59 protein-coding genes (1 of these 59 running past the window's edge) are annotated in these 55,037 nt (G+C 62.9%); 21 read left to right on the plus strand and 38 right to left on the minus strand.

Translation table 11 applies throughout. From position 1 onward, the window contains the following. Nucleotides 1-118: 118 nt before the first annotated feature. The 5 genes from AC54AF_RS13495 to AC54AF_RS13515 all read right to left on the minus strand — a co-directional run bounded on the left by AC54AF_RS13495 (nt 119) and on the right by AC54AF_RS13515 (nt 3,609). The gene (locus AC54AF_RS13495; protein ID WP_086139074.1) at nt 119-337 is read right to left on the minus strand and encodes a YqaE/Pmp3 family membrane protein; all 219 of its coding nucleotides are present in this window, start codon (nt 335-337) and stop codon (nt 119-121) included. A 93-nt stretch (nt 338-430) separates the two neighbouring features. After that, a complete protein-coding gene (locus AC54AF_RS13500) occupies nt 431-1,012 on the minus strand; it encodes a TerD family protein (RefSeq protein WP_131689887.1) in 582 nt (193 codons plus the stop codon). A 39-nt stretch (nt 1,013-1,051) separates the two neighbouring features. Next, entirely contained in the window at nt 1,052-1,747 is a 696-nt protein-coding gene (locus AC54AF_RS13505) for a TIGR00266 family protein (protein ID WP_131689886.1), read from the minus strand. An 81-nt stretch (nt 1,748-1,828) separates the two neighbouring features. Further along, complete coding sequence (locus tag AC54AF_RS13510; protein ID WP_034784897.1) at nt 1,829-2,404, minus strand: TerD family protein; 576 nt, start codon at nt 2,402-2,404, stop codon at nt 1,829-1,831. 131 nt (nt 2,405-2,535) lie between these two features. Further along, nucleotides 2,536-3,609 (minus strand): DUF475 domain-containing protein, encoded by a 1,074-nt coding sequence (locus tag AC54AF_RS13515; RefSeq protein ID WP_496636941.1) that lies wholly within the window; start codon nt 3,607-3,609, stop codon nt 2,536-2,538. Between the two features lie 115 nt (nt 3,610-3,724). Between AC54AF_RS13515 and nhaR the strand changes: the two genes are divergently transcribed. The 3 genes from nhaR (at nt 3,725) to AC54AF_RS13530 (ending at nt 7,567) form a co-directional block, all read left to right on the plus strand. Next, nucleotides 3,725-4,639, plus strand: a complete 915-nt coding sequence (nhaR, locus tag AC54AF_RS13520; protein WP_496636942.1) for a transcriptional activator NhaR — start codon at nt 3,725-3,727, stop codon at nt 4,637-4,639. 132 nt (nt 4,640-4,771) lie between these two features. Further along, entirely contained in the window at nt 4,772-6,106 is a 1,335-nt protein-coding gene (locus tag AC54AF_RS13525) for an MFS transporter (RefSeq protein WP_496636943.1), read from the plus strand. 120 nt (nt 6,107-6,226) lie between these two features. After that, nucleotides 6,227-7,567: a CNNM domain-containing protein gene (locus AC54AF_RS13530; RefSeq protein WP_131689882.1), complete on the plus strand. Its 1,341-nt coding sequence runs from the start codon at nt 6,227-6,229 to the stop codon at nt 7,565-7,567. Here the strand turns inward: AC54AF_RS13530 and AC54AF_RS13535 are convergent. From AC54AF_RS13535 to AC54AF_RS13560, 6 genes are read right to left on the minus strand one after another with little or no spacing between them, the layout of a single operon-like run. Continuing rightward, the gene (locus AC54AF_RS13535) at nt 7,564-8,643 is read right to left on the minus strand and encodes an AI-2E family transporter (RefSeq protein WP_131689881.1); all 1,080 of its coding nucleotides are present in this window, start codon (nt 8,641-8,643) and stop codon (nt 7,564-7,566) included. The genes AC54AF_RS13530 and AC54AF_RS13535 overlap by 4 nt on opposite strands. A 42-nt stretch (nt 8,644-8,685) precedes the next feature. Beyond that, complete coding sequence (locus tag AC54AF_RS13540; protein WP_496636944.1) at nt 8,686-9,279, minus strand: SCO family protein; 594 nt, start codon at nt 9,277-9,279, stop codon at nt 8,686-8,688. Beyond that, nucleotides 9,276-10,175 carry a heme o synthase gene (gene cyoE, locus AC54AF_RS13545; RefSeq protein ID WP_496636945.1) on the minus strand — a complete coding sequence of 300 codons (900 nt, stop codon included), beginning with the start codon at nt 10,173-10,175 and terminating at the stop codon, nt 9,276-9,278. Before cyoE ends, AC54AF_RS13540 begins: the two co-directional genes overlap by 4 nt. Then, nucleotides 10,176-11,351, minus strand: a complete 1,176-nt coding sequence (locus AC54AF_RS13550; RefSeq protein ID WP_496637013.1) for a COX15/CtaA family protein — start codon at nt 11,349-11,351, stop codon at nt 10,176-10,178. An 18-nt stretch (nt 11,352-11,369) separates the two neighbouring features. Further along, a complete protein-coding gene (locus AC54AF_RS13555; protein ID WP_496636946.1) occupies nt 11,370-11,957 on the minus strand; it encodes an SCO family protein in 588 nt (195 codons plus the stop codon). A 16-nt stretch (nt 11,958-11,973) separates the two neighbouring features. Then, entirely contained in the window at nt 11,974-12,690 is a 717-nt protein-coding gene (locus AC54AF_RS13560; protein ID WP_496636947.1) for an SURF1 family protein, read from the minus strand. A gap of 78 nt (nt 12,691-12,768) precedes the next feature. Here AC54AF_RS13560 and AC54AF_RS13565 point away from each other — a divergent pair, with 78 nt between their 5' ends. Next, complete coding sequence (locus AC54AF_RS13565; RefSeq protein ID WP_034748996.1) at nt 12,769-12,969, plus strand: twin transmembrane helix small protein; 201 nt, start codon at nt 12,769-12,771, stop codon at nt 12,967-12,969. A gap of 117 nt (nt 12,970-13,086) precedes the next feature. On the opposite strand, the gene AC54AF_RS13570 is transcribed toward AC54AF_RS13565, so the two are convergent. The 6 genes from AC54AF_RS13570 to coxB are packed head-to-tail and all read right to left on the minus strand — an operon-like array spanning nt 13,087 to nt 17,742. Beyond that, a complete protein-coding gene (locus AC54AF_RS13570; RefSeq protein ID WP_496636948.1) occupies nt 13,087-13,947 on the minus strand; it encodes a cytochrome c oxidase subunit 3 in 861 nt (286 codons plus the stop codon). Between the two features lie 40 nt (nt 13,948-13,987). Next, nucleotides 13,988-14,194: a DUF2970 domain-containing protein gene (locus tag AC54AF_RS13575; protein ID WP_131387350.1), complete on the minus strand. Its 207-nt coding sequence runs from the start codon at nt 14,192-14,194 to the stop codon at nt 13,988-13,990. Nucleotides 14,195-14,203: 9 nt separating this feature from the next. Beyond that, nucleotides 14,204-14,770, minus strand: a complete 567-nt coding sequence (locus AC54AF_RS13580) for a cytochrome c oxidase assembly protein (protein ID WP_496637014.1) — start codon at nt 14,768-14,770, stop codon at nt 14,204-14,206. Between the two features lie 7 nt (nt 14,771-14,777). Then, the gene (locus tag AC54AF_RS13585; RefSeq protein ID WP_223278996.1) at nt 14,778-14,882 is read right to left on the minus strand and encodes a cytochrome oxidase small assembly protein; all 105 of its coding nucleotides are present in this window, start codon (nt 14,880-14,882) and stop codon (nt 14,778-14,780) included. A gap of 51 nt (nt 14,883-14,933) precedes the next feature. Next, a complete protein-coding gene (gene ctaD / locus AC54AF_RS13590; RefSeq protein ID WP_131689874.1) occupies nt 14,934-16,520 on the minus strand; it encodes a cytochrome c oxidase subunit I in 1,587 nt (528 codons plus the stop codon). A 13-nt stretch (nt 16,521-16,533) separates the two neighbouring features. Then, complete coding sequence (gene coxB / locus AC54AF_RS13595; RefSeq protein ID WP_496636949.1) at nt 16,534-17,742, minus strand: cytochrome c oxidase subunit II; 1,209 nt, start codon at nt 17,740-17,742, stop codon at nt 16,534-16,536. A 78-nt stretch (nt 17,743-17,820) separates the two neighbouring features. Between coxB and AC54AF_RS13600 the strand changes: the two genes are divergently transcribed. Then, entirely contained in the window at nt 17,821-18,048 is a 228-nt protein-coding gene (locus AC54AF_RS13600) for a hypothetical protein (protein WP_496636950.1), read from the plus strand. A 158-nt stretch (nt 18,049-18,206) separates the two neighbouring features. Here AC54AF_RS13600 and AC54AF_RS13605 read toward each other — a convergent pair whose 3' ends face one another. Next, a complete protein-coding gene (locus tag AC54AF_RS13605; RefSeq protein WP_496636951.1) occupies nt 18,207-19,130 on the minus strand; it encodes a methyltransferase domain-containing protein in 924 nt (307 codons plus the stop codon). Between the two features lie 57 nt (nt 19,131-19,187). On the opposite strand from AC54AF_RS13605, the gene AC54AF_RS13610 reads away from it, so the two are divergent. Beyond that, nucleotides 19,188-19,955 carry a phosphoribosyltransferase family protein gene (locus AC54AF_RS13610; protein WP_496636952.1) on the plus strand — a complete coding sequence of 256 codons (768 nt, stop codon included), beginning with the start codon at nt 19,188-19,190 and terminating at the stop codon, nt 19,953-19,955. Between the two features lie 42 nt (nt 19,956-19,997). Next, nucleotides 19,998-20,468: a tRNA (uridine(34)/cytosine(34)/5-carboxymethylaminomethyluridine(34)-2'-O)-methyltransferase TrmL gene (gene trmL, locus AC54AF_RS13615; protein WP_496636953.1), complete on the plus strand. Its 471-nt coding sequence runs from the start codon at nt 19,998-20,000 to the stop codon at nt 20,466-20,468. A gap of 112 nt (nt 20,469-20,580) precedes the next feature. On the opposite strand, the gene AC54AF_RS13620 is transcribed toward trmL, so the two are convergent. The 8 genes from AC54AF_RS13620 to AC54AF_RS13655 form a co-directional block, all read right to left on the minus strand. Then, on the minus strand, nt 20,581-21,330 hold the full coding sequence (locus tag AC54AF_RS13620; RefSeq protein WP_496636954.1) for a hypothetical protein: 750 nt from the start codon (nt 21,328-21,330) through the stop codon (nt 20,581-20,583). A gap of 17 nt (nt 21,331-21,347) precedes the next feature. Continuing rightward, on the minus strand, nt 21,348-22,553 hold the full coding sequence (locus tag AC54AF_RS13625; RefSeq protein ID WP_496636955.1) for a hypothetical protein: 1,206 nt from the start codon (nt 22,551-22,553) through the stop codon (nt 21,348-21,350). A 41-nt stretch (nt 22,554-22,594) separates the two neighbouring features. Then, the gene (locus tag AC54AF_RS13630) at nt 22,595-26,293 is read right to left on the minus strand and encodes a tubulin-like doman-containing protein (RefSeq protein ID WP_496636956.1); all 3,699 of its coding nucleotides are present in this window, start codon (nt 26,291-26,293) and stop codon (nt 22,595-22,597) included. Nucleotides 26,294-26,329: 36 nt separating this feature from the next. After that, nucleotides 26,330-26,782 carry a hypothetical protein gene (locus AC54AF_RS13635; RefSeq protein WP_131688354.1) on the minus strand — a complete coding sequence of 151 codons (453 nt, stop codon included), beginning with the start codon at nt 26,780-26,782 and terminating at the stop codon, nt 26,330-26,332. Between the two features lie 44 nt (nt 26,783-26,826). Further along, the gene (locus AC54AF_RS13640; RefSeq protein ID WP_496636957.1) at nt 26,827-28,296 is read right to left on the minus strand and encodes a hypothetical protein; all 1,470 of its coding nucleotides are present in this window, start codon (nt 28,294-28,296) and stop codon (nt 26,827-26,829) included. After that, the gene (locus AC54AF_RS13645) at nt 28,293-29,813 is read right to left on the minus strand and encodes a hypothetical protein (RefSeq protein WP_496636958.1); all 1,521 of its coding nucleotides are present in this window, start codon (nt 29,811-29,813) and stop codon (nt 28,293-28,295) included. Before AC54AF_RS13645 ends, AC54AF_RS13640 begins: the two co-directional genes overlap by 4 nt. A gap of 126 nt (nt 29,814-29,939) precedes the next feature. Further along, on the minus strand, nt 29,940-30,422 hold the full coding sequence (gene rfaE2, locus AC54AF_RS13650) for a D-glycero-beta-D-manno-heptose 1-phosphate adenylyltransferase (RefSeq protein WP_251351044.1): 483 nt from the start codon (nt 30,420-30,422) through the stop codon (nt 29,940-29,942). Between the two features lie 44 nt (nt 30,423-30,466). Next, nucleotides 30,467-30,583 carry a hypothetical protein gene (locus tag AC54AF_RS13655; protein WP_496637015.1) on the minus strand — a complete coding sequence of 39 codons (117 nt, stop codon included), beginning with the start codon at nt 30,581-30,583 and terminating at the stop codon, nt 30,467-30,469. A gap of 254 nt (nt 30,584-30,837) precedes the next feature. Between AC54AF_RS13655 and AC54AF_RS13660 the strand changes: the two genes are divergently transcribed. The 8 genes from AC54AF_RS13660 to AC54AF_RS13695 all read left to right on the plus strand — a co-directional run bounded on the left by AC54AF_RS13660 (nt 30,838) and on the right by AC54AF_RS13695 (nt 35,973). Next, entirely contained in the window at nt 30,838-31,776 is a 939-nt protein-coding gene (locus AC54AF_RS13660; RefSeq protein ID WP_131688350.1) for a LysR substrate-binding domain-containing protein, read from the plus strand. 77 nt (nt 31,777-31,853) lie between these two features. After that, complete coding sequence (gene ubiA / locus AC54AF_RS13665; RefSeq protein ID WP_496636959.1) at nt 31,854-32,708, plus strand: 4-hydroxybenzoate octaprenyltransferase; 855 nt, start codon at nt 31,854-31,856, stop codon at nt 32,706-32,708. Nucleotides 32,709-32,816: 108 nt separating this feature from the next. Beyond that, nucleotides 32,817-33,173 carry an ElaB/YgaM/YqjD family protein gene (locus AC54AF_RS13670; RefSeq protein WP_071079437.1) on the plus strand — a complete coding sequence of 119 codons (357 nt, stop codon included), beginning with the start codon at nt 32,817-32,819 and terminating at the stop codon, nt 33,171-33,173. Between the two features lie 56 nt (nt 33,174-33,229). Next, complete coding sequence (locus AC54AF_RS13675; protein ID WP_496636960.1) at nt 33,230-33,616, plus strand: phage holin family protein; 387 nt, start codon at nt 33,230-33,232, stop codon at nt 33,614-33,616. Beyond that, nucleotides 33,613-33,960 (plus strand): hypothetical protein, encoded by a 348-nt coding sequence (locus AC54AF_RS13680; protein WP_496636961.1) that lies wholly within the window; start codon nt 33,613-33,615, stop codon nt 33,958-33,960. The genes AC54AF_RS13675 and AC54AF_RS13680 overlap by 4 nt, the downstream gene beginning before the upstream one ends. A gap of 89 nt (nt 33,961-34,049) precedes the next feature. Beyond that, on the plus strand, nt 34,050-34,607 hold the full coding sequence (locus tag AC54AF_RS13685; RefSeq protein WP_496636962.1) for a DUF3455 domain-containing protein: 558 nt from the start codon (nt 34,050-34,052) through the stop codon (nt 34,605-34,607). 92 nt (nt 34,608-34,699) lie between these two features. Further along, the gene (locus AC54AF_RS13690) at nt 34,700-35,257 is read left to right on the plus strand and encodes a sigma-70 family RNA polymerase sigma factor (protein WP_496636963.1); all 558 of its coding nucleotides are present in this window, start codon (nt 34,700-34,702) and stop codon (nt 35,255-35,257) included. Beyond that, nucleotides 35,254-35,973, plus strand: coding sequence for an anti-sigma factor (locus AC54AF_RS13695; protein WP_496636964.1), 720 nt, complete (start codon nt 35,254-35,256; stop codon nt 35,971-35,973). The genes AC54AF_RS13690 and AC54AF_RS13695 overlap by 4 nt, the downstream gene beginning before the upstream one ends. Here the strand turns inward: AC54AF_RS13695 and proC are convergent, their stop codons facing one another. Next, nucleotides 35,974-36,804, minus strand: coding sequence for a pyrroline-5-carboxylate reductase (gene proC, locus AC54AF_RS13700; RefSeq protein ID WP_496636965.1), 831 nt, complete (start codon nt 36,802-36,804; stop codon nt 35,974-35,976). Between the two features lie 16 nt (nt 36,805-36,820). After that, nucleotides 36,821-37,522, minus strand: a complete 702-nt coding sequence (locus AC54AF_RS13705; RefSeq protein ID WP_496636966.1) for a YggS family pyridoxal phosphate-dependent enzyme — start codon at nt 37,520-37,522, stop codon at nt 36,821-36,823. A gap of 70 nt (nt 37,523-37,592) precedes the next feature. Between AC54AF_RS13705 and AC54AF_RS13710 the strand changes: the two genes are divergently transcribed. The 4 genes from AC54AF_RS13710 to AC54AF_RS13725 all read left to right on the plus strand — a co-directional run bounded on the left by AC54AF_RS13710 (nt 37,593) and on the right by AC54AF_RS13725 (nt 42,562). Next, entirely contained in the window at nt 37,593-38,636 is a 1,044-nt protein-coding gene (locus tag AC54AF_RS13710; protein WP_496636967.1) for a type IV pilus twitching motility protein PilT, read from the plus strand. Nucleotides 38,637-38,639: 3 nt separating this feature from the next. Next, on the plus strand, nt 38,640-39,779 hold the full coding sequence (locus AC54AF_RS13715) for a PilT/PilU family type 4a pilus ATPase (RefSeq protein WP_496636968.1): 1,140 nt from the start codon (nt 38,640-38,642) through the stop codon (nt 39,777-39,779). Between the two features lies 1 nt (nt 39,780). Continuing rightward, nucleotides 39,781-40,266: a glutathione peroxidase gene (locus tag AC54AF_RS13720; protein WP_496636969.1), complete on the plus strand. Its 486-nt coding sequence runs from the start codon at nt 39,781-39,783 to the stop codon at nt 40,264-40,266. Nucleotides 40,267-40,450: 184 nt separating this feature from the next. After that, nucleotides 40,451-42,562, plus strand: coding sequence for a putative bifunctional diguanylate cyclase/phosphodiesterase (locus tag AC54AF_RS13725; RefSeq protein ID WP_496636970.1), 2,112 nt, complete (start codon nt 40,451-40,453; stop codon nt 42,560-42,562). On the opposite strand, the gene glcF is transcribed toward AC54AF_RS13725, so the two are convergent. The 3 genes from glcF to AC54AF_RS13740 are packed head-to-tail and all read right to left on the minus strand — an operon-like array spanning nt 42,555 to nt 46,368. Next, complete coding sequence (gene glcF / locus AC54AF_RS13730) at nt 42,555-43,784, minus strand: glycolate oxidase subunit GlcF (RefSeq protein ID WP_496636971.1); 1,230 nt, start codon at nt 43,782-43,784, stop codon at nt 42,555-42,557. The two genes, AC54AF_RS13725 and glcF, sit on opposite strands and share 8 nt — an antisense overlap. A 6-nt stretch (nt 43,785-43,790) precedes the next feature. Continuing rightward, nucleotides 43,791-44,861, minus strand: coding sequence for a glycolate oxidase subunit GlcE (glcE, locus tag AC54AF_RS13735; RefSeq protein WP_496636972.1), 1,071 nt, complete (start codon nt 44,859-44,861; stop codon nt 43,791-43,793). 16 nt (nt 44,862-44,877) lie between these two features. Further along, on the minus strand, nt 44,878-46,368 hold the full coding sequence (locus AC54AF_RS13740; RefSeq protein WP_496636973.1) for an FAD-linked oxidase C-terminal domain-containing protein: 1,491 nt from the start codon (nt 46,366-46,368) through the stop codon (nt 44,878-44,880). Nucleotides 46,369-46,518: 150 nt separating this feature from the next. Between AC54AF_RS13740 and AC54AF_RS13745 the strand changes: the two genes are divergently transcribed. Further along, entirely contained in the window at nt 46,519-47,073 is a 555-nt protein-coding gene (locus AC54AF_RS13745) for a cob(I)yrinic acid a,c-diamide adenosyltransferase (protein WP_131688335.1), read from the plus strand. A 53-nt stretch (nt 47,074-47,126) separates the two neighbouring features. Here AC54AF_RS13745 and AC54AF_RS13750 read toward each other — a convergent pair whose 3' ends face one another. The 7 genes from AC54AF_RS13750 to AC54AF_RS13780 all read right to left on the minus strand — a co-directional run bounded on the left by AC54AF_RS13750 (nt 47,127) and on the right by AC54AF_RS13780 (nt 53,626). Next, on the minus strand, nt 47,127-47,327 hold the full coding sequence (locus AC54AF_RS13750; protein WP_496636974.1) for a hypothetical protein: 201 nt from the start codon (nt 47,325-47,327) through the stop codon (nt 47,127-47,129). Between the two features lie 74 nt (nt 47,328-47,401). Beyond that, complete coding sequence (locus AC54AF_RS13755; RefSeq protein WP_496636975.1) at nt 47,402-47,782, minus strand: glutaredoxin family protein; 381 nt, start codon at nt 47,780-47,782, stop codon at nt 47,402-47,404. A 66-nt stretch (nt 47,783-47,848) separates the two neighbouring features. Beyond that, entirely contained in the window at nt 47,849-48,046 is a 198-nt protein-coding gene (locus AC54AF_RS13760) for a hypothetical protein (RefSeq protein WP_496636976.1), read from the minus strand. A gap of 303 nt (nt 48,047-48,349) precedes the next feature. After that, the gene (locus AC54AF_RS13765; RefSeq protein WP_496636977.1) at nt 48,350-50,407 is read right to left on the minus strand and encodes an FUSC family protein; all 2,058 of its coding nucleotides are present in this window, start codon (nt 50,405-50,407) and stop codon (nt 48,350-48,352) included. Between the two features lie 190 nt (nt 50,408-50,597). Then, nucleotides 50,598-52,466 carry a 1-deoxy-D-xylulose-5-phosphate synthase gene (gene dxs / locus AC54AF_RS13770; protein ID WP_496636978.1) on the minus strand — a complete coding sequence of 623 codons (1,869 nt, stop codon included), beginning with the start codon at nt 52,464-52,466 and terminating at the stop codon, nt 50,598-50,600. Continuing rightward, nucleotides 52,467-53,378, minus strand: coding sequence for a polyprenyl synthetase family protein (locus AC54AF_RS13775; RefSeq protein WP_496636979.1), 912 nt, complete (start codon nt 53,376-53,378; stop codon nt 52,467-52,469). Further along, nucleotides 53,375-53,626 (minus strand): exodeoxyribonuclease VII small subunit, encoded by a 252-nt coding sequence (locus AC54AF_RS13780; protein WP_131387216.1) that lies wholly within the window; start codon nt 53,624-53,626, stop codon nt 53,375-53,377. The genes AC54AF_RS13775 and AC54AF_RS13780 overlap by 4 nt, the downstream gene beginning before the upstream one ends. A gap of 405 nt (nt 53,627-54,031) precedes the next feature. Here AC54AF_RS13780 and AC54AF_RS13785 point away from each other — a divergent pair, with 405 nt between their 5' ends. Further along, nucleotides 54,032-55,037, plus strand: partial view of an SRPBCC family protein gene (locus AC54AF_RS13785; protein ID WP_131688332.1) — the 5' portion only. Its footprint extends 95 nt past the window's final position; the window shows 1,006 of its 1,101 coding nt (coding positions 1-1,006); it begins with the start codon at nt 54,032-54,034; its stop codon lies beyond the right edge, outside the window.

The raw sequence follows: 55,037 nt of genomic DNA on the forward strand, positions 1-55,037 counted from the left end.
TCAGCTTACGGCGGGACTTTCACCCACAGGAGTGCGCCCATGCTGGGCGCACCCACAAAAAAGCCCGCACGATCGCTCGTGCGGGCTTTAGCGCAAGGATTCCTGGCGCCCGGCTGATTCAGATCAACCGACTACGCCTGCGCATGTAGCTGCGGCTTAACGCACCTTCCAGTTCCTGCTCCGTTTTATGCTGGTTCACCGTGTACAGGGCCCACAGGGCCGCCGGCGCCCAGCCGATCACAGTGCACTGCATGATCAAGGCGGCGGCACCGGCCAGCGGGCGCCCCAGCATGAAAAACGTGAGACACGGAAGTAGCAAGGCTATCAGCAATCGCATCACGACATACTCTCCTTCAAAATAGAGCAGCGGACGAGAGCCGGTATCCGGTCCGTCCCCCGCCCGCTGCGTACTGCTCCTTACAACTACAATTTATAGATGCACGGAGATCTGCGGCATCAGGTCGTCAAAGGTGCGACCGTTGCCGTTTTCTCCGATGGCGTGCATCTTCCATTCGCCGTTATGGCGATACAGCTTGGCCATGATCTGTGCCGTGTGAGTACCTTGCACAGACAGGTTGAAACGCGCGACTTCCTGGTTATTGCTGGCATTCAAGATGCGGCAATAGGCGTTTTCCACCTGCGAGAAGTTCTGGCCAGTAAAGCTGTTGACGGTGAAGACGAGGCTTTTCACGTTCGCCGGCACTTTCGACAGATCGACATTGATCTGTTCGTCGTCGCCATCGCCCGCGCCCGTGCGGTTGTCGCCCGTGTGGACAATGCTGCCGTCCTTGCTTTTCAACTGGCGGAACCAGACGATGTCCGACGTTCCCTTGTTTTCATCGAACATGACGCACGAAGCGTCCAGGTCGACGGCTTCCGTCTTCGAACCGAAACCAAGGAAACCCTTGGTCTTGGCCGCATCCCAGCCCAGGCCCATGGTGATACGGGTCAGAGTGGTACCAGCTTCTTTGTCCAGAGAAATCTTCTGGCCTTTGCTCAAATTGACAGACATACGCATTGCTCCTGTTTGGTTGGTTGCATCAACTGCTAACTACGCCGGCTTGCTTTGGGTCCAGGCGAGGAAGGCCGCGCGGTTGCGCGAGCACACGAGGATTTTTCCCGTGCCTGAAAACTTCAGTACCATGCCCTCGCCGCTGGTCTGGCTATTGATCAGGTTACCGAGAAAGCCGCCGCTGCTGCCGGTCGTCATGGAAATTTCGTATTGCAGGCGGTTGTCCCAGCACACGACGTGCGAATTATCGATCACCACGTCCTTGCCAGGTGTCACTTCCAGTATCGACATCGCGCCAAAACCGGACACCGCCAACTGGCCGCTGCCTGCCGTCTCGGTGATGAAAAAACCACCGCTCTGGGCAAACAGCGCATTGCCAAGGCTTTGCGTGCGCACCTTCAATTCCACGCCAGCACTGGCCGCGACGAAGGCGCCGTCGCTGATCATGTATTGTTGGGCGCCAACCTCGAGCACCCGCATCGCGCCGGGCAAAGTGGGTGACAGCAGGCAATCGCCGTCGCCCCGCATGGCTTCGATATGCTGCTGAAAGAACGATTCCCCATTGGCAAAGGTGCGCATCAGCGCGGCGCCTATGCCGCCAGTCATCTTGCCCTTCAGCTCAAGATTGGTTTCCATCATCACCATCGCATTGGATTCGCAATAAATCTTCTCGCCCTTGGCAAGCGACACATGCAGGAACGGGTCGACGTCCCCGGTAATACTAAACACTGGCATCTGACTGTTCCTCCGCAGAACACCTGACCAAACCTACTGCGCGTCGGTTTTGTCAGGCGTTGTGACTTTTAAATCAAAATCTTATACACCTACACCAAAGGAGGCAGCCAGGGGGCCCAGGCCGCCCTTGTAGCCCTGGCCGATGGCCTTGAATTTCCAATCCGCGCCATTGCGGTAGATTTCACCGAAGACCATGGCCGTTTCCGCCGAACCGTCTTCCGACAGGTCGAAGCGGGCGATTTCCGTATTGCCGTTGGCATTCACGCAGCGCACGTACGCCTTCGATACCATACCAAAGTTTTGCTTGCGCGCTTCGGCATCGTGAATCGTCACGCAGACGGCGATCTTGTCGATCTCGGCTGGCACCGTTGCCAGGTCGACGATGACGGTTTCATCATCGCCGTCGCCAGCGCCGGTGGTGTTGTCGCCCGAGTGGGTGACGGAGCCGTCGCTCGATTTCAGGTTGTTGTAGAAAATCATGTCGACGTCGGCGCGAACCTTGCCGTCGGCCTTCAACAGGAACACGGAACCGTCGATGTCGAACGCGGCGCCATCGGTGGCGCGGGCATCCCAGCCCAGGCCGATGATCATCTTCGAAATGCCAGGGGCTTCCTTGCTCAGGTTGACGTTGCCGCCTTTTTGCAGACTGATTGCCATGATGTACTTCTCCTATGTGGGTTGTGTATGACCAGACACCTGGCGTCCTCCACCGGCCTGACTCCCCAGGCCGGCGGCGACGCTTGCTACAACTTGCCAACAAACGGGTGTAGTCGTTTGCTGCGCATTCTTTACACTGCCTTGACCGCGCCCAGCGCTTCCGTCTGGCCTTCTTCAAGCGCCATCCTGCGTTTGTAGCGGATCGACGACCACAGCGAGGCGAGAATGAAGGCCACCCCGATCAGACCCGTGAAGATCTCGGGAATGTGGAACTTCATGCTGACCAACATGATCACGGCCAGGATACCGATCGCATAGTGCGCGCCGTGCTCCAGATACACGAACTCGTCGAGCGTGCCCTTGCGGACCAGGAACACCGTCATCGAACGCACGAACATCGCGCCGATCGCCAGGCCCAGCATGATGATCACGACATCCTTGGTGATGGCAAACGCGCCGATCACGCCATCAAAGCTGAACGAGGCGTCGAGCACTTCCAGGTACAGGAAGCCGCCAATACCGCCGCGCTTGATGATGTCGCCCATGTTGCCGTCGCCGTTATCGCCTTCCAGCAAGCCACTGATCACATCGACGCCCACGTAGGTCAGAATACCCCACAGGCCGGCCGTCAGGACCACCAGTTTCTGGCCTTCTTCGATCATCGACAGGCTGGCCATCAGGGTACCCAGCGCGATCATCACGGAAATCGACGAGATCTTGCCCAGCGCGCCCAGTTTTTCTTCAATACGGCCCAGCCAGTGCGTTTCTTTTTCCGAGTCCAGCAGGAAGTTCAGGAACACCAGCAGCAGGAAGATGCCGCCGAAAGCCGCCACTTCCGCGTGGTGATTCGTCAGGTGCATCGAATACTGTTCCGGATTGCTCAGGGCCAGATTCCATACTTCCATCAAGCCCAGGTCCGCCGCTTGCGCCACGATGACCAGCGGGAACAGCAGACGCATGCCGAAGACGGCGATGATGATACCCACGCCCAGGAACAGATTCTGCCAAAACTTGTCCCAGTTCTTCAGCACCGAGGCGTTGACCACCGCGTTGTCGAACGACAGCGACACTTCCATCACGCCCAATATCACCGCGATACCGAGCGCCGCCAGCATCGTCTGCACGCCACCGTGCGTGTAACCCCACCAGGCGGAAATGCCCAGGCAGATAAATGTCACTAGAAATGACACTCTGAAATGCTTCATCGATAGTTCCCCGTTATCTAGATTTAATGGAACATAGTATAGGGACATGTCACACATTTAAAAATAGAAGATAATGGAAGTATTACTTCGTAAAAACAGAAGATAGGATGTCGCGATGAAAACCACGGGCTTCAATTACCGCCATTTGTACTTCTTTTGGGTGGTCGCCAAGGAAGGCGGCGTGACGCGCGCGGCCGAGCGCCTGGGACTGGCCGTGCAAACCATCAGCACCCAGCTGGCCCTGCTGGAAAAGGAACTGGGCAGATCCCTGCTGCAGCCGCAGGGACGGCGTTTGGTGCCGACGGAAGCGGGCCGGCTGGCGCTCGGCTACGCGGACCAGATTTTTTTGCTGGGCGAACAGATGCAGGAAGCGCTGGCCGACACCGATGCAGAAAAGATGCGCCTGACGGTGGGCATTTCCGATTCCTTGCCGAAACTGATGGCGTATCGCATGCTCGACGCCACCCGCAGCCTGGACAAGCCCGTCAAGCTGGTGTGCCTGGAAGATGAATTCGAGTCCTTGCTGGCCGACCTGGCCCTGCACAAGCTGGACCTGGTCTTGACGGACCGTGCCGTGCCGGCCGGCGCCAGCCTGCGCGTCTCCAGCCATTTATGGGGCGAAAGCGCCATGAAACTGTTCGGTATCCCTGCGCTGGCGGAACAATACCGCGACAATTTCCCGCACAGCCTGCACGGCGCGCCCTTCCTGCTACCGGCGCGCAACAACGCCCTGCGCGGGCGCATCGACGAATGGATGGTGCAGCAAGGCGTGCGCCCCGACGTGGTCGGCGAATTCGAGGACAACGCCATGCTCAACGCGTTTGGCCGCAAGGGCCTGGGCCTGTTCTTCGCGTCGGCCAGCCTGGCGGCCGATATCGAGGAACAATTCGGCGCCGTGCTGGTCGGCGACGCCTCGTCGCTGCGCGAGCAGTTTTATGTGATTTCCAACGAGCGCAAGATCATGCACCCGGCGCTGGACGTGATCCTGGCGGCCATCCAGGGCCATCCGAAGATTCACAAGGAAACCTGATAAATCCATTCGGAAAAAACGTTTGAATTATCAATCAAAAGCGATTGTAATGAAGCCTGAGACAAACACGCGCCTGCCGCCCACCGGCAGGGCGCGATCATCATAAAAACAGGTACATACAGGAGCGGCACCATGTCCACGGCAAGCAAGACGGTCGATATTCCCGATCTCATCAACAACAACAAGATCGGCTCCTTCCAGATCGGCATGCTGATCCTGTGCGGGCTGTGCGTCATCATGGATGGCTTCGACGTGCAGGCGATGGGCTATGTGGCGCCCGCCATCATCGCCGACTGGCATGTCAGCAAGGCCAACCTGGGCCCCGTGTTTGGCGCGGGCCTGCTGGGCATGCTGGTCGGCTCGCTCGTCTTCAGCATCACGGCCGACAAGTTCGGCCGCCGCCCCGTGCTGATCGGCTCGACCATCTTCTTTTCCCTGTGCATGCTGGTCACGCCGCTGGCGACGAACATCGAGCAATTGCAGCTGATCCGTTTTATCACGGGACTGGGCCTGGGCGCAGTCATGCCGAACGCCATGGCGCTGGCCGGCGAATACAGCCCGCTGCGCAAGAAAGTCACGCTGATGATGCTGGTCTCGTGCGGCTTTACCCTGGGCGCCGTACTCGGCGGCTTGCTGTCGGCCGCGCTGATTCCCGCCTTCGGCTGGCAATCCGTGTTTTACGTGGGCGGCGTGGTGCCGCTGGTCATCGGCATATTGATGTTCTTCCTGCTGCCGGAATCGATGCAATTTCTGGTCTTGAAACAACGCAAGCTGGACAAGGTGGCGCAATGGTTGAAACGCATCGATCCGACGGTGAGCATCACGGCCGAGACGCAATACGTCGTGCATGAGAAGGAGCACAAGGGCGCGCCCGTGCTGCAATTGTTTACGGGCGGCCGCGCAAAGATGACGATCCTGCTGTGGGTCATCAACTTCATGAACTTGCTGAACTTGTATTTCCTCTCGAACTGGCTGCCGACGATCGCCAAGGAAGCGGGCCTGTCGACGGCCAACGCCGTGCTGGCCGGCACGGCCCTGCAAGTGGGCGGCACCATCGGCACCCTGGTCATGGGCCAGCTGATCGACCGCTCCAGCTTCCGCCGCATCCTGCTGCCGTGCTTTTTGGTTGCCGCCGTGGCCATTGCCCTGATCGGCCGTCCGGACGTGTCGCTCGCCTTCCTCTTCATCACCATCTTCATCGCCGGTTTTTGCGTGGTGGGCGGCCAGCCTGCCGTCAATGCCCTGGCGGCCAGCTACTACCCGACCACCCTGCGCTCGACGGGCATCGGCTGGAGCCTGGGCATCGGACGCATCGGCTCCATCATCGGCCCCGTGCTCGGTGGTGAGCTGATCCGCCTGAACTGGCCCAACAGCACGATTTTCCTCATCGTCGCCATCCCGGCGGTGGTCTCGGCCGCCATGGTGTTTGCCATGCGCGGCGGACCGCAAACGGCGGTCAAAGGCTGAAAAAGCGTGAAAAACCGGCCGCGCGCACCCGCCTGCACGGGCGTGGCACGCGGCTAAATTAGGCTATGGCGCCCTTCGTCGTTTAAGATGACGTTTTTACAGCCCATCTTATTGCGCCCCATGCACAATGCCTCGCTAGTCTTGCTCGCCCTCTTCCTGGTCGCGCTGAACGGTTTTTTTGTTGCCGCCGAGTTTGGCATCGTCACCTTGCGGCGCACGCGCATCCGCGCCATCGCCAAGACACAGGGATTGCGGGGCAGCATCCTGGCCAAGGTGCATGGCCAGCTGGACGCCTACCTGTCTGCCTGCCAGCTGGGCATCACCCTCGCTTCGCTGGGCCTGGGCTGGGTCGGGGAACCGGCGTTTGCCAGCTTGCTCGAGCCGCTGTTCGGCGCCATCGGCGTCACGTCGCAAGAGCTGATCCACGGCGTCTCCTTCGTCGTTGCCTTCAGCGTGATTTCCTTCCTGCATATCGTCGTGGGCGAACTGGCGCCAAAATCGATGGCCATCCGCAACCCGGAAGCCGTCGGCCTGTGGTGCGCGATTCCCCTGTATGGCTTCTACTGGGCCATGTACCCGGCCATCTACCTGCTCAACGCCAGCGCCAACTGGGTGCTGCGCATGGCGGGCCTGTCCGGCAAGGGCGGCCACGACGCCCATTATTCATCCGAAGAATTGAAACTGATCCTGCGCACCAGCCAGCCGGGCGAGAAATTCACGCGCGACGAGCGCAACATCCTGGCACAGTCGCTCGATTTCGAACAGATGACGGTATCGGACCTGATGCGTCCGATCAATGAAGTGATCGCCCTGCACGCCTCGAATACGCTGGAAGAAAACCTCGACACGGTGCTGCGCAACCGCTTCAGCCGCTACCCCTACTTCGACACGAATGAAGACGACGTGCTGGGCGTGGTGCACTTGAAAGACCTGTTCTTCGCGCAGCAGGCGGGCAAGCCGATCACTTCGCTCACGCCGTTTCTGCGTCCCGTGGACATCATTTCCGCCCGCACGCCGGCACTGGAACTGTTCCGCCGCTTCCGCGACGGCGCCCCGCACTTCGCCCTGATCGGTGAAAAGGGCAAGCGTCCGCTGGGTTTCATCACCCTGGATAACTTGCTCGGCGCCATGGTCGGCGAAATCCGCGATGAATTCCGCCGCAATGAAAACGACTGGCTCAAGCAAAGCGACGGCACCCTGATCGGCAAGGCCAGCCTGCCCATCTTCTCGCTCGAACGCATCCTCGGCATCGATATCGAAAACGAGGAACTGGGCCTCGACGACGTGGAATCGGTGGGCGGCTTGATCATGGTCAAGCTGGGCGACATTCCGAAGCAGGGCCAGCGCATCACCTTTGTCGACTTCGACATCGTCGTCAAGAAGATGAACGGGCCCCGCATCGTGCTGCTCAAGGTGATCCCGAAGCAGGAGCGCGACCTCGATGCGGACTTACGCGATTAGTCTTTTTTCAAGGTAATCGTATCTTTGCCCTGCGGCACGGTGGTTTCACCTACCGTCCACGTCTGGAGCAGGCTGTACAGCACTGCCAGCAAGGTCGGCCCGATAAAGATGCCGACGAAGCCGAAGGCCAGCACGCCGCCCAGCACGCCCAGCAGCACCAGCAAAAACGGCAGGCTGCTGCCGCGGCTGATCAGCATGGGTTTCACGACGTTATCCACGCCGCTGATCAGCAAACCGCCCCATACCAGCATGAAGATGCCCCAGCCTGTCTGGCCGTCATTGAACAGCCAGATGGCGGCGCCACCCCAGATCAAGGGCGGCCCCACGGGGATCAGCGAAAAGATGAAGGTGGCCACGCCCAGCAGGGCCACGGCCGGCACGCCGGCGATCAGGAAACCGACCACGGCCACCAGCGCTTGCGCCAGCGCCGTGCCCAGCAAGCCGTACATGACGCCGCGCACGGTGCGGCTGATGGTCAGGCCCACGCCCGGCGCGCTGTCGCCGATGATGCGGCCAGCGCCCGTCATCAAGGCACGGCTCAGTTGCTGACCGTCGCGGTAGAGGAAGAAGCTGACGAACACGGCCAGGCTGGTCTGCGCCAGGCCCGTGCCCAGCAAGATGCCGCCGGAAGCGAGGAAATGGCGCGCCGGCTCCAGCATCGTCTTGCCCAAATTCAGTAATTCCTCGCGGTCTTCCAGCAGACGCTGCAGATAACCGTCGATGGTTTCGCCCACCACGGGAATGCTGGCCAGCCAGGCCGGCGGATGCAGGCCGCCCGATTCCAGCGCCGTGCGCAACTGTTCATAGATGCGCGACACATTGTCGGCCAGGTTGTAGGTGACGAGGGCCAGCGGCAGCACGATGACCAGGATCAAGGACAGGGTCATGATGGCAGCCGCCCAGTTGCGCCGGCCTTTCAGGCGGTCGAGCAGGAGGATATACAGGGGCCAGCTGGAAATGCCCACGCAGGCGGCAAACAGCATGGCGGCCAAAAAGGGCCGCAAGACGAAAAAGCAGCCGATCAACAGGAAGATGATGGCTGCCAGGCGGGCGTGCGGCTCGAAACGTTTATCCATGTACTGCGTATCCTGAAGATGGCGCCCGGGGACGCGGTCAGGTCAGGATAGCAGAAGTTTAAGATCGTGCGCGATGGCGGCAGGCTTTTCGCCGTGGCGCACGAACAGGCGGATCTTGCCTTCGCGGTCGAACACATAGGTGCCGGCCGTGTGGTCGACCGTGTAGCTCTCGTCCGTCTCGCCCTCGACCTTGGCGTAATACACCTTGAATTCCTTGGCCACCTTGGCCGTCGCGGCCGCATCGCCATACAGGCCCACGAAACGCTTGTCGAAGGCCGGCACGTATTCGGCCAGCAAGGCTTGCGTGTCGCGCTCGGGGTCCACCGTGACGAACAGCACTTGCACCTGCTCCGCCTGCGGCCCCATTTCCTGCATCACCTGCGCCATGTCGGCCATGGTGGTGGGGCAGACGTCCGGGCATTGCGTGTAGCCGAAGAACATCAGCACCAGCTTGCCCTTGTAGTCGGCCAGGGTGCGCGGATGGCCCGTGTGGTCCGTCAGCGCGAACTCGCGCGCGTAGCCGAGGCCCGTCACGTCCGTATTCTTGAATGCCAGCTTCGGTGCGGCCGGTTTGCCGCAGCCGGCCAGGACGGCGACCAGGGCGGCCGCCAACAACAAGGTCAGGGTTTTTTTCATGTGCCGAGGGGAATGTAGTGGTCGACCAGCAAAGCCGCGAACAGCAAGGCCAGGTAGATGATGGAATACGTAAAGGCTTTGCGCGCGATCAAGTCCGTGTAGTGGCGGTACATCTTCCACGCGTAGTACAGGAAACCGGCGTTGAGCAGCACGGCCGACGCCAGGTAGATCAGGCCGCTCATGCGCACGGCGAACGGCAGCAAGGTGGTGGCGGCCAGCGCGATCGAGTACAGCCAGACATGAAATTGCGTGAACTTCAAGCCGTGCGTGACGGGCAGCATGGGCAAGCCCGAGCGCGCGTAATCGTCGCGGCGGTACATGGCCAGGGCCCAGAAATGCGGCGGCGTCCAGACAAAGATGATCAGGACCAGCAGCCACGCCTGCATCGGCACGTCGTTGGCGACGGCGGCCCAGCCCAGCGCGGGGGGCATGGCGCCGGACAGGCCGCCGATGACGATATTTTGCGGCGTGGCCGGTTTGAGCACCATGGTGTAGATCAGGGCGTAGCCGACAAAGGTGACAAAGGTCAGCCACATGGTCAACGGATTGACGAGGTGATACAGAATCGCCATGCCCAGGCCGCCGATCACCAGCGCGAACACCACCGTCTGTTTCACCGTGATGTCGCCCATGGCCATCGGCCGGCGCGCCGTGCGGGCCATGCGCGCATCGATTTCGCGCTCGGCCAGGCAATTGACGGCAAACGCGGCGCCGGCCAGCAGCCAGATGCCGACGGTGCCGAACACCACCGCGCGCCAGTCGGGCAACTCCTCGCTGGCCAGGAACATGCCGATGACGGCGCAAAACACGGCCAGTTGCGTCACGCGGGGCTTGGTCAGCGCCCAATACTGGGCGATGCGGGGGGATGGTTTACGGCGGATGGTCTGAGTAGTCATTTATGCGATACGGGAAGGACTGGCTGGTGCCGAGGACACTGGCGCGGTGGCGCAAGCGCGCTGAACATTACGCGCTACATCGAGTTGGAATTTAGCCTTGTAGTTTAACATGGTCAGCAATAACACGAGCAGCGCCGCCCCGCCGTTATGCAGCACGGCAATCGACAATGGCCAGCTCAGGTAGATGGTCGCCAGGCCCGTGGCCGCCTGCAGTGCCAGCACCAGGGCAACCCAGCGGGCCGTGCCGCGCAAGGACGGCAGCTTCCATGCGCGAAACACGGTGTAGCCGATGCCAGCTGCCACGATGAAGGCGAAGTTGCGGTGCACCCAGTGGATAGCCGTCAGCGCGGAAAACGGCAGATAGTGGCCGGCGGCCGTCTTGCCCAGTTCGCGCCACAGATGGAAACCATGTTCGAAATCCATCTCCGGAATCACCTTGCCGCCGCACAGGGGGAAATCCGTGCAAGCCAGGGTGGCGTAGTTGGTGCTCACCCAGCCGCCCAGCGCGATCTGTACGGTGAGCAGCACGAGCGAAAAAATGGCCAGCGCGCGCACGGGGCGCAGCACGGCGGCGTCCGCATCAGCGCGCAGCACGGGTTTGACGGCATGATCCTGGCGTCCGCCCAGCCACGTCAGCATGGCCAGCAAGCCCATGCCCAGCAGCAGGTGGATGGTCACGATCACCGGCTGCAGTTTCAGGGTGACGGTCCAGGCGCCGAACGCGCCTTGCAGGCAGACGAACAGGAACAGTGCCGTCGGCAGCGCCGGGGCGAACTCGGCGCGGCGGCTTTTGCGCCACTGGCGCCACGCCTGCACCATCATCGCCACGATCAGCACGCCGATGGCCATGGCCAGGTAGCGGTGCGTCATTTCGATCCACGCTTTCACCACCGTCACGGGGCCCGTCGGCATCAGGGTTTCCGCCGCCACGATGTGCTCGTGCGCGAGGAAAGGATTGGCCGAGCCATAGCAGCCTGGCCAGTCCGGGCAGCCCAGGCCGGAATCGGACAGGCGCGTAAAGCCGCCGAACATGATCAGGTCGACCGTCAGGAAGACGGCGATCCACACGAGCTTGCGGTATTTATTGGCGTCTGCGGACACCCAGACCATGGTCAGCGGCAGCAGTGCCACCAGCAGACCCGTCAGGCCCAGCTGGGCCAGCGCGGAGAGATGCATCGTCGGCATGCGGACTCCTCAACCGATCGCCGAAGCTTTGAGCAGCTTGGCGATGTCTTTCTTGATCTTGTTCGGGTCCGCGTCCTTCGGGAAGCGCATCATCAGATTGCCCAGCGGATCGATCAGATACAAATGGTCGCTGGTCTTGCCGCCCGGCTCCACGGGCAGCCACGCTTTCAGGGCGTCGTTATTCACGCGCAGCATGCTGGTGCCGTCGAATTCGCGCATCACGAGGGTGTCGAGCGGCTGCGCATCCGTCACCAGCCAGACCCGCTCCAGGCGTTCGCGTTCCTTGCCCTGCATGAGGCGCAGTTGTTGCATGTCAAACAATTGCTTCTTGCACGCTTCCTGGCAATCGGACGGCCCCGTTTGCAGCAGCACCCACTTGCCCTTGAATTGCGCCAGCGGCGCCGCCTTGCCATCGAGTTCCGCCACCTGCAGCTGGGCTTCGGGAATCGGGTACAAACGCGGATCGATCAGGGCGCCATAGTTGTTGCGGCCCGTGGGCTTGATGATGTAATACGTGAAATACGAGGCGATGATGGGAAACGCGCACACGGCCACCACGGCCAGCAGCTTCCACCGTCCTTGTACCTGCTTGCTCATGCTGTCTTGCGTTGTGTCAGGGCTGTTTGTTTGCACGTCGAAATCCTGTAAAGACAAAAAATAGAAAAGCCATCAGTGCCAGTGCATACCACTGGAATGCATAGCCACGGTGCTTGTCGGCGCCCAAGTCGGGCGCCGGCCAGTCGCGCACGGGAAGCTGGCCGGATGCTGGCGCCGCCGCTGTCGGATCAGCCGGGTCGACTGTTTGTTCGAGGATGAAGGGCTGCATGGCCAGGCCGCTGGCCTGGGCCAGCTGGACGATGTCGGCATTTTGCACGATGGCATGCGGCGCCAGGGCCGGTGCCGTGCCCAGCTCCATCACGTGACCCGCATTCAGGCGCGCGATGCCGCCAATGGTGACGGTGCTGGCCGCTGTCGTGTAGTCGGGAATGCGCGTGCGCTCGGCATTGTTGCGCGGCAACCAGCCCTGCGCCACCAGCACGTGCATGGACGAACCGTCGATTTGAAACGGCGTGAGCACGTGAAAACCGGCCTGGCCCTTGTAGGGGCGGTTGTCCAGGTACACCGTCCAGGCAGGCACGAAACGGCCCGTGACGGTGACCCGGCGGTATTCGATCGCTTGCGCATCGGTCGGCAACAGGGGCGCGGCCGTCAAGGCCAGCGGCGCGGCGCGGTTGCCCGCTTCCAGGCGGGCGGCGCGGGCGACTTTCTCATCGCCCCGGCGCTGCTGCCATTGCGCCAGCGACACGCCCAGGGCCACCAGTAGCAACATTACAACAAATGGAATCCATCTAAAATGGAAGCGGATACGCATTACAATGAAACCTCCTCAAGCCAGGCGCTACCATCCATGAAAATCCTCGTTGCCATTGCCTTCATCCTGATTCTGGGCAGCCTGGGCTCGGCCCTGTTCTTCCTCATGCGCGACAAGGGCAAGAGCAACCGCACCGTGCAGGCGCTGGCCCTGCGCGTGGGGCTGTCGATCACCCTGTTTTTACTGATCCTGCTGGCGCACAAGCTGGGCTACATCCAGCCAACCGGCATACATTAAGCTTCTTGCCTGATTTGCAAATTCTTCACACTAAGAAAAAAGCCGTACCCAGGATCTCCCGGTACGGCTTTTTTATGGTGCCGCGCACTCTTCAACAACGCGCGCCCTGCCCCGCCATTATAACCAATACACGACCACGTACAGGCCCAGCCAGACGACGTCGACAAAGTGCCAGTACCAGGCGGCGCCTTCGAAGCCGAAGTGGTGCTCCGGCGTGAAGTGGCCTTTCAGCACGCGGTACAGGATGACGGACAGCATGATGGCGCCCAGGGTCACGTGGAAGCCGTGGAAGCCCGTCAGCATGTAGAAGGTGGCGCCGTAGATGCCGGACGTCAGTTTCAAATTCAGGTCGCTGTAGGCGTGCATGTATTCGTAGACCTGGAACCCCATGAAGATGGCGCCCAGCAAGATGGTGGCGAACAGGAACAGGGCCGTCATGCCGCGGTGGCCGGCGCGCAGCGCGTGGTGCGAGATGGTCAGGGTGACGCCCGACAGCAGCAGCAAGGCCGTATTGATGGTCGGAATCCAGAACGGCGTCATGGTGGTAAATTCCTGCACCGTCCCGGCCGGGCCCGTATTGCCCCATTGGGCGGCGAAATCGGGCCAGATCACCTTGTGGTCGATGTCGGCCAGCCATGGCATGGAAATGCTGCGCGCATAGAACAGGGCGCCGAAGAAGGCGGCGAAGAACATGACTTCCGAAAAGATGAACCAGCTCATGCTCCAGCGGAAGGAGTGATCGATGCGCTCGCTGTACAGGCCCTGCTCCGATTCGCGGATGGCGTCGCCGAACCAGAAATACAGCACCAGCAGGATGCCGGCCAGGCCGATGTAGTTCAGGTACGGGCCCCAGGAGACGTCGTTGACCCAGGCCGAGGCGCCGATCATGGTCAGCAGCAGGCTGGCGCCGCCCAGCATGGGCCAGCGCGACGGGCCGGGCACGAAATAATAAGGTACGGCGGCGTGGTTGGAACTCATCATCATCTCCTCAAGAACTTATAGGGTGGTTTTTTATAATTTATAAAACGACGAATTTAACAATCGAAATCAGGATGCCGATCAGGCAAGCCACCGCCAGGAAGCCGGCGATGACGATGTGCACGGGATTGAGCTTGGCCGAATCCGTGTCGAAGTCGCTCTTGCGGCGCAGGCCCGTAAATGACCAGACGACGGCGCGCAGCGAATACAGGAACGACGCTTTTTCAGGCTGCTTGGATTCGCCCATGGCACTCTCCTATTGGACGGCCGGCGTCTGAGCCTGGCTCAGACCGGCAATCTCGAAAAACGTGTACGACAGGGTGATGGTCTTGACCTCTTTCGGCAGGGCCGGATCGAGGAAGAACACCACCGGCATCTGCCGCGCTTCGTGCGGCTTCAAGGTCTGCTGCTTGAAGCAGAAACACTCGACCTTCTTGAAATGCGGCGTGGCGCTCTGCGGCGCGTAGCTGGGGATGGCTTGCGCGTTGACGACGCGGTTTTGCGTGTTGACCACTTCATACATGACGGTCACCAGTTCGCCCGGATGCACCTGCATGCTCGAAACGGTCGGGCGGAAGCGCCATGGTCCCTGCGCATTGCCGTCAAACTCGACGGTGATGCTGCGCGTCGTGTCGACCTGCGTATTGTTGTCGTAAGCCACCGTGCCATCTTTTTGCGTCAGCACGTTAATGCCCATCACTTCGCAAATCTGCTTGTAGACGGGAATCAGGGCATAGCCAAAGCCAAACATCAGGATGGCAATGACGATCAGCTTGCCCAGCATCTTGCGGTTCAGGCCGCGTGTTTCCTGTTGGATCGGCATCGTCACGTCAGAGCCACATGCGCTTGACGAATACGGACAGGAAGAAGAAGGCCGCCAGGCCCCCCAGTATCAGTCCGGTACGCAGGTTGTTCGGTTTTTTACGTTCGGTCATGACAGGCACTTTATTCAAGACGGGCCGCGCAACACGCCGGCCCGGGATACCTCATTTCACGGTCGGCGGCGTTTCAAACGTGTGGAAAGGCGCCGGACTCGGCACGGTCCATTCCAGGCCTTCTGCGCCTTCCCATGGTTTCGCTGGCGCAGCCTTGCCGCCGCGGATGGTCGGCAAGACCACGAAGAACAGGAAGTACACCTGCATCAGGCCAAAACCGAAGCCGCCGATCGAGGCGATCATATTGAAGTCCGTGAACTGCGCCGGATAGTCGGCGTAGCGGCGCGGCATGCCGGCCAGGCCCAGGAAGTGCATCGGGAAGAAGGTCACATTGAACGTGATCAAGGACAGCCAGAAGTGGATCTTGCCGCGCGTCTCGTTGTACATATGGCCCGTCCATTTCGGCGACCAGTAGTAGAAACCGGCGAACAGGGCAAACAGCGAACCGGCCACCAGCACGTAGTGGAAGTGGGCCACCACATAATAGGTATCCTGCAGCTGGATGTCGATCGGTGTCACGGCCAGGATCAGGCCCGTGAAGCCGCCCATGGTAAACACGAAGATGAAGCCCACCGAGAACAGCATCGGCGTTTCGAACGTCATCGAACCCTTCCACATCGTGGCGATCCAGTTGAACACTTTCACGCCCGTCGGTACGGCGATCAGCATGGTCGCGTACATGAAGAACAGCTGGCTCGTCACCGGCATGCCGGTGGTAAACATGTGGTGCGCCCAGACGATGAAGGACAGAATCGCGATCGAGGCCGTGGCATACACCATCGAGGCGTAGCCGAACAAGGGTTTGCGGGCAAACGCGGGCAGGATCTGCGAGACGATGCCGAAGGCCGGCAGAATCATGATGTAGACCTCGGGATGGCCGAAGAACCAGAAGATGTGCTGGTACATGACGGGGTCGCCGCCACCTGCCGCGTTAAAGAAGGACGTGCCGAAATGGCGATCCGTCAGGGTCATGGTGATGGCGCCGGCCAGCACGGGCATGACGGCGATCAGCAGATACGCGGTAATGAGCCAGGTCCAGCAGAACATCGGCATTTTCATCAGGGTCATGCCGGGCGCGCGCATGTTCAGGATGGTGACGATGATGTTGATCGAGCCCATGATGGACGAGGCGCCCATCAGGTGCATGGCGAAAATGGCCATGTCCATGCCGGGGCCCATCTGCGTCGACAGCGGCGCATACAGGGTCCAGCCGGCAGCCGTGGCGCCGCCCGGCACGAGGAAGGACGTGGCCAGCAGGATGGCGGCCGGTGGCAGCAGCCAGAACGAGAAGTTGTTCATGCGGGCGAACGCCATGTCGGACGCGCCCACCTGCAGCGGGATCATCCAGTTGGCGTAGCCGACGAAGGCCGGCATGATGGCGCCAAACACCATCACCAGGCCGTGCATGGTGGTCAGCTGGTTGAAAAATTCTGGGTGGAAGAATTGCAAGCCTGGGTGAAACAGTTCCGTACGGATCATCAGGGCCAGCACGCCACCCGACAGCAGCATGATGAACGAGAACCACAGGTACAGGGTACCGATATCTTTATGATTGGTGGCAAACAGCCAGCGGCGGTAGCCGGTCGGGTGGTCGTGGGCATGATCGTGACCGGCGTGGTCCAAGGTGCTAGTACTCATGTGCGGCTCCTAATTACTTGCGTGCAGCCACGATTTCGGCTGGTTGAACGATGTTCTCTTCGGCCTTGTTCGACCAGGAATTGCGCGTGTAAGTGATCACTGCGGCAATTTCCGTGTCGGACAGCTGTTTCCAGGCGGGCATTTCCGCTGGATACTTGCCGCTCTTTTGCCCGTTCAGCAAGACATGAATCTGTTCCGCTTTCGGACCGTTCACCAAGGCCGAGGCGTCCAGCGGCGCGAATGCACCGGGCACGCCCTTGCCTGTCGCCTGGTGGCATACCACGCAGTTGGCCGCATACACTTTCTCGCCCTTGACCTTCAATTCGTCGATGGTCCACACCTTGCTTGGATCATCGGCCAATGCCGCCATTTCCTTTTGTTTTACATCAACCCAGGCCTTGTAGTCATCGTTTGACACGACCTTGACGACGATGGGCATGAACGCGTGTTCCTTGCCGCACAGCTCGGCGCAATTGCCGCGGAAGGTGCCGATATGGTCAGCCTTGAACCAGGTGTCGCGCACAAAACCGGGAATCGCATCCTGCTTGACGCCGAAGGCGGGCACGGACCAGGCATGGATGACGTCGTTGGCCGTCAGCACCACGCGGATCTTCTTGTTGACCGGCACGACGACTTCGTTATCGACTTCGATCAGGTAGTTTTCGCCCCGTTTTTCCGTCGGCGGCACGCCCGGCGCGCCCACTTGCGAGCGCGGCGTGGCCAGGTTGGAGAGGAAGGAAATGCCTTCGCCCTCGCCTTTCAGGTAGTCATAGCCCCATTTCCACTGCATGCCCGTGGCCTTGATGGTGATGTCGGCGTTCGAGGTGTCCTTCATGCCGACGACGGTGCGCGTGGCGGGCAGGGCCATGCCGATGACGATCAGGAAAGGCACGACGGTCCAGGCGATCTCGACGGTGGTGCTTTCATGGAAAGTGGCCGGTTTGTGGCCCAGGGACTTGCGGTGCTTGAAGATGGAATAGAACATGACGCCGAACACGGCCACGAAGATCACCAGGCAGATGATCATCATCAGGGTGTGCAAATCGTAGATTTCATGGGCGATCTGTGTCGCCGGCGGTTGCAGATTCATTTCGAACGGCACGGGACCGCCGGTGCCGGGATAGGTGCCGGCAGCCGGTGCCGCCGTGGCCCATCGCCCGATGCCAAACGCTGTCAAAGACAGCCCGAGCAGCAACGATTGAAGTCGCTTTGCATGTGTCATGTTTTCCCCAACCACCCAAAAATAATGATATTTTAAACGGCTGCGGACTTCTCCGTACTGGACCGCTGCCGCTCCTCCATGAAAGCAACACGGCCGGAATGCGGCCATGTGCGTCAAGCACCAGCGAATTCCATGCTGGCTGCCGCAACCAAAACGCTGACGGACAACCATGCTGGAACCCTGTTTTTCTTCCCCACACTGAAATGGCCTCGTGTGGAAGATGGTTACTATACTAATGCAGTAACTTCGAATAAGTCTTGCTTTGTTTTTTTTATTTTGTATGCAGCCCTTGTTTTTTCTGATTAGCAAGCTGACAAACAATCAACGATTATAGTCAAGTAAACTTGAATCCATCAAGCAATAATCGGCTTTGAGCGCGCCCTTCTCCTGGCCGCGCGCGCTTTGCAACGATTGCTGCAACATCCATGTGCGGATGGCGACCAAGTGTCGGTTTCTTTACGCTTTTATTTGGGTTTTCTGGGCAGGTCGAAGCGGATAATCGCTTCGCCATTGCGCGTCACGCGCGGCGCGGGACGGAAGGCGTGGCCATAGATCACTTCAAAACTCAGGCCCAGCTTGCCGTCGGGACGGCGCGTTTTTTCCAGCGCGGCCAGCATGCGCTGCCAGGCCGCCTTGCCCATCAGGCCGCGCCGGCGCGTGGTCAGCGGATTGCCGCCAAAGGCGCGCACGTCCGCCAGCAGTTTTTCCGCCGTATCGTAGGTGACGGTGATGATTTCCATGTCCAGCACGGGCGTGGAAAAACCCGTCTCGACCAGCATGTCGCCAAAGTCGTGCATGTCGACGAAGGGCAAGGCATGCGGAGACAAGTCCGCTTCGGCAAAGGCGTCGCGCACTTCGCGGAAGGTGTCGGGGCCGAAGCAGGAAAACATCAGCAAGCCGTCGAGGCGCAGCGCGCGCCGCCATTCGGCGAACACGCGGTCGGGCTGGGCATGCCAGTGCAGCGCCAGGTTCGACCACACGAGGTCGACGCTGCCCTGCGCCAGCGGCAAGTCGCCGAGGTCGCCGCACAGCAGATCCACGCCCGCCTTGGCCGGCAAGAGTTTACTGAGGAACTGGTTCAGGCTGGCCAGTTTCGACGCTGGCGCGCGCGCCGCCTGCACCATCGCTTGCGCTGCATCGAGACCGATAATCTGCGCGGCGGGATAATCCTTTTGCAGCTGCGCCAGATCCGCGCCAGGGCCGCAGCCGGCGTCAAGCACGCGCAAGGGCGTGATTTTCACCAGCTCCAGGCGCTCGTGCATGCGCTTTGATACTTCGCGGCGCAGGAAGTCCGACGGCGCGCTGCGCGCCGGACGGGAAAAGAAGTCGCGTACTTGCACCGCATCGATGGGCGCACTCATTTTGGGCGGACTGGTGGGAACTGGCATGTTGAATCGGGTGAGGTGAGATAATGTCGGCAGTGTACATGGAACGACGCCATCGCGATGCGAACTGGCACCCGGCACCACCTTGATGCCGCCCGGCAAGCGCTGGGACGCTGGCTGGGCACGACCTTGCTGCCGGCGCAGTGCGCGCTGTGCGGCATCGGCAGCCCGGAAGTGCTGTGTTCGCCCTGCCGCGCGCAATACTTGGGACAAGGACGGGGACAGATTCGGCCCCGCTGCCGCCAGTGCGCCAATCCGCTCGCGGACATCGAGGTGGCGCTGCTGTGCGGACGCTGTTTGCGCCACAGGCCCGCGTATGACGCCACCGTCACGGCGTTTGATTATGCGGCGCCCGTCGACCAGTTGCTGTTGCAGCTGAAATTCGGCGCGCGCCTGCCGCTGGCGCCCCTGTTGGCAGAATTGCTGCATGTTGTCATTCAGCAACAATCAGCTTGGGAGGCGCCGCAGTTGCTGTGCCCCGTGCCACTGGGCCCGGCCCGGCTGGCCGAGCGGGGTTTTAATCAGGCGCTGGAAATTGCCCGCCCGCTGGCGCGCCTGCTGGACGTCCCTTTGCAGCCCCGTCTGGCGCTGCGGGTGCGCGAAACTTGCGCGCAAAGCGGCGTGGCGCCGCAGGAGCGGCAAGCCAACCTGGCGCACGCGTTCGCCATCGCGCCGGAACACGCGCCGTTATTGCAAGGATGCCATGTCGGCATCGTCGATGACGTGATGAGCAGCGGCCATACCGTCAACGCCCTGGCGGGCGCCTGCAAGCGCGAAGGGGCGGCAAAGGTCAGCATATTGGTGGTGGCGCGCACGCCGCCGCATTGAATTCGCTACCTATATATTAGAGTTAGACCCAAGGAGAGTATTTTGTTTCACGTTGTTTTGGTAGAACCTGAAATCCCGCCCAACACGGGCAACGTCATCCGCCTGTGCGCCAACACGGGCGCACAGCTGCACCTGGTCGAACCGCTGGGCTTTCCGCTCGACGATGCCAAGATGAAGCGCGCCGGCCTCGATTACCACGACTACGCCAAGATGAAGGTGCACAAGAACTGGGCAGCATTCCTGGCCGACACCCAGCCCGACCCGGCCCGCATGTTCGCCATGACCACGCGCGGCTCGCGCCCGTTCGGCGACGTGGCCTTCCTGCCGGGCGACGTGTTCGTGTTCGGTTCCGAGACAAAAGGCCTCGATCCCGCCCTGCGCGACGGCTTTCCGCTTGACCAGCGCATCCGCCTGCCCATGCGCCCGGACAACCGCAGCTTGAATTTATCGAATACGGTGGCAGTGGTTGTCTACGAGGCCTGGCGCCAACATGGGTACCAGGGCGGCGCGTAGGTCGGATTAGGCCCAAGGGGCCGTAATCCGACAACATTGTTGGCGTTATTGGTGTTGTCGGACTACGCGGGGCTTTACCCCGCTATCCGACCTACGCGTTTGCATACGGCAATCAGCGCAGCGCCAGCTGCGCGTCAACGCCCGTCTCCACATCCAGCATCACCAGTTGCGTGCGCAGGTCGCGCGTGGCGGCCAGCTTGCCGTTCACGTACAGATTCGTCTTGACGCCATACACGCCCTGCGACACGCCGGCCGGCAAGGTCAGCTCGAACGAGTTTTCAAAGCGCCCGCCCGATTTGTTGTTGCTGGCCAAGGCTTTCGAGCCGGACTTGAAGGGCTGGCCTTGCGGATCGAGCACCACCAACTCTTCGCGCACGTCGTTGACGCTTTGCGCGCTGCCGTTGACCAGCTCCACCACCGAAGTGACCTTGAACGGCTGGCCGCGCTTGACGGTCGACGCGCTCAGCTGTGGCGTGTACGACACCACTTGTGGCTCGCGCGGCAGCGCGCCGCGCGCGCGGATATAGTCGCGGTCGGCCTGCGCCGCCGTCTTGGTCTGGCGCGAATTGACATTGATGGCCAGGCAACCGGCCGCCGCCAGGCCGCCGCCGATGGCCGCGCCCTTCAGCGCGCCATTCTTGCCGCCCGCCAGCGCGCCCAGCAGCGCGCCCACGGCCGCGCCGGCCGCGGCCGTCGTGCCTACGCTGCACGGGTCCTCATCCGTGGCCGCCTGGACGCCACCTTGTGGATAGGAACTGTCCTGGCGCACGCCGTTCGGGTGCATCGGCGCCGTGGCGCAGCCGGCCAGCATGGCCGCGATGGTCAGCGCAGCGGCCGCGCGCAAGGTAGTGTGATTCAGCATGGTGATTCCCCAAATGACTAATTGATCGTTGTTTCCGTCTGCAGCACTTGCCGTTCGCGCTCGCGGATGCGGCGCGACAGATTATCGATGCGCGCATTGCCCGGATCGACGCGGCGCGCGCTTTCCAGATACGTCTTGGCCGCATCGAACTTGCCTTCCAGCAATGAACGCTCGGCATCACGCAGGAACGATTGCGCCATCTCGTTGCGCATGGCCGCGCCGTTATCGACGGGCGACGTTTCCAGCGGACGGCGCTCGCTCACCGCTGATCGTTCGACCACGCGCGCAGGCGTCGGTTCCGTTGGCACGACGCGGGCAGGTGCCGTTTCCAGCGGCACCGGGGCTGGAACGGGCGCCGGCGCCGTGGCCGCCGACAGCGCCTGCACGTCGGCCTTCAACTGCGGCAATTCCACCGCTTCGCGGTCGATCGCTTCCAGCCTGGCGATGCTATTGCGTGCCGCCACCGCATCCTTGCCATCGAGCGCCTGGCGCACGCCTACCAGCACGGACGCGGCCGCCGCCTGCTGGCGCGCCAGCTGCTTGCGCAGGGAATCGACGCTGGCAGCGCCCGCGCAATCGATGTCGAGCGCGGCGATACCCTTGGCGGCGCTTTGCAATTGATGGCCATCGATAGCCCGCTCGATGGCGCGCACGCCGCGCTGGCAACTGCCCGAGGCGGCGCCGGCCTTGCCGATCGCCGCCTGCAAATCGTCCGCCTTGGCGCTGGACTTGCCCGTACAGACATTCTTCGCCGTCGCCAGCTTCTGCCGGGCGCCGTCCAGGCTGCCATTCGCTACCAACTTGAGGCCGCTATCGATGGCGTCATTGCAGGCCGATTCATTCTTGCCGCCCGGCTTGCCATTCATGTAGACGATGACGGCCGCCAGCACGGCGATACCGCCCAGCCAGCGCAGCCACTTGCGCGGCGGCGGCGGCACGACTGCTGGCGGTAGACCTGCCGGCACGGGTTTGGCCACGGCTTTCGGCTGGGCCGGCTTCGGCGGCGCAGGCGGCGGCACGGCAGGCGGCGCTTTCGGCGCAGGCGCAGGCGCCATCGGCATGGGCGGCGGCTTGGGCGCGACTGCCGCAGGCGCGGGCGCGGCCGGCAACGGTGGCGGCACGGCCGCAGCTGGCCGGGCAGCGCCAGCCTGCGCCTGCCCGCAGTACGGGCAATGGCTGACAACGGTCCACAGGCCCGTCTTGCATTTGTTGCAGATATCCAAAACTAATCCTTCATTCCAACGTCATTCCAGCATTCCGGCACTCAACCCAGGGGCGGCGGCATCAACGGTGGCGGCGCGCTGAGGAACAAGGGTGCCAGTTCGGGGAACTGGGCCAGGTCGGCCCAGGCCGGCAAGCCGGCGCGCCACACCTTGGTGGTGGCTGGCACAACCTGTCCCGCCTGCACGTACTGCACGATCTGCTGGGCCGTGAACGGTCCCTGCTGCTGGCCGTTGATGCCCAGGAAATACTGGTATTCCACCAGCGGCGGCGGCATGCCGCCCAGCGGTGGTGGCATGCCGAACGCGGTTGCCGCCGGGGCAGCCGCCGCACCTGCCGGGCGCAGCAATTGTTCGAGGCGCCCCGCTTCCAGCATCTCGGGCTTGATCGCATACTTCAGGCGCGGCTGGCCGTCCGCTTCCGGCTCGCGCACTTCCCAGTCGTAGGCATCGCTGTCGGAGTCGCCGATGACGTTCGCCCATTCCTTCAATCGGCCCAGCAAGGCTTGCACCGTGCGGTCGAGCTCATCGCTGGCCATGCCCTTGCGGCGCGCCGACTCGCGCAGGCGCGCGCCCACTTCGGCGGAAATGGCGCTGCCAAAGCCGATGTACGGCAGCTGCGAGCCATCGGCCTGCGCCACCAGCTTCGGTGCATACACGCCCCGTTCATAGTATTTTGCCAGCGCCGCCATGGCCGCCGTCTGCACGGCGTCAAGCGCCGTCAATTTTTCTTCGATGCGCAGGGCGATATTTTTCTCGTACGAGGCAGGCATGCCGTTCTGGCGGATAGCCCGTTCGTTGCCGATGCGGCGCAAGTCGCCCGGTTCGACGGCAAACTGGTACTGGCCCGGCGGCACGACCCGGCCCGTGTGGCGCGTCAGCACGCCCAGCATGATCGCTTGCAGGAATTCGCCGAAGTCTTCCGCCAGGCGCTTCATCTCGTCCGTATTGGGCGCGATCGGGTGCGTGAATTGCGTCGGATCGATGTGCGTATGGGTCGGCGCCTTGTCGTTGTCGCCTTCCTTGCGGTAACTGGTGCGCCAGCCTTCCAGGCCGCGCAGCACCGTCATCGGCACGCCGGCCAGCTCGCAATAGCAGACGGCGCGCCCGCGGATGCCCGTCTCGACGATTTCCAGCTGGCTCACCGTGATGCCCACCTGGGTCGGCACGCACGATTCGAGCTCGGCGCCGAATTTCGCCTTGAAGGCGGCCGCGTTGGCCACGCCGATCACGCACTTGAACTGGTCCGACACGACCGTGAAGTCGCCCGCCATGTTGGCGTCGATCCACGGCATGGAGCAGGCCAGCAGCTTGCGGAAGCGGTCCAGGCGTTCGGATACCTCCATCTGCTCCAGCGCTTCGAACAGGGGGTCGGGTGTGCTCGCCGCGCCTTCCACCAGGCCGGCCGTGGCGATCATGTTCTCGGCCATGCGCGTGACTTTGGCCAGGATCAAGCCCCGCTGCGACGGTTCGCCCAGCATGGGGAACAGCGCTTTCGAGCCGCCCATGTCCTTGAACGCTTCATCGGCCCACTGGCGCAAGGTGGCCGCCGATGGCAGCGCAATGTCTTTTTCCGTGACGGGAATGACGATCAGGGTCGCGTGTTCCTTGTCCAGGTCCTTTTGCAAAATCGTATTGGCCGTTTTCAATTCCGCCAGCATGGCCAGCACGCCTTCGCGGCCCGTTTGCAGCTCGCCCACCAGGCCATTCCACTGCGCGCGGCCCTGCGCATCGACGCCGAGACGGTTGCCTAGCCAGCGCGACAGTTCGCCCAGCAGCAGCACGGACTCGTCGGCCGCCTTGGCGCGCAGATGGAATTTCAGGGCATTCGCCATTTCCGTGCGCAAATGGTCCATCACCACGCCCGCCTGCTTTTCGCCATTGCTGAGGAAGCCGAAGGTGCTGCGCGTCTGTTCCAGGTTGTTCAGCAGGCGCTCGTATTCGCGCGAGCGCACGGCTTCCTTGATTTCGCGGTAACGCTCGGCATTGTTGCCGATCTGCGCCGTCAGGCCGCTACCCGGCGCTTCGATGCGGTCCTTGATCTGCTCCACCAGCGACAGCACGTATTCCAGGCCGCCGAACTCTTTATTATCAAGATAGCCATACAGCTGGTCGCGCACGACCTTCTTGACGTCTTCCAGCACTTCGCGGCGGCGCTTGCTGATGCGGTCTTCCGTCGTGTCGGCCGTGGAATCCTGGTCGCGCACGGCGTCGCGTTCCAGGTGCTTCATGGCATCGCGCACCTGCGCCGGCCATTCGCTGCGGTCGAAACCCGTGCGGATATCGTTGATGCGCGTGTTGACGCGGTTTTCCACGCCGGCCAGCAAATGGCCGTGGCGGTCTTCCAGCAATTCGTCGACGATGCGGAAATCGATGAAGTCGCCGCTGGAACGCTTCAGCTCGATGCTCTTGTCGGAAAACTCGGGGAAATCGCTGAAGGGCGTGCCCTTCAGGAACATATTGGCGGCAAGGAAATTATCGCGCTGCGTATCCGTGGCGCGGTTGGCGCCCGCATCCATGCCGCCCACGCCAAAGAACGCTTGCAGCATGGCGCCGGCCCAGCGGTGGGCCCGCTCGTCGCGCGCCGCTTCCTGGCGCGTATCGAGCACAGCCATGCCGAACGAGGAAAAGCGCTTCGAGAAATACAGGCGCATGTCGCCGAAGCGATCTTGCGGCACGGGCGCGTTGTACAGCGAGTTCTTGTGCTGCGCCTGGTTGACGGCGATCGAGCGCTTGGCGCGCGCGAAGTCGGCCGAGGCGAAATCCTCGAACAGTGAATCGGCCACCATGTGGTAGACGTCGCTGACATCCTTGGTGTGCTGCTGGGCAAGATTGCCCGAATCGATCAGGTACACCTCGCTGTACGGCTCGCGCGTCAGTTCCGGACGGTCATACGCATCCCAGCGGCCCACGTAGCCCTTGTTGCCCATCATGGCCGATTCCAGCTCCATCAGCGCCGCATAGCCGTTGGCCTCGACCCTGTCCTTGTTGGCCTTGGTGTAGCCGGTCGGCAGGAACAGCATCAGCTCGACGTCGGCCGCGCCCACTTCGCTGCGCGCCAGCCAGCGCGCCAGCAAGCCCATGTCGAGGAAGGAACCGGAACCCGTGCCGCCCGCCACGGAACCGACGATGACGATACGGAAACGGTTCGTTTCCATGCGCAAGCCCAGTTCAGCCAGCTGGCGCTCGTGCGACAGGCCCGCCTTCAAGGCTTTCAGCTTCAAGCGGATCTTGTCGCGGATCTTGGCATATTTATCGAAGAAATACAGGCGCGACACGGCACGGATCTGCCCGGCGCCGCTGCTCATGTCGAAACGCAATTCGCGGATCCTCTGCGGCGTCAGCGGTAGCCATTCCTTGATGTGCGGATATTTTTCCAAGGAATCTTCATCACGGCTGTACTTGTCCATGTCGAACGATTCGACCACCTTGTCATCGTCCGTGAACTTCACCTGGTCGAACTGCAAGTCCTTCGCCTGCGACTCGCCGCTCTCGATCACGGCGCCATTGTCCAGGTCGAAATGGATGAATTGCGCGATGGGAAAGTCGCTCAGCCCCTCGATGCGCGTGCGGTTGCCTGCGCCACCCCACAGGGTGTTGAGGATGCGCCGGCGCACGCGCATCAGCACCTGCATGCCCGTGCCGCCGATGCCGATGAACAGGGTCGGGCGCAGTTCGATGATCTTGTCCTGCTTGCGCTCGCTGGCGCCGCCGGTGATGGTTTGGTTCAGGTTCTCTGCCATGGTGATTCCTTCGATGATGCGTGCAACGGCGTGTTCTTAGCGGCGGCTGGAAGTAAAGGTCAACAACAGTGCAACGAGGCCCACCAGCACCAGCGGGCCCATGAACAATGGCGCAAGGAATTTATGCGCGTTCACGGCGGCCAGCACGACACCCGTCGCCAGGCTGGCCAGGAAGATGAACAGCCACCAGCCCGAGGCATTGGCCTTGTTCGGCGGCACGCGCTTGGCCACCAGGCCATTCGCGTAGGCATTCTTGGCAAAGAAAAAGGCGATAAACAGCAGCAACAGCACCACGCCGCCGACCAGGGTGTCGCGCGACGAGGTATCGGTCGTCCCGGCCGCATCGAACGCGGGCGCCGGTTCGGTGGTGGCCGTGGTGGTGGCTGCGCTGGCCGCGGGTGCGTCGGCGGCGGGTGGCGCCGAGGCCGGAGCCGTTACCGGGACCGGCAAAGTAAAACCTGCGTTGTCTTTTGGAGTGTCTTGCGCCATGGTATGCCTCTGTTGAATGGAAGGAATTTTTAAGGAATGCTGGTTCAGGCCAGGCTCAAGGTATGGCCTTCGGCCACGCGCACGACGGCCGGCTTGCCCAGGCCACGCTTGAGTTCGCCAATGTCGCGGCCGTCATCATCGCGGATCTGTACACTCTTGAATGGTTTTAACAACACTTGCCGCTGCACGCCGTCGGCCATCACCTTGTAGCGCGTGGCGCGCGTGCCCAGCAAACCCAGCGCCAGCAGCCCCAGCACGAGCGCCAGGACGCCGCCCAGTATCACCAGCACGGGCAGCAGCGGATACTGGATGCGCACCAGCAACGGTATCGTCGCCTGCGACGCGCGCACGCTGTCGGGCGGCGTAAACATGCCAGAGATCGGGTCGCCAGGGAACAGTTCCTGCAAATCCTTGCCAAAGCTGGACGCCAGCGCCAGCCGCTGTTCCGACAGGCCCACCTGCGCCTGCATCGGCAGCAGCACCTGCTTGCCCATGGCGGCGATCGCCTGCGCCGACCACGGCGACGGGATCTGCGCCATCGGCAGCGCAAACTGTACCTGCACGGACTGGCTGGCGCCCGGCTGCAACTGGCGGATTTGATCCGGCGCAACGCGCAGGGGCGCATGCCGGCCGGCCAGGCTGGCGTGCACTTTGGCGCTGTCGATCACGTACGGGAAAAACATGTTTTGCAGGGACGCCTGCAACACCACTTGCGGCACCAGGTTCGCCGCATCGACGTCGAGCACGATGGTGCGCCCGTCGCGGCCCAGGCTGGCTTGTACATTGGCGCTGTTCTTGACGGACTGGGGCACGATGCGCACGGCATCCTGGTCCACCGGTTTCAGGCGCGCGGGCGGGCGCGTCAGCACTTGCGACAAGCGCCCTTCGGCCAGGATGCGGGTCAAAGCCTCGGACGCCGGCTGGCCGTAGGCAAGCGCATACACCATCAAGCCCTTGGCGCTGTACAGCTTGCCCTGTACGGGCATGCGCAGCGGAAACACCACCGTCTTGGTAATCGACGGTTCCAGGTGCAGCAAGCGGTAAAAGTCGCGGTTGCGCTCGGCCGTCTGGCTGTCGTTGTTCGGGCTGTTCTTGTTATTGGTAAAGATCCACACGATGCCGGACGCGGACTGGAACGGGCCCGTGATGGTTTTCGTGACGGCTTCCTGGAAATCCGTGTCGGCCAGCGCGCCGCCGGCGCTCTTGCGCGCCAGGCCGAGATGGGCCAGCTGGCCCGCCACGCCGGCGCCGCCCTGTCCCTGCCCGATCAGTGCAGGCGACACATTGCTGCCGCTGCTCTGGCTGAATGCCAGCGTGTAGACCTTGTCGGACGGGCTGGTGGCGGCCTGCGCCACGGCGCCCACCAGGGCTTTCAGTTGCGAGTGTTCATCCGTATAAAACGGCTCCATCCAGCCCGAGTTTTGCACAAGAAACGCTTGCTGGATGCCGGCTGCCTGCACGCCGGCGGCACTGAGCAAGGCGGCGCAGGCCGCAATCAGGACGCGCGCTTTCATGCCTGCAAGGCCCAGCCATCGATGCGCGACAGCAGCGGGTGATACGCCCAGCCATCGATGCGCGACAGCAGCGGGTGATACGCCCACAGCGTGCCTTCATGCACAAACAGGCGCACGCGCCACGGCTCGCTGACGGTAAAGGTATGAAACACGGTTTCACGCAACTCGTCGTCCTGCACCAGCTGGGCCGCCAGGCGCTCGTTCGAGCGCAGCACGCTCGACAGGCCGGCGCTGGTGGCGAACTTCACGCCGAAGACGCTGTTGCCAGCATTCGATTCGAGCAGCGGCATGACAGCCTGATTCTTGCCGCCATCGTCGCCGTGTTCCGGCTCGTCCCACGGCGCCGTTTTCAGCTTGGTGGCGAAGCGGTAATTGAAGCTGCCCGAACACAGGCGCGGCGCCAGCGCATCGGCCTTCTCGACCTGGCCACCGAGTTTCACGTAGACATAGGTGCCACGGCTACGCTCGAAGCACAGCTGCCACAGGCCGCCATCGCGCGACACATACGGACTGCCGAATTCGAAATGCGGCACCAGTCCTTCGGGCCAGGGAGTGAACGAGGCGGCCACGTTGCCGTCCGGCTGCAGCTGCAGGCGCAGCTGGCCATTGGCGCAGGGCCACACGACCATGCGGTTGTAGGCGACAGGCGCGCTGACGGTACCCAGTTCAAGCACGCCGTCGAGCAGCACGTCGCTGCCCGGCTTTTGTTGCGCGTCAAGGTTGACGAAGCGGATACGGCCATCGTCGTCGCGCAGCGGCGCCCACAGGCGGTTCTGGAACCAGACGGGCGCGGCCGCGCACGGCGCGCCGCCCACGTGCTCGACCACATAAGTGAGCGAAGGCACGTCGGGACGGATGCAGGCCAGGCCATGGCTGGTCGGCAAGACCAGCACGCTATTGAACTGCGGCACCAGCTCGGCGCGCCAGGCGCCATGGGCCAGATCCGATTCGGCCAGCAAGCTGCCGGAGTCGGGGTCCAGCGCCAGCCAGCGTTTCGAGGCGGGCAGCCAGGCGTGCAAGACGGCCTTGCGCGGGTCGAGCGCCAGCAGCGCAGGCGCGCTGGTGCCGAACTGGGCGGAAAAGAATTCGTATTCACCGGGCGGCGGCATGGGCAGCGAGGCGTCGGCCTGCGCATGCTCTTCGCGCGCGCGCTGGTCGGCCAGCTTCAGGGGGACGCTGGCCTGGCGCAAGCCGGCCGGGCCGGTCGGCGGCATGTCGCTGACGGGATGAGCGCCGTAGGGCGGCACCCAGGGCGGCGTGGCGGCCGTGTCGGGCGGCACTTGCAAGGCCGTGCCCGAGGCGGGGTCGAACGAGAATTCGGGCGGAAACTGCCGCACGGGCGCACCGGCGGCACCGGGCAGGCGCCGCGCGAGCATCAGCTTGCCGATATCGGCATGGCTCACCAAGGGCGAGACATTCTGGCCGTCCGCGCTGCGCTGCATGCTCCACGCGCCATCGTCATCCACGTACCAGACGCCGGAGGGCAGTGGCCAATCCCCAGAAGTTTTATGATCCATTTATTTTCTATGACAAGCAATGCATTCAGACGGTGTAACGTGCTGGGGCTGACGAAACGAAGTCGCAGCCCTGGCAGTTCTCATAGTAACGTCTTTTTATCTGTATGGAAACATTGACGACGTTCCTCAGCCCTGCTGCGTCCGCACTTTCGTCAACAGCTTGGTGGTCGAGCGGTCGTGCTCGAAATCGATGGCCACGGCCTGGCCGCCATACGCCAGCACCGCCTTGCCTTCCGGAATGGCCGCCATGTCGTAGTCGCCGCCCTTGGCATAGATTTCCGGTTCGATGTCCTGCACCACTTCCAGGGCGCTGTCTTCCGAGAACGGCACCACCAGGCTCACCGCTTCGAGCGCGGCCAGCACGGCCATGCGGTCTTCGCAGCTGTTCAGCGGACGGTCGTCGCCCTTGCCCAGGCGTTTCACTGAGGCATCGGTATTCACGGCAACGATCAGCGAGGCGCCCAGCGCGCGCGCTTGCGCCAGATAGGTCACGTGGCCGCGGTGCAGGATGTCGAACACGCCGTTCGTCACCACCACCGGTTTCGGCAGCGCCGCGGCGCGGGCGCGCAACTCGTCACGGCCGCACAGTTTGTTTTCAAAATCAGGCATGGTTATCTCTTGTAGTGTTAAATAGGGTCACGACACGGTCACGCTCAGGCGTGGCTATCGCCTTGAATGCCGTCGGCATCCCGGCGCCAGGGGTCGATCAAGGCCAGAATGGCCGGTTCCAGACCCTCTTCCGCAATGCGATCTTGCCGGTGATAAATCATCAGCGCATACACGCCGGCCAGGCGGCTGACGGGCGGCGACAGCGCAGTTCATTGCCGTGCGCCGGTTGTCCGGCACGCCAGTGTGATTGCCGCTTCCAGCGCCTGCATCTGCAGTTCCATCGCCCTCTCCTTCCGCCGCCCGCCCCCGCATTATAGGGGGCGATCCGCTACAATACGCCATCGGCGCCACAGTTTCACGTTTGCGCCACCTTTCATTCATTGCAAGTAAGCACTTCCTGTGTTTCAATCAACCTATGACACTGACTGAACTGAAATATATCGTTGCAGTCGCGCGAGCGAAGCACTTCGGCCATGCCGCCGAAGCTTGCTTCGTTGCCCAGCCCACCCTGTCAGTGGCCATCAAGAAACTCGAAGACGAATTGGGCGTGGTCCTGTTCGAACGGGGCGGCGCGGAAATCTCCGTCACGCCACTGGGCGCGCAGATCATCGCGCAAGCCGAGCGCGTGCTGGAACAGACGGCCGCCATCAAGGAACTCGCCAAGCAAAACAAGGATCCGCTGGCCGGCCCCCTGCGCCTGGGCGTGATCTACACGATCGGCCCCTACCTGCTGCCGCCCCTGGTCAAGGCCATGATAGACCAGGTACCGCAGATGCCTTTGATTTTGCAGGAAAACTTCACGGTTCGCCTGCTCGAATTGCTGCGCCAGGGCGAACTGGACGTGGCCATCATGGCCTTGCCCCTGCCCGAACACGGCATGGCCATGCAGGAACTGTATGACGAACCGTTCGTCGTCGCCATGCCGCGCCAGCATCCGTGGACGGCGCGTGACAAAATCGCCGCGCAAGACTTGAAATCGGAAACCATGCTGCTGCTGGGCAATGGCCACTGTTTCCGCGACCAGGTGCTGGAAGTGTGCCCCGAAATGGCGCGTTTTTCCTCGCCCGGCAACGGCATGCAGCGCACGTTCGAGGGTTCCTCGCTGGAAACCATCCGCCACATGGTGGCCAGCGGCATCGGCCTGACGGTCTTGCCGCGCGCCTCCGTGACCAATATGCACGCCACCGACGGCATGCTCGAATACCGGCCGTTCGCCGCCCCCGTGCCATCGCGCAGGGTGGTGATGCTGTGGCGAAAGAGTTTTACGCGCAAGGCCGCCATCGACGCCCTGTGCGCGGCCATCGCCAGCTGCAACCTGCCTGGCATTACGCCGCTCTGCGACGACGAAGACTAGCGCCCCAGGCGCAAAATAGTACATTTACATACTATTTGCGATAATCGACCTTTCTCTTCAACAAGATCGAGTCTTCCATGAACAAGCTGGCGCTGTATTTCCGCCTGATACGGCTGGACAAGCCTATCGGTACCGTATTGCTGCTGTGGCCTACCCTGTGCGCGCTGTGGCTGGCGCAGCAGGGCGTGCCGGACTGGCGGCTGCTGCTCATCTTTACCCTCGGCACTTTCCTGATGCGCTCGGCAGGCTGCGCCATCAACGACTACGCCGACCAGGATATCGACAAATTCGTCAAGCGCACGGCGGACCGCCCCATCACCAGCGGTCGCATCAGCGGCAAGGAAGCGCTGGCCGTGGCCGGCGTGCTCACCGTGCTGGCCTTCTGCCTGATCCTGCCCCTGAATGCCCTGACCAAGCAGCTGTCCGTGGCCGCCGTCATCATCGCCGCCACCTATCCCTATTTCAAGCGCTTCTTTGCGATTCCGCAAGCGTATCTGGGCATCGCCTTCGGCTTCGGCATTCCCATGGGCTTTGCCGCCATCACGAATGCCGTGCCCGTCGTCGCCTGGCTGCTACTACTGGGCAATGTCTTCTGGGCCGTGGCCTACGATACGGAATACGCGATGGTCGACCGCGACGACGATTTGAAGATCGGCATCAAGACCTCGGCCATTACCTTCGGCCGCTACGACGTGGCCATCGTCATGGCCTGCTATGCCGTTTTCCTGCTGCTGTGGCTGGCATGCGGCTGGTACCTGGGCCTGCGTTACTGGTTCGTCGCGGGCCTGGTCGTTGCGGCAGGCTGCGCCGTTTACCACTACACCCTGATCCGCGCACGCGAGCGTATGCCGTGTTTTGCGGCATTCCGGCATAATAACTGGCTAGGAGCAGCGGTGTTCGCGGGCGTGGTACTGGACTTTGCTTTCCGTTAAGCAATCATCGTTGCGCCCCAGCAGCCCTTGAGGCGGCGCAAGACTAGCCTGTCCGCTGCTGCCTACACTGGTATTTCACTGTGCAGTTTCACTTCCATGAGGTAATACATGAGCTCGATACATACCGGAAAATCCAGCAGCGACAGCATCCTCGCCGACGCCGACAAGGCCCGCGACAAACTGGTCGGCGACCTGAAAACCGTCATCAATGAAGCGGAAGGCTGGCTCGATGGCGCCAAGGATCAGACGGGCGAGAGTGTCAAAGCCGTCAAGGACAAGTTCATCGCCACCCTGGAAACGGCCAAGAAAGACTTGATCAAGCTGGAAGAAGACTTGCTCGAACGTACCAAGAAGGCGGCCAAGGCCACCGACGAATACGTGCAGGACAATCCCTGGAAAGCCGTGGGCGCGGGCGCCGTCGTCGGCGTGCTGTTCGGCCTGCTGCTCTCCTCGTCACGCCGCTAGATAGTAACGACGCAGCACCGACGGCATAGGCCGTCTCCTGACGCGAAAGGCAGCATATGGCTATCGTGCACCATGTCGCCCAAGTCGCAGCGACCCTCGCCGCCATCGTCCAGACCCGTCTGGCCCTGGCGGCCGTGGAAGTGGAAGAAGAGTCGCTGCGCTTCCTGTCCTATCTGGCACTGGCCATGCTGGCACTGCTGTGCCTGTTTGTCGGCCTCGTGTTGATCGTGTTCCTCGTCATCGTGCTGTTCTGGGATACGCACCGCATCGCCGCCATCGCCATCACGGCCGCTGTCTTCATCGGCGCCGCCATCGCCACCCTGCTGGGCGTGCGCGCCAGCTTCCGCAGCAAGCCGAAACTGCTGTCCTTCACACTTTCCGAACTGAACAAAGACCTGGACGAGCTGCAACTGCTGGCCCGCCGGGGAGCGGAGCGGCCATGACCACGCATCCCACCAAGTTATCGCATGTGCACACGGCCGCCAGCCTGGCGCAGCGGCGCGACGCGCTGCTGGCCGAATGCGCGCTGCAGCGCCTGGCCCTGGGCGTGCAGACGCGCCAGTTACTGGAACCTTTGACGGGCGGCAATCTGCGCCACACCCTGGCCACGCGTTTTAGAATTCCCCTGATGCTAGGGGGCGCCGTGCTGGGCCTGCTGCTCGTACGTCCGCGCCGCGTCCTGCCGCTGCTGCGGGCCAGCGGCGCGCTGCTCAAGCACGCGACGGCCGCCATCCCCGTCGCGCTGGCGCTGGCGCAGCGTTTCAGCAAGAAAGATGCACCGCCTTAAAATATTTGTACCTGGCTGCATCCAAATGGCAGGCTCGTGCGTAGTAATGGTATCAACCAGCCGGTTGAGCCAACTACCAGGAGTTCGCCATGCTTGCCTTCACCGCCCCACGCCATACCGCCCCGTCGCTCACCGTGCTGTGCGCCGCCCTGCTCCTGGCCGCCTGTGCTCCCATGAGCGCCCGCTATTCGCAGGAACAATTGCCGAACGCCGTCAAGGTACCCGATGGCCATCAAGTCGCCATGCAAACGGTGGGCGTGGGCAAGATCGCCTACGAATGCAAGGCGAAAAAGGATATGACGGGCCATGAATGGGTCTTCGTGGGACCGGACGCGGCCCTGAACGACCGCGGCGGCATGCAGGTCGGCACGTATGTGGGACCGCCTGCCACCTGGGCCAGCCGGGATGGATCGAAAGTGACGGCGACGCAAGTGGCCGTGGCGCCGGCCGGCGCGGGCAATATTCCGTATCAGCTGGTGAAAGCCAATCCGGCCACGGGCAGCGGCGCCATGCAGGGCGTCAGCTACATCCAGCGCGTGGCCACCAGCGGCGGCGTGGCGCCAAGCAGCCCCTGCGGCATGGAGAGCGTTGGCGCCAAGCAATGGGTGCCCTACCAGGCCGACTACATCTTCTGGAAAGCTGCATAACAACAATAAATTGATGGTTGGCAAGAACTTTTCTGACCTATACTTGGCATGAAAAACTTGCTAACCGTTCACTCTTGACGATTGCGCCAACCTTGCCAGCCCAAGCCGCCCCTTACGATTACGATGCCGCCCTGCGCGCCTGCGCGCGGGGCGAGCAGCAGGCATTGCACGGCCTGTACCAGCAGGAAAGCCGCTACCTGCTGGGCGTGGCCCTGCGCATCGTGCGCCAGCGGGCCCTGGCTGAAGACGTGCTGCACGACGCCTTCATGAACATCTGGCGCCGCGCCGGCAGTTTCGACGCCACGCGCGGCAGCGGCAAGGGCTGGATCTATGTGGTGGTGCGGCACCAGGCGCTGAACGTGGCGCGCGCCCGCGCCCATGAAGTATCGGCCGACGAGGATGCCGTGGAAACCCTGCTGCACCAACGCCACGGCGATGACGCCGGCGATGCCTACGCCCTTCAGGCGAACATGGGCAAGCTGCACGATTGCCTCGGCCACCTGGACGAGCCCAAACGCAACAGCATCCTGTACGCCTACGTCGATGGCTGTTCCCATAGTGAAATCGCGCAGCGCCTGCAAGCGCCGCTGGGAACCGTCAAGGCCTGGGTCAAGCGTGGCCTGGCCGCCTTGCGGGAGTGCATGGGATGAACAACCACGGGGAAGAGGAACTGCAGCGGCTGGCCAGCGAATATGTGCTGGGCACATTGGAACTGGCCGAGCGCGCGGAAGTGGAACAGCGCTTGCCGCGCGACGCCGCCCTACGCGACGCCGTTGCTGCCTGGGAACAGCGCTTGCTGCCATTGACCACCCTGGCGCCACCCGTGCAGCCATCGGCCCAGCTGTGGCCGCGCATCAGCACCAGCCTGTTTACGCCCAAAACCGTGCGGCAGGCGGGCGGCTGGCAGGCGTGGTGGAACAGCCTGGCCTTCTGGCGGGTGCTGGCTGGCGGCGGCTTGGCGGCCACGGCCGCGCTGGCCGTGCTCGTTGCCGTACAACTGCAAGCGCCAGGCGGACCCGGCTACCTGGTGGTGCTGGTGGCGCCGCAGGATAAATCGCCGGGCTGGGTCGTGCAAGCGGGCGGGCGCGGCGGCAAGAACCGCGACCTGAGCCTGATCCCGCTGGGGCCGACGGCCGTGCCGCAGCAAAAAGCCCTGCAATTCTGGACCAAGGGCAAGGACTGGGGCGCGCCCGTCTCGCTGGGTCTGGTCAAGCCGGGGCAAAGCCTCAAGCTGACCCTGGACAAGCTGCCGCCGCTGCAACCCGATCAACTGTTTGAAATCACGCTGGAGCCAGAGACCGGCTCGCCCACGGGCAGGCCGACGGGACCGATTTTATACATCGGCCGCGCCGTCAAGGTCATCTGATTACTTCGACAGCTCGTCCCCCATCTCGCGCCCCCGTTGCGCGGCCGCCTTGATGCCCTTGACGATGGCCGCCTTCACGCCGCTCTCTTCCATGCTGGTCAAGGCAGCATACGTGGTGCCGCCCTTCGACGTGACGCGCTCGCGCAGCAGCGACACGGGTTCGCTGGAATTGGCCGCCAGCTGCGCCGCGCCCGTAAACGTGGCGATCGCCAGCTGCGTGCCCTGCTCCGGCGTCAAGCCCAGCTCGGCGGCGGCCTGCTGCATCGCTTCGATAAAGTAAAACACGTAGGCGGGACCGCTGCCGGACACGGCCGTCACAGGGTCGATCTTCGCTTCGTCATCGAGCCAGACCGTCTGGCCGACGGCGCGCAGGATGGCGTCCGCCGTCTTTTTCTGCTCTTCGCTGACGCCGCCGCTGGCCACCATGCCCGTGATGCCCATGCCGATCAGGGCCGGCGTGTTCGGCATGCAGCGCACGATGGCGGGATAGTCACCGAGCCAGCGCGACAGGTCTTGCGCGCGGATGCCGGCCGCGATCGACAGGATCAATGGCGCCCGTTCCCCGTCGAGGAAGGGCAGCAATTGCGCCGCCACCTCGCGCATGCTTTGCGGCTTGACGGCCAGCACGATCACGTCGACGCCGCGCAGCGCGTCGCCGGCCGCTGGTGCCGTGGTGACGCCGAATTGCGCCTGCAGTTTTTCCAGCGCCGGCGCGTGCGGGTCGATCACGTGGATATTGCCGCCCAGGGTCAGCTTGCCCGCCAGGCCGGCGATCAGGGCCGCGGCCATGTTGCCGCCGCCGACGAAGGCGATATTCAATTCTGTCGTCATGCTTGTTCTCTCTTCATCAGGAATAGTTGCGGGAACCGAAGATGGCGCTGCCCACGCGCACGATGGTGGCGCCTTCCAGCACGGCGGCGCGCAAGTCGGCCGACATGCCCATCGACAGGGTGTCGAGCGTCAGGCCTTCGGCCTTCAATTGTTCGTACAGCGCGCGCAATTGCGCAAAGGCAGCGCGCTGAAGGTGGACATCCGTTTCCGGTTCGGGAATGGCCATCAGGCCGCGCAAACGCAGGCGGGGCAATTGCGCCACGGCGCGCGCCAGCGCAGGCAGCTCTGCCGGTGTCACGCCGCTCTTGCTCGCTTCGCCGCTGATATTGACTTGCAGGCAGATATTCAGGTCCGGCAAGCCGGCCGGGCGCTGCTCGGACAGGCGCACGGCGATCTTTTCCCGTTCCACCGTGTGCACCCAGTCAAAATGTTCGGCGATGGGGCGCGTCTTGTTGCTCTGGATGGGGCCGATGAAGTGCCAGACGGGTGCGCCTTGCGGCAGCGCAAGCTGGACGGCGGCGATCTTGTCGAGCGCTTCTTGCAGGTAGTTTTCGCCAAACGCCGTCTGGCCCGCGCGCATGGCTTCCAGCACGGCATCCGCGCCGAAGGTCTTCGAGACGGCCAGCAGGGTCACGTCACCAGGCGCGCGCTGCGCCTCCAGGGCGGCCTGCGCAATACTGTCGCGCACGGCTTGCAAGTTCTGTTCGATTGTGGACATAATCATTTTCTAGTGTATAGGGGCGGCGGCACAGTGCGCCAGCCCATCAATGCAGGCACAGGGATTATAAATGGACATCTCCGAACTACTCGCTTTCTCCGTCAGCAACAAGGCTTCCGACCTGCACCTGTCTTCCGGCCTGCCGCCGATGATACGCGTCCATGGCGACGTGCGCCGCCTGAACGTGGCCCCGCTCGAGCACAAGGAAGTGCACGGCATGATCTACGACATCATGAACGACAGCCAGCGCAAGGCGTATGAAGAAGCGCTGGAATGCGATTTCTCGTTCGAGATTCCCGGCCTGGCCCGCTTCCGCGTCAACGCCTACAACCAGGAACGCGGTGCCTCGGCCGTGCTGCGCACGATTCCGTCGAAGGTGCTGACGCTGGAAGAGCTGAACGCGCCGCGCATCTTCGGCGAGCTGGCCATGCGCCCGCGCGGACTCGTGCTGGTGACGGGTCCGACGGGTTCGGGCAAGTCGACCACCCTGGCGGCCATGGTGAACCACGTCAACGAGCGCCTGAACCACCATATATTGACCATCGAAGACCCGATCGAGTTCGTGCATGAACCGAAGAAATGCCTGATCAACCAGCGCGAAGTCGGTTCGCACACGCATTCGTTCAGCAACGCGCTGCGCTCGGCCCTGCGCGAAGATCCTGACGTGATTTTAGTGGGCGAACTGCGCGACCTGGAAACCATCCGCCTGGCGCTGACGGCGGCCGAGACAGGCCACCTGGTGTTCGGCACCCTGCACACCTCGTCGGCGGCGAAATCGATCGACCGCATCATCGACGTCTTCCCCGCCGAGGAAAAGGAAATGGTGCGGGCCATGCTGTCTGAATCCTTGCAAGCCGTCATTTCGCAGAACTTGCTCAAAACCAAGGATGGCGCGGGCCGCGTGGCCGCGCATGAAATCATGCTGGCCACGCCGGCCGTGCGCAACCTGATCCGCGAAGCGAAAGTGGCGCAGATGTATTCGGCCATCCAGACGGGCAGCAATGTCGGCATGCAGACGCTGGACCAGTGCCTCTCCGACCTGGTGCGGCGCGGCACGATCTCGGCGGAAACGGCCCGCTCGGCCGCCAAGGCCCCTGAAAACTTCCCCGAATAAGCCATGCAGACGACGCACGAACACTATGGCGCCATGCACGCGCTGCTGGCGCAGATGCGCGCACAAGGCGGCTCCGACCTGTTCATCACGGCCGGCTTTCCCGCCGCCATCAAGCTCGACGGCAAGCTGACGCCGCTGGCGGGCGGCGCGCTCACCGCGCAGCAGGCGGCCGGCTACGTGCGCGCCGTCATGAACGAGCGCCAGGCGGCCGAGTTCGAGTCCAGCCGCGAAGCCAATTTCGCCATCAGCCCGGAAGGACTCGGGCGCTTCCGCGTGTCCGCCTTCGTGCAGATGGGCCAGGCAGGCATGGTCTTGCGATTGATCAATACCGCCATCCCCACCCTGGAGGGACTCGGTTTACCCGCCATCCTGCAAGACATCGTGATGAGCAAGCGGGGCCTCGTCATCATGGTGGGCGCCACGGGCTGCGGCAAGTCGACCACCCTGGCGGCCATGGTGGGCCACCGCAACGCGCACAGCCATGGCCACATCATCACCATCGAAGACCCCGTGGAATTCATCCATCCGCACGGCAACTGCATCGTCACCCAGCGCGAAGTGGGCGTCGATACGGACGACTGGGGCACGGCCCTGAAAAACACCCTGCGCCAGGCGCCCGACGTGATACAGATCGGCGAAATCCGCGACCGCGACACCATGGACCACGCCATCGCATTCGCCGAGACGGGCCATCTGTGCCTGGCGACCTTGCACGCGAACAACGCCAACCAGGCGCTGGACCGCATCATCAATTTCTTCCCCGAAGAGCGGCGCCAGCAGTTGCTGATGGACCTGTCGCTGAATTTGAAGGGCATGATTTCGCAGCGGCTGATCCCCAACAAGGAAGGCGGCGGGCGCAAGGCGGCGCTGGAAATCCTGCTCAATTCGCCGCTGATGAGCGACCTGATCTTCAAGGGCCAGGTCCACGAGATCAAGGAACTGATGAAGAAATCGCGCGAGCATGGCATGCAAACCTTCGACCAGGCCCTGTTCGACCTGCATGAAGCGGGCGCCATCAGCCATGAAGACGCGCTGCGCAATGCGGACTCCGTCAACGACCTGCGGCTGGCGATCAAACTCAAGGGCGCTACGGCGTCGGAACCGCCCCCGCAAACGGGCGCCACCACACTGGGACTCCTCTGACATGACCAGCATCCACGATTTCCAGGCCGAGGCGCTGGACGGCACGCCGATCGATCTGGCGCGCTACAAAGGCAAGGTACTGCTGATCGTCAATACCGCCAGCGCCTGCGGTTTCACGCCGCAATACCGGGGGCTCGAAGCGCTGTACCGCGAATTTCACGATCAGGGCCTGGTCGTGCTGGGTTTTCCCTGCAATCAATTTCGCCAGCAGGAACCGGGCTCGAATGGGGAAATTGGCACCTTTTGCGAAAAAAACTTCGGCGTCACCTTTCCCCTGTTTGCCAAGGTCGATGTAAATGGCCCGCATGCCCATCCCCTGTTTGCGCAATTAAAGCAGGCGGCGCCCGGCATCTTGGGCACGCAGTCGATCAAATGGAATTTCACCAAGTTTTTGGTGCGCAAGGATGGCAGCGTATTTCGCCGCTACGCGACGGCCAGCAAACCGGCCAGCCTGGCGGCCGACATACGGAAATTGCTACAGGAATAGCGCTTCGATGGCTTGATTTAAGACAACAAACGTTGAAATCAATCAATCCATATTTATTTCATGCTTGATATCAATATTGTGTTTCAAATAGCAAATATCGGTGATAATGTTGACATAATTATTCGCAGATATCGATCAAAAAACGATGCCAGTCTTTGGGAAAATATTATCGTCATGGATGCGGATGGGCAGTTATTCCCGCCTCTTCATCCCTATTACCTTCCTGATACTCGCCGTTTCCGCCGTTCGCTATCACGCCCTGCTCGGTACGGAAACGGCGCTGGCCAATGCGCGCTACCAGAACGATGCCCGGCAACTCGACCTGTTCCTGGCCAATAGCGTGCTGCCGCTGGCCGTGCACACGGACCGGCATACGATGCACGACAGCGTGCGGCAGGCGTTGCGCAGCGCCCTGCCACTGAACCGCAGCCTCGCCTCCGTGCGCTGGGATACGGCTGGCGGGCATGTCGAAGTGCTGGCCGACAACAAGCTGAGCGACACACTGGCCGCCGGCGTGCCGGCGTGGTTTGCCCGCCTGGCGGGCATGGCGGCCATCCACAGCCGCCTGACGGTGGCGCTGCCGGATGGCGGTGACGGCATCCTCGACCTGCACTATACGCCCGGCCGGCCCCTGGCACAGGTGTGGCAAAGGGTGCGCGAGCAGGCCGTCCTCAGCACCATCAATATCGTCCTCGTCTTCCTCCTGCTGGGCTTGATCCTGGCATCGCACCGCAAGCTGCTGGCGCGGCTCGTGCAAGCGACCGACCGCTTCCGCGATGGCAACTTCGCCGTGCGCCTGGCGGCCGGCGCCACGCCCGAGGCGCAAGCCGTGTCGCAGTCGTTCAACGGCATGGCCGGCGATATCGAAGAACTGCTGACCTCGCTGAAGACCAGCCAGCGCCAGCTGGGCGAACAGCTGAACGAAACCGTGCACATGCAGCAGGCGCTGCAAAAGCTGTCGTGGCAAAACTACAATGACGTGCTGACGGGCTTGCCCAACCGTGCCGCGCTGGCCGCCCGTTTCGAACAGGAACTGTTCCTGGCGCGCGAACGCCAGCGCCTGCTGGCCGTCTGCCTGTTCGACCTCGACCACTTCCAGGCCATCAACGACCGCTACGGCGCCGAAGCGGGCGATGAAATCCTCAAGCAGGTGGCCGGCCGCCTGCACGGCTTTACGGGCCAGGTCCACTACGCGGCGCGCCTGGGCGGCGATGAATTCGTCATGCTGCTGTGCGGCCAGGCCAGCATCGCCAGCATCGAACAGAACATCACCCAATTGATGCAGGACCTGAGCCGCCCCTACCAGTGCGACCAGCAGGCGCTGCATGTGACGGCCAGCGTCGGCATCGCCGTCTACGCGGGCAAGGACCTGAATACGGAAAGCCTGCTGCGCCACGCCGACCACGCCGTCTACCAGGCGAAACTGACGGGGCGCAACCAGTACCACTTCTTCGACACCAACCTCGATGAAGAAGTGCGCACGCACCACAACCAGCGCACGGAAGTGCGCCATGCCCTGATCAACGGCGAACTGCGGCTGTACTACCAGCCCAAGGTCAACATGCGCGCCGGCACGGTGGTGGGCATGGAAGCGCTGCTGCGCTGGCAGCATCCGCGCCGCGGCGTGCTGGCGCCCGCGCAATTCCTGCCGCTGGTGGAACAGACGGATTTGATCATCGACATCGGCGAATGGGTGCTGCGCCAGGCCCTGTGGCAGATGCAGCGCTGGGTGGCTTGCGGCAAGCACTGGGTAGTCAGCGTGAATATCGCGGCGCGCCACTTCCAGCAACCGGACTTCGTCACGCGCCTGGAAACCATCCTCGGCGAATTTCCCGGCGTGCGCGCCAGCATGCTGGAACTGGAAATCCTCGAATCGTCGGCCCTGCACGACATCGAGGACGTGCGCCGCATCATCCGCGCCTGCCAGGCGCTGGGCATCACGTTCGCGCTCGACGATTTCGGCACCGGCTACTCGTCGATGTCGTATTTAAAGCGCCTGCCGGCGAATATCGTCAAGATCGACCAGAGCTTCGTGCGCAATATGCTCAACGACCGCGACGACCTGCATTTGGTGCGCGCCGTCATCGGCCTGGCCCGTTCCTTCAGCTTGACGGTGATTGCCGAAGGCGTGGAAAGCGTCGAGCATGGCGCGCGGCTGATCCAGCTGGGCTGCGACCTGGCGCAAGGCTACGGCATTGCCCGTCCCATGCCGGCCGACGCCGTGCTGGAGTGGGCGAATAACTTCATCCCGGCCCCGCAGTGGCGCATCGCGCAGTACAGCGAAATACCTATTTGACGGGCGCCAAAGCTGAATCAATCAACTCGATCCAGTGCCGCACGGGCGTCTCCGTGCCCGACTGCAGGTGGCTCAGGCAGCCGATATTGGCCGACACGATCATCTCCGGCTCGCACGCTTCCAGGTTCGCCACCTTGTTGTCGCGCAGTTGCTGCGACAGTGCCGGCTGCAGGATCGAATACGTGCCCGCCGAACCGCAGCACAGATGGCTGTCCGCGCACAGGCGCACGTCGACGCCGACGGCGCGCAAGACCTGCTCCACCTTGCCGCGCACCTGCTGGCCATGCTGCAGGGTACATGGCGGGTGATATGCCACTTTTTTGCCGATGCGCCCTCTCAGCAGCGCCACCAGCTCGTTTTCAAACGCCGGCATGATCTCGGACAGATCGCGCGTCAGTGCGGCGATGCGCCGCGCCTTCTCCGCATAGCGGGCGTCGTGCGCCAGCAGGTGGCCGTACTCCTTCACCGTGGCGCCGCAGCCGGACGCCGTCATGACGATGGCTTCGGCGCTGTCCACATACGGCCACCAGGCGTCGATATTGCGGCGCATGTCGTCCAGCGCCGCCTCCTGGTCGTTCAGGTGATGGCGCAGCGCGCCACAGCAGCCGGCCTTCGGCGCATTGACCAGCTGCACGCCAAGCGCGTCGAGCACGCGCGCCGTGGCCGCGTTGATGTTCGGCGACATGGCCGGCTGCACGCAGCCGTCGAGCAGCAGCATGGTGCGCGCATGCTGGCGCGCGGGCCATGCGCCGGCGGCGGCGCCCGGGCGCAATTTGTCCTGCAAGCTTTTCGACAGCAGCGGCCGCAGCGCCTGCCCCGCCTTGTACACGGGCGTAAACAGCCAGCGGCGCGGCAAGGCTTCCTTCAGGGCGAAGCGCAAGGCCCGTTCGCGCAAGGGGCGCTGCACGCGCTGCTCGACGACGTTGCGGCCGATATCGACCAGGCGCCCATACTGCACCCCGGACGGACAGGTCGACTCGCAATTGCGGCAGGTCAGGCAGCGGTCCAGGTGCGTCTGCGTCTTGGCGGTGACGGGCGCGCCTTCGAGCACCTGCTTGATCAGATAAATGCGTCCGCGCGGGCCATCGAGTTCGTCGCCCAGCAGCTGGTAGGTGGGACAGGTGGCCGTGCAAAAGCCGCAATGCACGCAGGCGCGCAGGATGGCTTCGGCTTCGTCGCCTGCCGGCGTATTCTTGATGAAATCGGCGAGATTGGTTTGCATGCGCGCTCAATACATTCTGTGCGGGTTGAAGATGCCGGCCGGGTCGAAAGCCTGCCGCAGGCGCTGGTGGATGGTGGCGCTGGCGGGCGCCAGCGGGTGAAACACGCCCACGGCCTTGTCGCCGCCGCGAAACAGGGTGGCGTGGCCGCCGGTGGCAGCCACGGCCTGGCGGATCTGCCTGGCGCCATCGGCGTCGGCGTCGCCCTCGAGCTTGAGCCAGCGCTGCGCCCCGCCCCACTCGATCAGCTGGCGCCCTTTCAGTATCATGGCGCTGGCGTGCGGCGGCAGCGACAGGCGCCACAGGCTGCCCGCACCCGCGAAGAAAGCGTGCGTCTGCTCGCGCACGGACAGCCAGAAAGCGGCCGCCTCTTCGGCTGCCAGCACCTCGCCTTGCAAGGATTGCAGGGCCGCCGACACGGCCGCCTCGGCGCCGGACAGGCGCACCGTCAGCACGCCGTCATGCCAGCAGCTGGCCGATATCGGCAGCGGCTTGCCCGCCCATTCATTGAGCATGCGCAGGGCGGCAATTTCTGCGCACGGCAAGCGAAAGGTCGCCTCGCGCAGCGGCAAGGGCAGCACCTTCAGCGACACTTCCAGGATCAGGCCCAAAGTGCCCAGGGAACCCGCCAGCAGGCGCGAGACATCGTAGCCCGCCACGTTTTTCATGACTTGCCCACCAAACGCCAGGCGTGCGCCATGGCCATCCATCAGCACGGCGCCCAGCACAAAGTCGCGCAAGGCCCCGGCGCTGGCGCGGCGCGGGCCGGACAGCGCACTGGCGACGACGCCGCCGACCGTGGCTTTCGAGCCGAAATGCGGCGGCTCGAAAGCCAGCATCTGGTTGCGCGCGGCCAGCGCCGCCTCGATCTCGGCGACTGGCGTGCCGCAGCGGGCCGTGATCACCAGCTCCGTCGGTTCATAGTCGATGATGCCGGCATACGCGCGCGTGTCGAGCACCTCGCCGTCGAATTGCTGGCCATACCAGTTTTTCGTGCCGCCGCCGCGCAGGCGCACGGGGCTGCCCGCTGCGCTGGCCGCCAGGATCTGCTGCCTGAATTGTTCCGCTATTGCTTGCAAAGGAGTCTCCGGAAAACTAAAAACGGGGCAGGTTGGCGAACGGCAGGCGCCCCGCCGTCACATGCATCTTGCCGAATTCGGCGCAGCGGTTCAAGGTGGGAATCGCCTTGTCCGGGTTCAGCAACGTGTAGGGATCGAAGGCGCGCTTGACGGCAAAGAAGGCATCGAGTTCGGCGCGCGTAAACTGCACGCACATGGAATTGATCTTTTCCATGCCCACGCCATGCTCGCCCGTGATGGTGCCGCCGACGGCCACGCACAGGGCCAGGATGTCCGCGCCAAACGCTTCGGCGCGCTCGAATTCGCCGGGCTTGTTGGCGTCGAACAGGATCAGCGGATGCAGATTGCCGTCGCCCGCGTGGAACACGTTCGCGCAGCGCAAGCCATGCGTCGTTTCCATGCCGGCGATGCCCGTCAGGACTTCCGCCAGCCTTTTTCGCGGGATGGTGCCGTCCATGCAGTAGTAGTCGGGCGAGATGCGCCCGGCGGCGGGAAAGGCGTTCTTGCGGCCTGACCAGAATTTCATGCGCTCCGCTTCCGACTGCGAGACGGCGATGGCGCTGGCGCCCGCCCCTTCCAGCACGGCCGTCATGCGGGCGATTTCCTCTTCCACTTCCTCGTGCGTGCCGTCCGCTTCGCACAGCAAAATGGCGGCCGCGTCGGTGTCGTAGCCGGCCTTGACGAATGGTTCGACCATGCGCGACGACGTCTGGTCCATCATTTCCAGCCCGGCCGGGATGATGCCGGCGGCAATCACGTTGGCCACCGCATTGCCGCCCGTGACGACGTCGTCAAAGGAGGCCATGATGACACGCGCCGTGGCCGGTTTCGGGATCAGTTTCACGGTCACTTCCGTGACGATGCCCAGCATGCCTTCGGAGCCGATGAAAACGGCCAGCAGGTCGAGGCCGGGCGAGTCCAGGCATTCGCCGCCCAGTTCCAGCACATCGCCATCGATGGTGACGATCCGCACGCGCAGCACATTGTGCACGGTCAGTCCGTATTTCAGGCAATGCACGCCGCCCGAGTTTTCCGCCACGTTGCCGCCGATGCTGCAGGCGATCTGCGACGAGGGGTCGGGCGCGTAGTACAGTGCGTAGGGCGCCGCCGCTTCGGAAATGGCCAGGTTGCGCACGCCCGGCTGCACCACGGCCGTGCGCGCATACGCATCGAGGCGCACGATGCGGTTCAGGCGCGCCGTCGACAGCACCACGCCATCGGCGATGGGCAAGGCGCCGCCCGACAGGCCCGTGCCGGCGCCGCGCGGCACGATCGGCACCTGCAATGCGCGGCAGACGCCGAGGATGGCGATGACCTGTTCTTCCGTGTCCGGCAAGGTCACCACCATCGGCAACTGGCGGTAGGCGGCCAGGCCGTCGCATTCATACGGGTGCGTATCTTCGGCGTCGGACAGCACGCAGCGGGCCGGCAGCACGGCCAGCAGGGCCGCGACGACGGCTTGCTGGCGCGCGGCGGTCAATCCGGATTCAGGGGCGGCATTGAGCATAAGATTGGGGGCAAGAGGCATGGGCGTGCGACGATTGTAAGCACAAAAGTGGCGCGCACCGCATTTTTTGTCCGATTTGCCCGCAAATCCGCGGCCAGGCGCCGCGCAGTGTCGTATGCTGCCCCCATTCTTCTTTACAGGATCGACATCATGGGCAACCGACTTTCGAAAATCGCCACGCGCACGGGCGACAATGGCAGCACCGGCCTGGGCGACGGCAGCCGCACCAGCAAGGACAGCGCCCGCATCCACGCCATGGGCGACGTGGACGAACTCAATTCGAATCTGGGACTGCTGCTGTGCGAAGCCATGCCCGACGCCTTGCGCGAGGAACTGGTGGCCATCCAGCACGACCTGTTCGACCTGGGAGGAGAAATCTGCATCCCCGGCTACCAGCTGATCAAGGAAGAGCACGTGCTGCGCCTCGATGCGCTGCTGGCGAAATACAATGCGGACTTGCCGCCCCTGTCGGAATTCATCCTGCCGGCAGGCTCGCGCGCCGCCTCGCTGGCGCATGTGTGCCGCACCGTGTGCCGCCGCGCCGAGCGCAGCATCGTCGCGCTGGCCAATGCGGAACCACTCCACGAGCATCCGCGCCAGTACGTAAACCGCCTGTCGGACCTGCTGTTCGTGCTGTCGCGCGTACTGAACCGTTTTGCCGGCGGCAGCGACGTGCTGTGGCGGCAGGACCGCACGCGGGGCTGAGACAGCATAGGCGCGGCCAGGCCCGCAAGAACAGGCCGCGCCGCGCGCCTTGCCTATTGATTTACCTGGTCGCAGCGTTGATAGCACATGCTATGAATCTTGGTGCAGGCGCCGGGCGACGTCGGCCGGTTGATCATGCACTGGTCCAGCCCCTCATCGCATTGCGCATAACATTCCGCCTCGCCACCGCCGGCCATCGCGTACGAGGCGCTGACGCCCATGGCGAACAAAAAGAAACCCAGCTTCTTAAACATTGGCACTCCTTTGTAGAAATGACAGACGATGAGCAACATCCATGGCGCGCCGTCTCTTACGCGCCATCCGTGAGTCAGATTTTTTTCAGCGCCGCTTCCAGCGCGCCCGTATTGAAACCCTGGATCTTGCGGTTGCCGATCAACACCACCGGCACGCCGCCGCCACCGAGTTCTTCATGGGCTTTTCTTGCTTCCGGTGATTTCTCGATATCGAGATCGACGAATTCGATCTTGTTTTCCTTGAAGTACGCGCGCGTCTTGGCGCAATAGCCGCACCAGTCCGTGCCGTACAACACCACCTTCGCCTGGGCATTCGGGAAATACGCAGCGTAATTGCCCTCGGTGTAGTTCGGCTTGAGCAAGCCCGGCAACAAGGACAAGCCATAACCGCTGCCCAGGCCGGCGGCCAGGATCAAGCCATACATGGCGATGGTTTTCATTTTCTTTTGCATCATGAAGCCGCCTTGACAACGTTACCTCCAAGCCGGGGCGATTGCCTCACCCCGGCTCACCCTGTTCTCTTAATTCACGCCGCATTCGGCCTTGCATGCATTTAACAATGCCTTGCACGTGTTATTGGAGTGACCAGAATCCATGCAATCCGTAAAGGCGCCATAGCACTCGCGCTGGCAATCGCTCACGCTGGTGCCGGCCGCCCCCACCGAATAGGACGCGCTGACACCGAGGGCGAACAGGAAAAGTGCGATCTTTTTAAACATTTTCTACCTTTCGATTGACGTGGGAAAAGTGTCCTGCCTGTAGTTCCATGCTGTATTACTTTATGGAATTTACATCCAAGGAAATCGAATATAGACCGCACTTATTTTAGAGTCAACGTTTCCTTTCGATAAATTCCCGGTTTGGAAAATATATCGGGCAAGCCCATGAAATGTGGAATTTGGAGAGATTGGCAGGCGTAAAACGTCTATACAATATTGGCGCCGCAAGCAGGAGAGGCCGGTTGCGGGCGCAGCCGGCCGAGCGGTTATACCCCGCCGAAAAAACGCCGCAGCGCGAGGAGCTCAGCGCGCAGCGTTCTCCATGGCCAGCACATGCTCGCGCAGCAAGCCGCGCAGCAACTGCACCTGGGCCACGGCATCGGCCTGCAGCGGCGTCAGGCTGTCGGCAACGCACGGACCAGGCGCGCTGGCATCGGCCGCACCGCGCAGCAAGGCATCGATTTCCCCGCTGACCTCGGCAATCCACCGTTGCAATTCGGGTAGCGCCGGCTCGGCCTGCGGACTCAGACTGATGCGCGCCGTGCTTCCCGCCACGCGGCGCAGCAACGGCAAGGTGCGCAGCGCCGCCAGGCCCACGCCGCTGCTGCGGTCCAGGCGGCGCTCGATGCGCAAGCGCTGCAGCACTTGTTCCGCGTTATTGCTGGCCAGGCCCGCCTCGCGGCGCAGGCGCGCGATGGCGCTATCCCACTTTCCACCGGCCGCCAGCACGGCCAGCAGGTATTTCAGATTGGCCGACACGGCTTTCGCCAGGCGCTGGTCGAGGTCGTCCGCTTCGCGGTCGGGCCACAGGAAAAACGTGGCCAGCAGGGCCAGCACGCAACCGAGCACATTGTTGCCCAGGCGGCTCATCGCATACACCATCTCGCTGGCCGGCGCCGCATAATCGGCCACCAGCACGAAGGCGGGCGTCATGAACAGCACGTGCAGGCTGTAGCTGACGCGGCGCAAGGCCATGGTGGCGACGATCAGGGGAAACACCACCAGCGAGATACCCAGCGGCGTGTAAATGACCAGGCCGATCAGCACGGCCAGTACGGCGCCCAGCACGCTGCCAGCGACCCGCTCGATGCCGCGCGGCCAGGTGGTCGACACGGATGGCTGCAAGATCAATAACGTCGCCATGGTGGCCCAGTAGCCAAACGGAATGTGCAGCGCCTCAACCAGCAGGAAGCCGGCCGTCGTCGCCAGCGACACGCGCGCCGCATGGCGCCAGCTCAGCGACTGCGGCGTGGCGTTGACTTTTGCCGTTTGCCACGCCTGCCCCAGCGCCAGGAAAGCCGCTTCGCGCCACGGCAGCTGCGCCGCGCGCGGCAAGCCCAATTCCATGAAGTCCACATTCAGGCGCAGTGGCAGCAAGGCGCCCAGCGCCGCTTCCAGGCGCCGTCCGCAGCCGGCCAGGCGGCGCTGCAATTCAAGTGGCGGCGTTTCCGGCTGGCGCTGCACGGCTTGCCCCAGGCGGCGCAGCAGCACGGCCATCACTTCCAGGCTGCGCCGCGCGCGCGGGTCCTGGCGCAGGCGCTGCTGCTCGCGCTCGCACGTATGCGTGACGGCGATCAGATAGGCGAAGATGCGCTCGGCGTCGCTGAGCGCCAGCAGCAGGTTGTCGTACAGGGCGCTGCGGCCCGCGCGCGCAGGCGGCACGGCGGCCAGCGCCACCCGCGCCGCTTCCAGCGCCGCGCGCGCCTGCGAACGGTAGCTGGCGCCATGCGCGGCAATGCCCGCCTGCGGCGCGTCATGGCCGAGGAAACGCGCATTGTCGCGCGCGATGCCGGCCAGGCGCGAATACGCGGCGCGGATGGCGCGCCGACTCGGGCCGAACGGGTGGATGCGCCAGACGGTAAAACTGAGCACGGTGGCAAACAGGCAGCCGAACATGTACAGGCCCAGGAAGGGCGCCGTCTGCGTCATCGATTCCAATGGGTGCGTGACCATCACCACACAGGCCGTGGCCGCCAGGATGGCCACCTGCGCCGTGGCCGCGCCCCAGATGCGCGCCAGCGCGCCGGCCCAGGAAAACAGCAGCACGGCGATAGCCGCCACTACCACGCCATGCCCAGCCGCCAGCGCCGTCAGGCCGCCGGCGACCGTCGACAGCAAGCCAAAGCCCAGCATCGAGACGAAGCGCATGCGCCGCGTGCCGGCCGCGTCGGCCAGGCAGGTCCAGAAGGCGCCGATGGCGGCCCAGGAAAAATCGGGGTGGTCGAACAGCAGGCCCAGCAGCAGCATGGCACTCGATGCGCAGGCGGCCCGCAAGCCTTCGGACAGATTCGTTTCGTCGATGGCCAGGCTGACCATCCACAGGGGACGGCGCTGCGCCAGGGTGTCGGTATAGGCGTGCATGCCCGTCAGCCAGCGGCCAGCCAGTGCGCGCGAACGGCGGTGAAGTTTCCTGAAATGCAAGTTTTACTTTGAAAGGGTATCAAAGCGTCATCGTAGCATTCCCCGGCGAAAAATGTTGCAGTGCAGCGTAAAATCCCACTGGACGAAAAAAAACGGCACCGCAGTGCCGCTTTTCCGGATGCAGGCAAACTTAGCTGACGGCGGCCAGGCGCGGCTGGGTGCCGCCAAACCGCTGCTCGATCGAGGCGGCGATGCCGGCAGCGTCCAGGCCCACGCTCTTCAGCAACTGTACGGGGTCGCCATGGTCGATGAAGACGTCTGGCAAGCCCAGCATCAAAATCGGCTTGACGATGCCTTCTGCCGCCAGCGCTTCGGCCACGGCCGAGCCGGCACCGCCCATGATGCAGCCCTCTTCCACCGTCACCAGGTAATCGTGTTCTGCGGCAAGCTGTTTCACCAGCGCCACGTCGAGCGGCTTGACGAAACGCATGTTGACCACCGTCGCGTCGAGCTTGTCGCCCGCCGCCACGCTAGTCGCCACCATGGAACCGAAGGCCAGGATGGCGATGCGCTTGCCGTGGCGCTTGACTTCGCCCTTGCCAATTTCAAGGCTGGTGAGTTCCGGCACGATGGCCACGCCGGCTCCGGCGCCGCGCGGATAGCGGATGGCTGCCGGGCCCGGATAATGGTAGCCCGTCGTCAGCATCTGCCGGCATTCGTTTTCGTCGGACGCGGCCATGATGACCATGTTCGGGATGCAGCGCAAAAACGCCATGTCGTAATTGCCCGCATGCGTGGCGCCGTCGGCGCCCACCAGGCCGGCGCGGTCCAGCGCGAACGTCACGTCCAGGTTTTGCAGGGCCACGTCGTGGATCAGCTGATCGTAGGCGCGCTGCAGGAAAGTGGAGTAAATGGCGACGACGGGTTTCAAGCCTTCGCAGGCCAGGCCCGCGCCAAACGTCACGGAATGCTGCTCGGCAATGCCGACGTCGAAATATCGGTTCGGGAATTGCTGTTCGAACTTGACCATGCCCGAGCCTTCGCGCATGGCTGGCGTGATGCCCACCAGGCGCTTGTCGTGGGCGGCCATGTCGCACAGCCAGTTGCCGAACACTTCCGTGTACGTCATCTTGCCCGGCGCCGTGGCCGGCTTGATGCCTTCGAGCGGATTGAACTTCGGCGTGCCGTGATACAAAATCGGTTCCGCCTCGGCCAGCTTGTAGCCTTGGCCCTTCTTGGTGACCACGTGCAGGAATTGCGGACCCTTCAGTTGCTTGATATTTTGCAAGGTCGGGATCAGCGAATCGAGGTCGTGGCCATCGATGGGGCCGATGTAATTGAAACCGAATTCCTCGAACATGGTGGCGGGCACGACCATGCCTTTAGCGTGCTCTTCAAAGCGCTTCGCCAGTTCCAGCACGGGGCCGGGCAAGACGGACTTGCCGACATTTTTTGCCGCCGCATAGAACTGGCCCGACATCAAACGCGCCAGGTGGCGGTTCAGCGCGCCCACGGGCGGCGAGATCGACATGTCGTTGTCGTTCAAAATCACCAGCAGGTTGACGTCTTCCTGCACACCCGCATTGTTCATCGCCTCGAACGCCATGCCGGCCGTCATCGAACCGTCGCCGATCACGGCGATCGCGTGCAGCGGGTCGCCCTTGATCTTGGCGGCCTGCGCCATGCCCAGCGCGGCCGAGATCGACGTCGACGAGTGCGCCGTGCCGAAGGTGTCGTACTCGCTCTCGTCGCGCTTCGGGAAGCCGGAAATGCCATCCTTCTGGCGCAGGGTGTGCATGCGCTCGCGCCGGCCCGTGAGGATCTTGTGCGAATAGGTCTGGTGGCCCACGTCCCAGACGATGCGGTCGTGCGGCGTGTTGAACACGTAATGCAACGCGACAGTCAGCTCGACCGTGCCCAGGTTGGACGACAAGTGGCCGCCCGTCTTGGAGACGGAATCGAGCAGGAAGCTGCGCAGTTCCTGGGCCAGCGGCACCAGTTGCGAGCGGGCCAGCTTGCGCACTTGCGCTGGTTCATTGATGGTTTCTAACAGTTTCATTTATGCCTTCCGCTGCACGACCAGGTCTGCCAGCTCGCGCAAACGGCGTGCCTTGTCCCCGAATGGCGCCAGCGCCGCATGGGCGTCGCACCGCAATTGTTCTGCCAGGGCTCTCGATGGTTCCAGCCCCAGTATCGATACGTAGGTGGGCTTGTTGGCGGCCGCATCCTTGCCCGCCGTCTTGCCCAGAGTGGCCGAGTCGGCCGTCGCGTCGAGCACGTCGTCGACCACCTGGAACGCCAGCCCGACGGCGCGCGCATAGGCGTTCAGCGCCGTCATCTCGTCTGGCGTCAAGTCCTTGCCGGCCAGCGCGCCGAGTATCACGGCCGCGCGCAGCAAGGCGCCCGTCTTGAGTTGATGCATCTGTTCCAGCTGCGGCAAGGTCAAGGCCAGGCCGACGCTGTCGAGGTCGATCGCCTGGCCGCCGCACATGCCGCTTGACCCGGAGGCGTGCGCCAGCAGCTTGACCATGGCCATTTGCCGCCCCGGCGGAATGGCCGCGCCATCGGCCAGCAGCATGAATGCCTGCGATTGCAGCGCGTCGCCGACCAGCAGGGCCGTCGCTTCATCATAGGCGATGTGCACGGTGGGCTTGCCACGGCGCAAGGCATCGTCATCCATGCATGGCATGTCGTCATGCACGAGCGAATACACGTGAATCATTTCCAGCGCGCAAGCTGCGCGCGCGAGGGTATCTTGATCGGCATCAAACAATTCGCCAGCCGCCATCACCAGCAGCGGGCGCACGCGCTTGCCGCCGCCCAGCAGCGCATAGCGCATGGCCGCGTGCAACTTGTGCGGCACGGCGTCGGCCGCAGGCAAAAATTGGTCGAGCCGGCTTTCCACGCCGGACTGGGTGGCTTGCATCCAGTCGCCGAAGGTCACGCCGTCTTGTTGTATGCTGGCCATCATAACGCGGCCTCGCCGGCATCGGCGAACGGTTTCAACATGTCGCCTTCCAATACTTTCACCTGCGCTTCGACGCTGTCGAGCTGGCTTGCGCAATACTTGACCAGTTCCGAGCCGCGCTGGTACGCCGCGACCGATGCTTCCAGCGGCAACTGGCCCGCTTCCATTTGCGTTACCAGCTGCGCCAGTTCCGCCATTGCCTCTTCAAACGAGGCCGGCGCTGCGGCAGCGGCAGTTAATTTCTTCGACATAGACTCAGATCTCTTCGTGGCACGAGGGGTATGTAGGGAGACGCCGGGGACTCCCGGCCAGCATAGAAGCGTTATTTTAGAACAAACCACACTATTAAGTGAAAACTTAAGCGCAATCGACGCGCTCAAAGTCAATAGCGTTGCCAGCTTGTTAGTGGATTTTAGCCGAATCGCCCCTCTGCGCCGGAAATTGCGCGCCAAATGACAATGTTTCTCATTAAAAGCGTCATTGCCGGGGGGTTTTGATAATGCCGAGGCCGATCCGCGCTATAATCGCCGGTTCTGTCCGAAATACCGTTTCAACAAATTTGAATTCAGGTCTTTGCGGATTCTTTCTCTCTGTAGCGGTTGCCCAGGGAATGGCCTGGGGCACTGCTGACCGTTGTACATTTATGGGGGGTTGGGATGTCCGATCTGGCTACTCACGCCAAGCTGGCGCGCTCAAACGCGCAACTTCCGGTCCACGTCTATTTTGACGAAACGCTGTTGCAGCGTGAAATGCAGCAATTGTTCCAAGCCGGTCCGCGCTATGTCGGGCATGAGCTGATGGTGCCGGAAACCGGCGATTTTGCGACCCTGGCGTCTGAGAACGAAGGGCGCATGCTCGTGCGCAACGCCAATGGCATCGAAGTGCTGTCCAACGTGTGCCGCCACCGGCAGGCGCTGATGTTCAATGGCCGCGGCAATGCGCACCATATCGTCTGCCCGCTGCACCGCTGGACCTACGACCTCAAGGGTGAACTGATCGGCGCGCCGCATTTCCCCGAGACGCCGTGCCTGAACCTGTCGAAAACGCCGCTGCAAAGCTGGAATGGCTTGCTGTTCGAGCAAAATGGCTACAACGTGATGGAAAAATTGAAAGATTTGTCCGTCTCGAAAGACCTCGATTTTTCCGGCTACATGTTCGACCACGTGGAAATCCACGAATGCGACTACAACTGGAAGACCTTCATCGAAGTCTACCTCGAGGATTATCACGTGGAACCGTTCCATCCGGGCCTGGGCAGCTTCGTCAGCTGCGACGACCTGCGCTGGGAGTTCGGCAAGGATTACAGCGTGCAGACGGTGGGCGTGCACCGCGGCCTGCAGCAGGCCGGTTCGCCCGCCTACAAGAAATGGCAGGAGCAGGTGCTGCAATTCCGTGGCGGCGAAGCGCCGCCGTATGGCGCCATCTGGCTGACCCTGTATCCGAACATCATGGTCGAATGGTATCCGCACGTGCTGATCGTCTCGACCCTGTGGCCCGATGGTCCGCAAAAAACGCGCAACGTGGTGGAATTCTATTACCCGGAAGAAATCGTGCTGTTCGAGCGTGACTTCGTCGACGCGGAGCGGGCTGCCTACATGGAAACCTGCGTCGAAGACGATGAAATCGCCCAGCGCATGGATGCCGGCCGCAAGGCTCTGATGG

It is taken from the genome of Janthinobacterium sp. JF4, assembly GCF_059617925.1.

Bases quoted from the DNA above. Each gene is read 5' to 3' on its own strand.
- AC54AF_RS13495 (WP_086139074.1), bottom strand. From the start codon at position 337: ATGCGATTGCTGATAGCCTTGCTACTTCCGTGTCTCACGTTTTTCATG.
- AC54AF_RS13500 (WP_131689887.1), bottom strand. From the start codon at position 1,012: ATGTCTGTCAATTTGAGCAAAGGCCAGAAGATTTCTCTGGACAAAGAA.
- AC54AF_RS13505 (WP_131689886.1), bottom strand. From the start codon at position 1,747: ATGCCAGTGTTTAGTATTACCGGGGACGTCGACCCGTTCCTGCATGTG.
- AC54AF_RS13510 (WP_034784897.1), bottom strand. From the start codon at position 2,404: ATGGCAATCAGTCTGCAAAAAGGCGGCAACGTCAACCTGAGCAAGGAA.
- AC54AF_RS13515 (WP_496636941.1), bottom strand. From the start codon at position 3,609: ATGAAGCATTTCAGAGTGTCATTTCTAGTGACATTTATCTGCCTGGGC.
- nhaR (WP_496636942.1), top strand. From the start codon at position 3,725: ATGAAAACCACGGGCTTCAATTACCGCCATTTGTACTTCTTTTGGGTG.
- AC54AF_RS13525 (WP_496636943.1), top strand. From the start codon at position 4,772: ATGTCCACGGCAAGCAAGACGGTCGATATTCCCGATCTCATCAACAAC.
- AC54AF_RS13530 (WP_131689882.1), top strand. From the start codon at position 6,227: ATGCACAATGCCTCGCTAGTCTTGCTCGCCCTCTTCCTGGTCGCGCTG.
- AC54AF_RS13535 (WP_131689881.1), bottom strand. From the start codon at position 8,643: ATGGATAAACGTTTCGAGCCGCACGCCCGCCTGGCAGCCATCATCTTC.
- AC54AF_RS13540 (WP_496636944.1), bottom strand. From the start codon at position 9,279: ATGAAAAAAACCCTGACCTTGTTGTTGGCGGCCGCCCTGGTCGCCGTC.
- cyoE (WP_496636945.1), bottom strand. From the start codon at position 10,175: ATGACTACTCAGACCATCCGCCGTAAACCATCCCCCCGCATCGCCCAG.
- AC54AF_RS13550 (WP_496637013.1), bottom strand. From the start codon at position 11,351: ATGCATCTCTCCGCGCTGGCCCAGCTGGGCCTGACGGGTCTGCTGGTG.
- AC54AF_RS13555 (WP_496636946.1), bottom strand. From the start codon at position 11,957: ATGAGCAAGCAGGTACAAGGACGGTGGAAGCTGCTGGCCGTGGTGGCC.
- AC54AF_RS13560 (WP_496636947.1), bottom strand. From the start codon at position 12,690: ATGTTGCTACTGGTGGCCCTGGGCGTGTCGCTGGCGCAATGGCAGCAG.
- AC54AF_RS13565 (WP_034748996.1), top strand. From the start codon at position 12,769: ATGAAAATCCTCGTTGCCATTGCCTTCATCCTGATTCTGGGCAGCCTG.
- AC54AF_RS13570 (WP_496636948.1), bottom strand. From the start codon at position 13,947: ATGAGTTCCAACCACGCCGCCGTACCTTATTATTTCGTGCCCGGCCCG.
- AC54AF_RS13575 (WP_131387350.1), bottom strand. From the start codon at position 14,194: ATGGGCGAATCCAAGCAGCCTGAAAAAGCGTCGTTCCTGTATTCGCTG.
- AC54AF_RS13580 (WP_496637014.1), bottom strand. From the start codon at position 14,770: ATGCCGATCCAACAGGAAACACGCGGCCTGAACCGCAAGATGCTGGGC.
- AC54AF_RS13585 (WP_223278996.1), bottom strand. From the start codon at position 14,882: ATGACCGAACGTAAAAAACCGAACAACCTGCGTACCGGACTGATACTG.
- ctaD (WP_131689874.1), bottom strand. From the start codon at position 16,520: ATGAGTACTAGCACCTTGGACCACGCCGGTCACGATCATGCCCACGAC.
- coxB (WP_496636949.1), bottom strand. From the start codon at position 17,742: ATGACACATGCAAAGCGACTTCAATCGTTGCTGCTCGGGCTGTCTTTG.
- AC54AF_RS13600 (WP_496636950.1), top strand. From the start codon at position 17,821: ATGAAAGCAACACGGCCGGAATGCGGCCATGTGCGTCAAGCACCAGCG.
- AC54AF_RS13605 (WP_496636951.1), bottom strand. From the start codon at position 19,130: ATGCCAGTTCCCACCAGTCCGCCCAAAATGAGTGCGCCCATCGATGCG.
- AC54AF_RS13610 (WP_496636952.1), top strand. From the start codon at position 19,188: ATGCGAACTGGCACCCGGCACCACCTTGATGCCGCCCGGCAAGCGCTG.
- AC54AF_RS13620 (WP_496636954.1), bottom strand. From the start codon at position 21,330: ATGCTGAATCACACTACCTTGCGCGCGGCCGCTGCGCTGACCATCGCG.
- AC54AF_RS13630 (WP_496636956.1), bottom strand. From the start codon at position 26,293: ATGGCAGAGAACCTGAACCAAACCATCACCGGCGGCGCCAGCGAGCGC.
- AC54AF_RS13635 (WP_131688354.1), bottom strand. From the start codon at position 26,782: ATGGCGCAAGACACTCCAAAAGACAACGCAGGTTTTACTTTGCCGGTC.
- AC54AF_RS13640 (WP_496636957.1), bottom strand. From the start codon at position 28,296: ATGAAAGCGCGCGTCCTGATTGCGGCCTGCGCCGCCTTGCTCAGTGCC.
- AC54AF_RS13645 (WP_496636958.1), bottom strand. From the start codon at position 29,813: ATGGATCATAAAACTTCTGGGGATTGGCCACTGCCCTCCGGCGTCTGG.
- rfaE2 (WP_251351044.1), bottom strand. From the start codon at position 30,422: ATGCCTGATTTTGAAAACAAACTGTGCGGCCGTGACGAGTTGCGCGCC.
- AC54AF_RS13655 (WP_496637015.1), bottom strand. From the start codon at position 30,583: ATGATTTATCACCGGCAAGATCGCATTGCGGAAGAGGGTCTGGAACCG.
- AC54AF_RS13660 (WP_131688350.1), top strand. From the start codon at position 30,838: ATGACACTGACTGAACTGAAATATATCGTTGCAGTCGCGCGAGCGAAG.
- ubiA (WP_496636959.1), top strand. From the start codon at position 31,854: ATGAACAAGCTGGCGCTGTATTTCCGCCTGATACGGCTGGACAAGCCT.
- AC54AF_RS13670 (WP_071079437.1), top strand. From the start codon at position 32,817: ATGAGCTCGATACATACCGGAAAATCCAGCAGCGACAGCATCCTCGCC.
- AC54AF_RS13675 (WP_496636960.1), top strand. From the start codon at position 33,230: ATGGCTATCGTGCACCATGTCGCCCAAGTCGCAGCGACCCTCGCCGCC.
- AC54AF_RS13680 (WP_496636961.1), top strand. From the start codon at position 33,613: ATGACCACGCATCCCACCAAGTTATCGCATGTGCACACGGCCGCCAGC.
- AC54AF_RS13685 (WP_496636962.1), top strand. From the start codon at position 34,050: ATGCTTGCCTTCACCGCCCCACGCCATACCGCCCCGTCGCTCACCGTG.
- AC54AF_RS13695 (WP_496636964.1), top strand. From the start codon at position 35,254: ATGAACAACCACGGGGAAGAGGAACTGCAGCGGCTGGCCAGCGAATAT.
- proC (WP_496636965.1), bottom strand. From the start codon at position 36,804: ATGACGACAGAATTGAATATCGCCTTCGTCGGCGGCGGCAACATGGCC.
- AC54AF_RS13705 (WP_496636966.1), bottom strand. From the start codon at position 37,522: ATGTCCACAATCGAACAGAACTTGCAAGCCGTGCGCGACAGTATTGCG.
- AC54AF_RS13710 (WP_496636967.1), top strand. From the start codon at position 37,593: ATGGACATCTCCGAACTACTCGCTTTCTCCGTCAGCAACAAGGCTTCC.
- AC54AF_RS13715 (WP_496636968.1), top strand. From the start codon at position 38,640: ATGCAGACGACGCACGAACACTATGGCGCCATGCACGCGCTGCTGGCG.
- AC54AF_RS13720 (WP_496636969.1), top strand. From the start codon at position 39,781: ATGACCAGCATCCACGATTTCCAGGCCGAGGCGCTGGACGGCACGCCG.
- AC54AF_RS13725 (WP_496636970.1), top strand. From the start codon at position 40,451: ATGGGCAGTTATTCCCGCCTCTTCATCCCTATTACCTTCCTGATACTC.
- glcF (WP_496636971.1), bottom strand. From the start codon at position 43,784: ATGCAAACCAATCTCGCCGATTTCATCAAGAATACGCCGGCAGGCGAC.
- AC54AF_RS13740 (WP_496636973.1), bottom strand. From the start codon at position 46,368: ATGCTCAATGCCGCCCCTGAATCCGGATTGACCGCCGCGCGCCAGCAA.
- AC54AF_RS13745 (WP_131688335.1), top strand. From the start codon at position 46,519: ATGGGCAACCGACTTTCGAAAATCGCCACGCGCACGGGCGACAATGGC.
- AC54AF_RS13750 (WP_496636974.1), bottom strand. From the start codon at position 47,327: ATGTTTAAGAAGCTGGGTTTCTTTTTGTTCGCCATGGGCGTCAGCGCC.
- AC54AF_RS13755 (WP_496636975.1), bottom strand. From the start codon at position 47,782: ATGATGCAAAAGAAAATGAAAACCATCGCCATGTATGGCTTGATCCTG.
- AC54AF_RS13760 (WP_496636976.1), bottom strand. From the start codon at position 48,046: ATGTTTAAAAAGATCGCACTTTTCCTGTTCGCCCTCGGTGTCAGCGCG.
- AC54AF_RS13765 (WP_496636977.1), bottom strand. From the start codon at position 50,407: ATGCACGCCTATACCGACACCCTGGCGCAGCGCCGTCCCCTGTGGATG.
- dxs (WP_496636978.1), bottom strand. From the start codon at position 52,466: ATGAAACTGTTAGAAACCATCAATGAACCAGCGCAAGTGCGCAAGCTG.
- AC54AF_RS13775 (WP_496636979.1), bottom strand. From the start codon at position 53,378: ATGATGGCCAGCATACAACAAGACGGCGTGACCTTCGGCGACTGGATG.
- AC54AF_RS13780 (WP_131387216.1), bottom strand. From the start codon at position 53,626: ATGTCGAAGAAATTAACTGCCGCTGCCGCAGCGCCGGCCTCGTTTGAA.